Source organism: Citrobacter sp. Cf136 (assembly GCF_030333815.1).
Taxonomy (GTDB): domain Bacteria; phylum Pseudomonadota; class Gammaproteobacteria; order Enterobacterales; family Enterobacteriaceae; genus Citrobacter; species Citrobacter freundii.
Window position 1 is genome coordinate 167,337 of sequence record NZ_JAOWFE010000041.1, and the last position, 57,671, is coordinate 225,007.

The following is a 57,671-nucleotide window of genomic DNA, read 5'->3' on the forward strand; positions in this document are numbered from 1 at the left end:
GCTTGTAATCCGTTGTTCCGTGTCAGTGGAGGCGCATTATAGGGAGTTATTTCAGGCTGACAAGGGGAAATTTAAAATAACTTTCTGAGTGCGTGTTTTTTCACCAAAACAACCATTAACATGCCATAAAATAAGCAAATTGCCGTTTTTGCAGCCGCAATCACACTTCCAGGTGGCATACTAATGAATAAGAAAAAGAGTAAGGAAGAACATTCATGCCGTTAAATGCCCAACAGCTAGCCGCACAGAAAAACTTGTCCTACGTTCTGGCCGAAAAGCTGGCTCAGCGAATATTAAAAGGTGAATACGCGCCGGGCGCTATATTGCCTGGCGAAATAGAGCTGGGCGATCAGTTTGGTGTGAGTCGCACCGCGGTAAGAGAGGCGGTAAAAACGTTAACGGCAAAAGGTATGGTATTACCACGCCCACGTATCGGCACACGCGTCATGCCGCAAGCAAACTGGAACTTCCTCGACCAGGAGCTGCTCACCTGGTGGATGACGGAAGATAATTTCCCGCAGGTCATTAAACATTTTCTGGTGATGCGTATCAGCCTGGAGCCTCAGGCGTGTTTACTGGCGGCGACCATTGGTACGGCTGAACAGAAAGCGCACCTCAACACGCTGATGGAAGAGATGGTCGAGCTGAAAAGAAACTTCAGACGCGAACGCTGGATTGAGGTTGATATCGCCTGGCATGAACACATCTATGAAATGAGTGCGAATCCGTTCCTTATTTCCTTTGCATCTCTGTTCCATTCGGTTTATCAGACCTACTTTACCTCTATTACCTATAACGATGTGGTGAAACTGGATTTGCACCAGGCCATTGTCGATGCAATAGATGATAACGATGGCGATCGCGCCTTTGCTGCTTGTCAGGCATTGCTGATAGCACCGAACGTGCTACCGGATAAATAATATGTCAGAAAAGAAATCACGTAGTATGGCCGGGCTACCGTGGATAGCAGCCATGGCCTTTTTTATGCAGGCACTAGACGCCACTATCCTCAATACCGCCCTACCCGCAATAGCACATAGTCTTAACCGCTCTCCGCTCGCCATGCAGTCGGCCATTATCAGCTATACCCTGACGGTCGCGATGCTGATCCCGGTAAGTGGTTGGTTGGCAGACCGATTTGGTACCCGACGCGTCTTTATGATTGCTGTTAGCCTGTTTACGTTGGGATCGCTGGCCTGTGCGCTGTCCAGCTCCCTAAGCGAGCTGGTGATTTTCCGTGTCATTCAGGGGATCGGTGGCGCCATGATGATGCCCGTTGCCCGTCTGGCGTTATTGCGTGCCTACCCTCGCAGTGAACTGCTTCCCGTGCTTAACTTCGTCACCATGCCTGGACTTGTGGGGCCGATTTTAGGTCCGGTATTGGGCGGTGTACTGGTTACATGGGCCAGTTGGCACTGGATCTTCCTGATTAATATTCCAATTGGCATTGCCGGTATCTTCTACGCTCGCAAATATATGCCGAACTTCACCACCCCACGCCGCGGTTTTGATATGACCGGTTTCTTTCTGTTTGGTTTGAGCCTGGTGTTGTTTTCTAGCGGCGTTGAATTGTTCGGTGAGAAGCTTGTCGCTACCTGGGTCGCACTCGGTATTATTCTTGCCAGTGTGTTGTTACTACTCGCCTATATTCGCCATGCTCGTCGTCACCCAACGCCACTTATATCTCTTCCGATATTTAAGACTCGAACCTTTTCTGTTGGGATCGCCGGCAACCTCGCCACTCGCCTGGGCACAGGCTGCGTGCCCTTCTTAATGCCGCTGATGTTGCAGGTAGGCTTTGGATATCCGGCTCTGATAGCCGGTTGTATGATGGCGCCAACGGCGTTGGGTTCAATTCTGGCAAAATCCATGGTGACGCAGGTTCTGCGCAAACTCGGCTACAGGACCACATTGGTGGGTGTTACGGTTTTTATCGGCCTGATGATTGCGCAGTTCGCTTTGCAATCTCCTGCCATGCCGGTCTGGATGCTGATCCTGCCGCTGTTCATTTTAGGTATGGCGATGTCCACCCAGTTTACCTCAATGAATACTATCACTCTGGCGGATCTGACTGATGAAAACGCCAGCAGCGGCAACAGCGTATTGGCCGTTACTCAGCAGTTATCAATCAGTTTAGGGGTTGCCATCAGCGCCGCCGTTCTGCGTATCTATGAAGGTATGGAAGGAACCAATACGGTAGAGCAGTTCCATTACACCTTTATGACGATGGGCGCTATCACGGTAATATCCGCGCTGATGTTCATGCTGCTAAAAGCCAAAGATGGACGTAACCTGATCAAAGATCGGCACAAACCTAAACCGACCCCCGCTCCATCAAAACAGGAGTAAGCTGCAAACGCTGTTGTTGTAATGCGGGCTGGGCCATCCGATGGATTAATACATCGATGGCCAGTTCGCCCAATTCATCTTTTGGTTGATGTATGGTCGTCAGCGGAGGCGTCATATAGCGCGCCAGCTCGATATCATCATAACCCACCACCGCCATATCCTGCGGAATGCGCAATCCCGACTGGTACAGAGCCTGATACGCGCCAACCGCCATTGCATCATTGCCGGTAAAAACGGCCTGCGGTCGCTGTTTATGCGACAGCAACGTTTGCATAGCTTCAAAGCCGCCACCAAACTCAAAGTCACCGGTAATCTCGTAGCCTTCCGGGACAGGCAAGCCCGCCCGCTTCATTGCCGCCCGATATCCTTCCAGACGCAAACGCGCCGGGGTTTTATCCAGCGGCCCGGTGATGCAGGCAATGCGCGTAAAACCTTTTTCGATAAGATGTTGCGTGGCTAAATCCCCGCCCAGCAGGGAGTTATCCTGAATCAGATCGCTTTCACCATCAAAGGGCGACCAGTCCATCATCACGGTCGGTATAGAAGGATAACGCTGCATTATCTCTCTGGAAGGCTGATGTGTTTCCGTACAGAGCAGCAGCAAGCCATCCACACGTTTTTGCATTAGCGTTTCCAGATTACGGTTCATGCGCTGTTCATCGCCTTCGGTATTGCACAGCACCAGGCTGTAGCCGCGCTCAAAACAGCTACGTTCAACGCCGCGCACCAGCTCAGAATAGAAGGGATTGGTACTGGCAGTGATTAACATGCCAATTGTGCGGGTCTGGTTTAACTTGAGGCTACGCGCCAGCGCGGAGGGAGCGTAGTTAAGCGCTTTAATCGCAGCTTCTACTTTGTCAGTGACAGACTCACTGACAAAGCGATCTTTATTAATGACGTGAGAAACCGTCGACGTGGAAACACCCGCCAGGCGGGCGACGTCCTTCATTGTAGCCAAGCGTTACCTCTGTTGACTTAAAAACGCTTCTATTTCTTCGCGCCACGGAACGGAAGGCTGTGCGCCTTTACGGGTAACCGCAATCGCCGCAGCGGCATGCGCAAAACGGATCGCTTCAGGCAGTGGAGTCTCTTCCAGTAACGCTGTAATTAACGCGCCATTAAAGGTGTCTCCGGCGGCAATAGTATCAACGGCTTCCACTTTAAAACCGGGTACTCGCTGACCTTCGCCATTCACGCTGGCCCACACACCGCGACTCCCTAAGGTAATCAGTACAGTATGGATTCCTTTAGCATGCAATGCCTGCGCCGCTTTGGCCGCGTCTTCATCATTTTCAACCCGGATCCCCGTCAGCTTTTCAGCCTCGGTTTCATTCGGGGTAATAATATCTACCAGCGCCAACAGCTCGTCAGAAAGTTCACGTGCCGGAGCCGGGTTTAGGGCGACCATGGTCTTATTTTGATGTGCAATCTTTGCCGCAGCCAGAACGCTTTCGATCGGCGACTCTAACTGCATCAGTAAAGCAGACGCCTGCGCGATACGCTCATGCTGTGCTTCCACCAGCGCTGGCGAAAGAGCTGCGTTAGCTCCAGCATGAATGCCGATAACGTTCTCACCTTCACCATTCACAAAAATCAACGCAACACCGGTCGATTCCCCCGAAATTACGCTAATCGGCGCAATATCAATGTTGTCTTTGGCTAACTGTTTACGCACACTTTCGCCAATATCATCATCGCCCGTACAGGCAATGAATGCGATATTCGCGCCACTACGACCCGCAGCAACAGCCTGATTCGCGCCTTTACCGCCAAATGCGACCTGATAATGACTACCGGTTACGGTTTCACCAGGTGTCGGGAAAGAGTTAAGGTTAAGGATGTGATCGGCATTGATACTGCCAAGAACAACGAGGTTGCCTGCGGTTTTCATATTTGGTGTTCCAAGTCAAAGTGCGCCACCGGGTTAGGGTGGCGCGTGCCCTGCTTTTCTTTTTACGCTTTCATCCCCAAAACCAGATACGGGGATGGCGTATTTATGTCTCCATCAGGCCGCGAGCGACCTGAATCGGTATTACTGCTTGATGACCAGCTTCAGGTCAACCGGATATTTAGCCTGAACCTTCTCGCCTTTCAGGACTTTATCCGCAGTCTCAACGCCTTTCGCGCCGATCTGATCCGGCAACTGAGCAATGGTCGCAGCCAGTTTGCCATCATTTACTGCTTTTTCGCCATCTGGAGTGCCGTCAAATCCAACCACCATCACATCAGATTTACCCGCGGTTTGCAGTGCGCGCAGCGCACCCAGCGCCATTTCATCGTTCTGAGCAAATACGGCCTGCACATCAGGATGCGCGGTCAGCAGGTTCTGCATGACGTTCAAACCTTTAGTGCGGTCGAAGTCTGCCGGCTGGCTGGCCAGTACGTTAAATTTGTGTGCCGCAACGGCCTGCTGGAAACCTTCGCCACGCTCACGCGCCGCTGAAGTTCCGGCAATCCCCTGCAGTTCGATAACTTTCGCGCCTTCACCTGCTTTCTTCGCGATGTAATCACCCGCAATTTTGCCGCCTAACACGTTATCAGACGCAATGTGGCTTACCACTTCGCCTTTGGAGGCAACACGGTCAAGGGTAATAACCGGAATTTTTGCCTGGTTAGCCATCTTCACAGCATTACCAACGGCATCAGAGTCGGTTGGGTTGATCAGCAGAATTTTAGTTCCACGAACCGTTAAGTCCTGAACGTTAGCCAGCTCTTTCGCCGGGTTGTTCTGCGAGTCCAGAATCACCAGGTTGTAACCCAGCTTATCCGCCTCTTTTTGCGCCCCATCCTTCAGAGAAACAAAGAACGGGTTATTGAGGGTGGAGACCACCAGCGCAATGGTATCTTTAGCCATCGCATTCGCGCTCACGGTGGCGCTCAGCGCAACAGCAGAAACCAGGGTAGCCAGTTTTTTCATATTCATATTTAAGATGTCCTGTAATCGTTGTTACTGCTTTTTGTTGTCTACCAGTACCGCCAGCAAAATCACCACCGCTTTGACGATCATCTGGTAATAGGAGGATACACCTAACAAATTCAACCCATTATTGAGGAAACCAAGAATCAATGCGCCGATCAGCGTCCCAACAATTCGTCCTTTACCACCCGCCAGGCTAGTACCGCCTAATACTACCGCTGCGATAGCATCCAGCTCATAGCCAGTGCCTGCCGTTGGTTGCGCAGAGGAGAGGCGTGCTACTTCAATGATGCCCGCCAGCGATGCCAGCAGACCGCACAGTGAGTAAACGATAATTTTGATTTTACTGACGCTGATACCGGACAGACGCGTTGCCGCTTCGTTACCGCCCAGCGCGTAGATATAACGCCCCAGACGCGTGTGGTGCAGCATGTACCACGCCGCGAGGAAGACAATCCCCATGATCCACACCGGCGTAGGGACGCCTAACGGACGACCAATCCCGAACCAGCCAAACAGATCGGCATTGTCAGTAAACCCGGTGTTTACCGGACTGCCGTTGGTGTAGACCATGGTCACACCGCGCAGCAGCAGCATCATAACCAGAGTCGCGATAAACGCCTGCACGCGACCTTTCGCGACAATCACCCCGGTTACCGCGCCAATGGCAGCGCCGAGCGCCAGGGCCGCAGCAACAGCCACCAGCGCATTGACTTCAATCCCTACAATCGAAGCCGCAACCGCACCGGTCAGCGCCAGCAAGGAACCGACGGACAGATCGATACCCGACGTCAGGATAACCAGCGTCATGCCAACCGCCATGATGGCGTTCACCGACGTTTGCTGAAGAATGTTGAACAGGTTATTAACGGTAAAAAAGTTAGGGCTCATGGTGGAAACAATCGCGATCAGCACTAACAGAGCGATGAGCGACTTTTGCTCCAGAAGCCATGCTTTAGTGAAATAACGGCGACCAGAAACAGCCTGGGTAGTCATCTTTTTTACTCCTGATTCACGCGATTAAGCTTGCCCACAGCGGCAGCCATTAATACTTCCTGAGTGGCCTGCTCGCGAGTGAACTCACCGCCGAGATGCCCTTCATGCATAACGATAATTCGATCGCTCATGCCCAATACTTCTGGCATCTCAGAAGAGACCAGAATGATACTCAGCCCATCGGCCTTAAACTGGTTGATAAGCTGATAGATTTCTTTCTTGGCCCCAACGTCAACGCCGCGCGTTGGTTCATCAAGGATCAGCACTTTTGGCCGGGTCATCAGACCGCGCGCAATCGCCACTTTCTGCTGGTTACCACCGGAAAGAAGGCCGATAGCCTGTTCCATCGATGGGGTTTTAACATTGAACAGACGAATAAAATCACCCACCGCCTGCTGCTCATCTTTATGTTTAAGGCTTCCGCCTGCACGGCTGAAATAGCGCAGCGCGGTCAGTGACATATTCTCTTTCACCGACATGCCGAGCACTAAACCATCGCGTTTACGGTCTTCAGAAATATAGACGATGCCGTTAGCCAGTCCATCCTGCGGCGAACGGGTAACCACTTCATGGCCATCAAGCGTGACGTAGCCGCTGGTACGCGGCAATGCGCCGTACAACACTTTCATCAGCTCGGTACGCCCAGCCCCCATCAGCCCCGATACGCCAAGGATCTCGCCTTTACGCAGCGTGAATGACACATCGTTTACGCCAGGACCGCACAGATTATCGACCTTCAGGCGAATATCACCCGGCGCTTTTTCCAGACACGGGTACTGATCTTCCAACTTACGTCCCACCATCATTTCAATCAGCGAGTCTTCGGTAAGCGATGCGACTTCACGCTCGGCAATAAACTGCCCGTCGCGGAAGACGGTTACGTCATCGCAAATCTCGAAGATCTCTTTCATGCGGTGAGAAATATAGACAATGCCGCGCCCCTGGGATTTCAGTTCGCGGATGACGCGGAACAGGGATTCGGTTTCGGTGTCGGTGAGGGCATCCGTCGGTTCATCCATAATGATGACCTTCGATTCAAAGCTCAGCACTTTGGCAATTTCGACCATCTGCTGATCGCCAATCGACAGCTCACCGACCAGCCTGTCGCTTTTAAAGCGCAGATTGAGTTTGGCGAGCAGCAGATCGGCTTCGGCGTACATCTTCTTCCAGTCAATTTTGCCAAAGCGATTCACAAACTCACGACCGAGAAAAATGTTTTCAGCGATAGTGAGTTGCGGGATCAGGTTCAGCTCCTGGTGGATGATACCGATTCCGGCTTCCTGGGAGGATTTCGGGCCGTTAAAGGTGGTCTCTTTCCCCAGCCACAATAAGGAACCGGCATCACGGGTGTAGATTCCGGTCAGCACCTTCATCATGGTGGATTTACCCGCGCCGTTTTCGCCCACCAGCGCCATTACGCGGCCTGGGTAGACATTCAGCGCGGCGCCGGATAGCGCTTTTACGCCCGGGAACGCTTTATCGATCCCTTTGAGTTGCAGTAATGCGTTCATGATGGCCTCAGAACGTGACGCCAGCACAGAGAATGATATTCGCATACGGAGAACACTCTCCGCTGCGAATTACCGCCTGACTGTCTGCGGTTTGTTTTTTGAATTGTTCATGCGTGGTGTAACGAATTTCTATGGTGTTTCCCTGGTGTTGTTGCAGTTGCTCAATGTGGCTGAGCAACGTTTCGTGGAGTTGCGGATTATGTTGTTTAATTTCCGACGCGAGAATGGCCGCCTCGACCTGCATTTCACGTGTGACCACATCCAGTACCTGCATAAAAGAAGGTACGCCCTGGGTTAATGCCATATCGATACGCGTTGTGCTGTTCGGGATGGGTAAACCTGCATCACACACCACCAGCGTATCGGTATGCCCCAGACGGGAGATCACCGATGAAATTTCAGAGTTGAGTACCGTGCCTTTCTTCATTTTCTTTCCCCACTAGCGAAACGTTTCGCTGGAGATAAGTGTAGTGCGAAGAGTGGACAGAAAACCACCGCGACGTTACGAAAATGTGATCACCATCGAAACGTTTCGCAAGGATTATCATTAGATGAAATGAAAACTGGGAGGGGCAAAACAAAACGCCCCCTTTCACGATGAAAGAGGGCGTCGATGAGATTAAATCTCGACCTGAGTACCGAGCTCAATAACCCGGTTCGGTGGGATTTCAAACTGGTCCGGCGCACGCAGCGCATTGCGCTGTAACAGCAGATACAGCTTACCGCGCAGACGCAAGTACCATGGTCGTTTGCCGACAATCAGCGACTCGTGCGACATGAAGAAGGAGGTTTCCATCATCCGGCAGCTTAAGCCTTCCAGACCGCAGCGATGGAACACCTCCTCCACGTTCGGCGTTTCGCGCCAACCGTAGCTGGCAACCACGCGCCAGAAGGTGGGCGATAACTGCTCAATCTGCACCCTACGCACGTTGTGAACATAGGGCGCATCTTCCGTGCGCAGCGTCAGCAGAATAACGCGCTCATGCAGCACCTTGTTATGTTTGAGGTTATGCAGAAGCGCAAACGGGATGACGTTCAGTGCGCGGGACATATATACAGCCGTTCCCGGCACGCGTACCGGTGGCGATTTCTCCAGAGAAGCAATCATCGCCTCCAGAGAGTTACCGTGCTCATGCATACGACGCAGCAGACGGAAGCGTTCACTTTTCCAGGTGGTCATGATGGTGAACATCACCAGACCCAGCGTCAGAGGCAGCCAACCGCCGGAAATCAGTTTATCGAGGTTCGCGGAGAACAGCGGAACATCGACGCACAAGAATGCCACCAGGATCAGGAAGACGAAGTATTTATTCCAGTGCCAGTTTTTGCGCGCCACGGTGGTCGACAAAATAGAGGTCAGCACCATCGTCCCCGTTACCGCAATCCCGTACGCCGCGGCCAGATTACTGGAGTGTTCAAAACTCACAATCACAATAACCACCGCAAAATAGAGCATCCAGTTAACGAAAGGAATGTAGATCTGGCCCGACTCCATTTCCGAGGTATGGATAATGCGCATTGGCGATAAATATCCCAAACGCACGGCCTGACGCGTCAGCGAGAACACACCGGAGATAACCGCCTGCGAAGCGATTACCGTCGCCAGCGCAGCGAGGATCAGTAGCGGGATCAACGCCCAGTCTGGTGCCAACAGGAAGAACGGGTTTTTGATCGCTTCAGGATGCTTTAACAGTAGCGCCCCCTGACCAAAATAGTTCAGTACCAGTGAAGGCAACACCACAGAGAACCATGCCAGGCGAATCGGCAACTTACCGAAGTGGCCCATATCCGCATACAGCGCTTCAACACCGGTAATCGACAACACCACCGCACCCAGTGCAATAAAAGACAACGTTTTGAATTCGAGGAAGAAATGCACCGCCCAATACGGATTTAGCGCCTGCAGTACTTCCGGATTGCCAATAATACTGCGTACGCCTAAAACCGCCAGCGTCAGGAACCACAGCAGCATAATCGGCGCAAACAGCTTACCGACCATGCCGGTACCGTGTTTTTGAATCAAAAACAGCAGGGTCAGTACGATTATCGAGAGCGGAACAATCCAGGTATCCAGTTGCGGGGCAATAATCTCCAGACCTTCAATCGCAGACATCACCGAAATGGCTGGCGTAATCACCACTTCACCATAGAAGAAGCTGCCGCCTATCAATCCCATAATGACCAGCATGGAGGTTGTTCGCGCCGAGGTATTGCGCCCGGCCAATGACATCAGCGTCAGGATCCCGCCTTCTCCGGCGTTATCTGCGCGCATGACAAACGTCAGGTATTTAATGGAGACAACAAAGATCAGCAGCCAGAAAATCAGCGAGAGAAAACCAAATACGGCATCACGTTCAACGCCAAAACCAAACTGGCCGGACAAACATTCACGAAGCGTATAAAGTGGGCTGGTACCAATATCACCGTAGACAACCCCAATGGCTGCAAGGGTAATCGCAGACAATGATTGTTTATTATCAGTGCTCATAGACTCGTCTTTCGTTTATACACATCATCTTTCAAGCCACTCCGTGTGGGCTGCATTCGTTATTCCCCCCATCCCAGGAGAAAACTCCATTGCCGCCTTGGTGCAGCTTGATTGATTTGGTGTATATATAAGAAATGTGTGCGTCGTCCCTTGGCCCACAAAAAGGCGCACAGTATGCACGATTAATCACAAAATCGTACCCCTAAATGAGACCAGATTAATCTGGCTCAAAGAAAAATAAGCGCACCTTCAGTCTATTACTGCAATGGTGTGAAGCATCTATACTCGCAGTTTATGCAGTACATTTGGCGAAAGGACGCCACTTCATTATGGCTCACCCACATTTATTAGCGGAAAGAATTTCCCGTCTGAGCAATGCGCTGGAAAAGGGACTTTTTGAACGTAGCCACGCCATTCGTCTGTGTCTGCTGGCAGCACTCAGCGGCGAGAGCGTTTTCTTATTAGGGCCCCCGGGGATCGCAAAGAGCTTAATTGCCCGCCGACTGAAGTTTGCCTTCCAAAATGCACGCGCTTTTGAATACCTGATGACGCGCTTCTCTACGCCGGAAGAAGTTTTCGGCCCGCTGTCCATTCAGGCCCTTAAAGACGAAGGTCGCTATGAACGCTTAACGGCGGGCTATCTTCCTGAAGCTGAAATCGTTTTTCTCGATGAAATCTGGAAAGCAGGCCCGGCAATTCTTAACACCCTGCTGACCGCCATTAACGAACGTCACTTTCGCAACGGCGCGTATGAAGAAAAAATTCCGATGCGTCTGCTGGTAGCCGCTTCCAACGAACTGCCTGAAGCCGACAGCAGCCTGGAAGCGCTGTACGACCGTATGCTGATTCGTCTGTGGCTGGATAAAGTTCAGGACAAGGCCAATTTCCGCTCCATGCTGCTAAGTCAGCAGGATGAAAGCGACAACCCGGTCCCGGCATCATTGCAGGTGACGGATGAAGAGTATCACCAATGGCAAAAAGACATCGGCGCCATCAAGCTTCCCGATCGCGTATTTGAGCTTATTTTCACCCTACGCCAGCAGTTGGACACGCTACCGAATGCCCCCTACGTGTCCGATCGTCGCTGGAAAAAAGCGATCCGCTTACTCCAGGCCAGCGCTTTCTTTAGCGGACGTGATGCGGTAGTACCTATCGACCTGATCCTGCTGAAAGATTGTCTGTGGTACGACGCGCAAAGCCTGAATCTGATGCAACAGCAGCTTGAAATATTGATGACCGGACACGCCTGGCAGCAGCAAGCCATGCTGACGCGCCTGGGCAGTATTGTGCAGCGCCGCATTCAACTCCAGCAGCAACAAAGCGACAAAACGGCGTTCACGGTAATCCGTCAGGGTGGCATGTTCAGTCGTCGTCCTCATTATGATTTACCACCAGAAGCTACGTCCTCAGTCGTGACATTACTGCTACAAAAGCCATTAAAGCTGCATGATATGGAAGTTATCCATATTGCTTTTGAACGCAGTGCGCTGGAACTGTGGCTAACAAAAGGCGGTGAAATCCGCGGAAAATTAAACGGGATCGGCTTTGCCCAAACACTGAATATGGAAGTCGATAGTGCACAGCATCTGGTTGTGCGCGATGTCAGTTTACAGGGTTCTCGCCTGGCGCTGCCGGGGGCTTCGCAAGAGAGTATGCCCGCAGAGATAAAGCAGGAGCTTGAAGCGCTCGATAACGAGTGGCATCAGCAGCACAGCGCATTCAGCGAACAGCAAAAATGCCTGTTTATTCATAGCGACTGGTTAGGCCGCATTGAGGCCAGCCTGCAGGATGTCGGGGTGCAAATCCGCCAGGCGCAACAATGCTGACCCTTGATACACTCAACATAATGCTGGCAGTCAGCGAAGAGGCGATGATCGAAGAGATGATCGTCGCCCTGTTGGCTTCCCCAAAGATGGTGGTATTTTTTAAAAAATTTCCTCGCCTTAAAAAAGCGATCACTGACGATATTCCCCGCTGGCGCGAATCTTTGCGTAGCCGCCTCAAAGATACCCATGTGCCGCCGGAGTTGGCAGAAGAAGTCATTTGTTATCAACAAAGCCAGCTCCTCTCTCATGCGCAGTTTATCGTTCAACTACCGCAAATATTATCGCTATTGCACCGACTCCATTCGCCCTGGGCTGGGCAAGCGCAGCAACTGGTCAATGACAACAGCACCTTTACGCCCGCCCTACATACGCTTTTTCTCCAGCGCTGGCGCCTGAGCCTGGTGGTGCAAACCACAACGCTGAATCAGCAACTGCTGGAAGAAGAGCGCGAGCATTTGCTCAGTGAAGTACAGGAACGGATGACCCTTAGCGGACAACTGGAACCCGTTCTGGCGGAAAATGACAACGCTGCAGGCCGGTTGTGGGATATGAGCGCGGGCCAAATCAAGCGCGGTGATTATCAGTTGATGGTGAAATACGGCGAATTTCTGACGCAACAACCCGAACTCCAGCGTCTGGCCGAGCAGTTAGGTCGTTCCAGAGAGGCGAAATCCGTGCCGCGTAAAGATGCGCCAATGGAAACCTTCCGTACCCTGGTGCGCGAACCGGCAACCGTCCCGGAGCAGGTGGATGGTATCCAGCAAAGTGACGATATCCTGCGCCTGCTACCGCCAGAACTGGCCACGTTGGGCATAACCGAACTGGAATACGAGTTCTACCGACGGCTGGTGGAAAAGCAACTGCTGACCTACCGCCTGCACGGCGAAGCATGGCGTGAGAAGGTAACAGAACGTCCGGTGGTGCATCAGGATTTTGACGAGCAGCCGCGCGGACCTTTTATCGTCTGCGTTGATACATCAGGATCGATGGGCGGGTTTAATGAGCAGTGTGCGAAAGCCTTTTGCCTGGCGCTAATGCGCGTCGCCCTTGCCGATAACCGGCGCTGTTTCATTATGCTGTTTTCAACAGAAGTGGTGCGCTATGAGCTTTCCGGTCCGGAGGGCATCGAACAGGCGATCCGCTTTTTAAGTCAGCGCTTTCGTGGCGGTACTGATATTGCCAGCTGTTTTCGCGCCATTATTGAACGCATGCAGGGTCGGGAATGGTTTGATGCCGATGCGGTGGTTATCTCAGATTTTATCGCTCAGCGATTACCCGATGAAGTCGTCAGCAAAGTGGGGGAATTACAGCGGGTGCACCAGCACCGTTTTCATGCGGTAGCGATGTCAGCACATGGCAAACCCGGCATCATGCGCATTTTCGATCATATCTGGCGCTTTGATACCGGGATGCGAAGCCGCCTGCTCAGACGCTGGCGGCGTTGATTGTTACAGCAGAGAAGCGACACTTTCACGTACCTGGGCCGGCCATACGCCACACTGAACCTGGCCAATGTGCGGTAATTGCAGCAACAGCATGGTCAGACGCGACTGCCCAATCCCCCCACCAATTGTCTGCGGCATTTCACCACGCAGCAGCGCCTGGTGCCATTCCAGACTCAGGCGATCTTCATCACCGGTCAAAGACAGCTGGTGTTTCAGAGCGTCAGCATCCACACGGATCCCCATAGAAGACAGCTCAAACGCATCTTCCAGAACCGGGTTCCAGACCAGAATATCACCGTTCAGACCGGCATGACCCAGCTCAGACGCTGAACTCCAGTCATCATAATCCGGCGCACGTACATCATGACGGTGACCGTCACTGAGTTTACCGCCGATCCCCACCAGGAATACCGCACCCAGCTCTTTAGCGATCGCACGTTCACGACCTTTTGCGTCAAGATCCGGATAACGAGATAACAGCTCCTGGCTATGAACAAAGTGGATCTGCTCTGGCAGGAACGGTGCCAGACCAAACTCTTTGCTAACCGCAGCTTCGGTGGCCTTAATTCCCGCCCAGATAGCCTCTACCGTGCTTTTCAGAGTGGAGAATTGACGCTCACCGTCGCCCATCACACGCTCCCAGTCCCACTGGTCCACGTACACAGAGTGCAGCGGGGAGAGGCGATCTTCATCGGGACGCAGGGCTTTCATATGCGTGTACAGCCCCTCGCCTGCGCTAAAGTCGTGTTGTCCTAACGTTTGACGCTTCCACTTCGCCAGTGAATGAACCACTTCGAATTGAGCGTCTGGCAATGCTTTAACCTTCACCTGCACCGCTTTTTCACAGCCCGACAAGTTATCCTGCGTGCCATCTCCAACGCGGCTGAGGATCGGAGCCTGAACTTCGATCAGACCTAAACGCTCTTCCAGCTGGCGAGAAAAATGAGATTTTACGAAGCTAATTTGACGTTGTTTGGCAATGTAAGCGGTTTTCATTATGTGTACTCCTGTGTCCTGTTGCCTATGATTAAGCAACAGAATGGAGGTAATATTCAATAATCAACAAACAAAAAGCCGACTTCGATTTTGATTCGTTAAAATTAACGTCTAAAATAGAGGGAATCATTAATCTACATAAGAAAAACCTATGGAAAATTATCAGATCGACAATCTGGACCGCGGCATTCTTGATGCCCTGATGGAAAATGCCCGTACAGCCTACGCAGAATTAGCCAAACAGTTCGGCGTCAGCCCAGGAACAATTCACGTTCGCGTAGAAAAGATGAAGCAGGCCGGGATTATTACTGGCGCGCGGATTGATGTTAGTCCCAAACAATTGGGTTACGACGTCGGCTGCTTTATCGGCATCATTCTGAAAAGTGCGAAAGACTATCCGTCAGCACTTGCAAGACTGGAAAGCCTCGATGAAGTGACCGAAGCGTATTACACCACCGGGCACTACAGCATCTTTATTAAGGTAATGTGCAAATCGATCGACGCGTTGCAGCAGGTACTTATCAACAAGATCCAAACAATTGACGAAATTCAGTCCACTGAAACCCTGATCGTCTTGCAGAACCCGATTATGCGTACCATCAAGCCGTGATCGGGTTTTTTAATCCCCTATTTTTCCACAGGTAGATCCCAGCTCGCACACAGCGTACAATACGCCCTCTTTATAAAGGTGGGCGATCATGGCAGACATCACTCTTATCAGCGGTAGTACGCTTGGCAGTGCGGAATATGTAGCAGAGCATCTGGCTGAAAAGCTGGACGACGCCGGTTTTTCCAGCGAAATACTGCATGGGCCAATGCTTGAAGAGGTTCCGACTGACGGGATCTGGCTGATTATCAGCTCCACACACGGAGCAGGAGACATTCCTGACAACCTGCAGCCTTTATATGATGCTTTACGCGAGCAGAAACCGAACCTGTCACAAGTGCACTTTGGTGCAATCGGGATCGGCAGTCGTGAATATGACACCTTTTGCGGCGCAATCGACAAGCTGGAAGCCGAATTGAAGGCCTGTGGGGCAAAACAGATCGGCGAAACGCTCAGGATCAACGTACTGGAACATGAAATTCCGGAAGATCCGGCTGAAATTTGGCTGGGATCGTGGCATCCGTTGCTCAGAGATTTGTAAAGATCGTACTTTTTTATGTGGATAACTCTGGTTAAAAGCTTGGATCAACCGGTAGTTATCCCAAGAACAACTGTTGTTCAGTTTTTGAGTTGTGTATAACCCTTCATTCTGATCCCAGCTTATACGGACCAGGATCACCGATCATTCACAGCTAATGATCCTCAGCAACCTGTTGATCTTACTTAAAGGATCACCCTTATCCACAGAAAGGTGCGATCCTAATAAGAGATCACAATAAAACAGATCTCTAAATAAAAAGATCTTCTTTTTAATACCCAGGATCCCAGGTCTTTCTCCATCGACTAAAGTTGAGTAGAATCCACGGCCCGGGCTTCAATCCATTTTCACACCGCGTTATGCGAGGCAATCACCATGTTTTATCAGGATCCTTTTGACGTCATCATCATTGGCGGGGGTCATGCAGGCACCGAGGCCGCAATGGCCGCGGCGCGAATGGGTCAACAGACTCTGCTTTTGACACACAATATCGACACTCTGGGACAGATGAGCTGCAACCCGGCGATCGGCGGTATTGGGAAGGGACACCTGGTAAAAGAAGTGGATGCGCTTGGTGGGTTGATGGCAAAAGCGATCGACCATGCGGGTATCCAGTTTAGGATACTAAACGCCAGCAAAGGGCCTGCCGTTCGTGCTACTCGCGCTCAGGCCGATCGTGTGCTCTATCGCCAGGCGGTACGTACCGCACTGGAGAATCAACCCAACCTGATGATCTTCCAACAGGCGGTTGAAGATCTGATTGTTGAAAACGATCGTGTCGTAGGCGCGGTAACCCAAATGGGACTGAAGTTCCGTGCCAAAGCGGTCGTGTTAACCGTGGGGACTTTCCTCGACGGCAAAATTCATATTGGTCTGGACAACTACAGCGGTGGCCGCGCTGGCGATCCGCCGTCTATTCCGCTGTCACGTCGTCTGCGTGAACTGCCGCTGCGCGTCAGTCGCCTGAAAACCGGTACACCGCCGCGAATCGATGCGCGCACGATTGATTTCAGCGTGCTCGGCCAGCAAAACAGCGATAACCCGATGCCGGTCTTCTCATTCCTGGGCGATGCTTCTCAACATCCGCGCCAGATGCCGTGTTACATCACGCATACCAATGAAAAAACCCATGATGTGATCCGTAATAACCTCGATCGTAGCCCGATGTACGCAGGCGTGATCGAAGGTATCGGCCCACGCTATTGCCCGTCGATCGAAGACAAAGTGATGCGCTTTGCCGATCGTAACCAACATCAGATCTTCCTCGAACCGGAAGGACTGACGTCTAACGAAATTTACCCGAATGGCATCTCCACCAGCCTGCCGTTCGATGTGCAGATGCAAATTGTCCGTTCCATGCAGGGGATGGAAAATGCCAGAATCGTCCGTCCTGGCTACGCGATTGAGTATGATTTCTTCGATCCGCGCGACCTGAAACCTACTCTGGAAAGCAAATTCATCCAGGGTCTGTTCTTTGCTGGTCAGATCAACGGTACGACCGGTTATGAAGAAGCTGCCGCGCAAGGGATGCTGGCTGGTCTGAACGCCGCACGCTTGTCTGCTGACAAAGACGGCTGGGCGCCGCGCCGCGATCAGGCTTATCTTGGTGTGCTGGTGGACGATCTGTGTACGCTGGGCACCAAAGAACCGTACCGCATGTTCACCTCACGCGCGGAATACCGTTTGATGCTGCGCGAAGATAACGCCGACCTGCGTCTGACCGAAATTGGCCGTGAGCTGGGACTGGTGGACGATGAGCGTTGGGCTCGCTTCAACGAGAAGCTGGAGCGTATTGAACAAGAACGCCAGCGTCTCAAATCAACCTGGGTGAATCCGTTAGCGGAGTCCGCTGCAGAAGTGAATGCTCACCTGGCGACACCTCTGTCACGTGAAGCGAGCGGTGAAGATCTGCTGCGTCGCCCGGATATGACCTATGCTCAGTTGACCTCTTTATCTGCGTTTGCACCTGCGCTTGATGATGCTCAGGCCGCGGAACAGGTTGAAATTCAGGTGAAATACGAAGGATATATCGCCCGTCAGCAGGAAGAGATCGAGAGACAACAGCGTAATGAGAACACCCTGTTGCCTGCAACGCTGGATTATCGTCAGGTCTCCGGCTTGTCGAATGAGGTCATTGCCAAACTGAACGATCACAAACCGGTATCGATCGGCCAGGCATCGCGTATTTCCGGCGTAACACCTGCCGCCATCTCCATTCTGCTGGTATGGCTGAAAAAACAAGGTATGCTGCGTCGCAGCGCTTGATATCACTTTTTGGCGGGAGTGCTTCGTTTGCCCGCCCTACAAATTTGTCGGCCCGATAAGCGACAGCGCGTCGGGCAATAGATTATTTACAGGTAACGACCGTGCTCAACAAACTCTCTCGTCTGCTGGCTGATGCCGGTATTTCTCTTACCGATCACCAGAAAAATCAGCTGATTGCGTATGTCGATATGCTGCATAAATGGAACAAAGCGTACAACCTGACGTCGGTGCGTGATCCCAACGAAATGCTGGTGCGCCATATTCTGGACAGCATTGTCGTCGCGCCGTACCTGAAGGGCGAGCGTTTTATCGATGTCGGCACTGGTCCGGGCCTACCGGGAATCCCTCTCTCCATCGTACGTCCTGAAGCGCATTTCACACTGCTGGATAGCCTGGGAAAACGCGTTCGTTTCTTGCGGCAGGTGCAGCATGAGCTTGCGCTTACTAACATCACTCCAGTGCAAAGTCGCGTTGAAGAATTCCCTTCAGAGCCGCCGTTTGATGGGGTGATTAGCCGTGCTTTCGCGTCACTCAATGATATGGTGAGCTGGTGCCATCATTTGCCTGGTCAGGAAGGGCGTTTTTATGCGCTAAAAGGGCAGTTGCCTGAAGATGAAATTGCCTCGTTGCCTGCAGAATTCAGCGTCGAGTCGGTCGAAAAATTACGCGTTCCGCAACTGGATGGTGAACGTCATCTGGTGGTTATTAAGCCAAACAAAATTTAATTTTTATCAAAAAAAATAGAAAAAAAACGGTTCTTCGGGTGTTAAAAGTCATAAGGAATAGTGTGGTTAAATGTCGTTACATTTCACTAATGCCTTACGGTTTTGCATCATAACTATAACGTACCGTTTTTTGTTAAAAGTGAAACAAGTCAGCTGTGAAAATATCAGCCTGCTAAAAATAGAATCAAAGAATCACCGCCCGTGTTAATTTTTTATTATAAATGTCAATGGGTGGTTTTTTTGTTGTTATTCGCTATTTTTAAAACAGTAACGAATTTTAGGCTTAAATATCAAAAAGTTGAAATGGCATCATTTGCCAAGTAAATAAATAGTGCCGGGGCGAATATGCTTAATATGTGATCTGGTGCACGCTTTGCAGCCAGTGTTTACGCGGCTTTTGCAGTTTTGCATGATCGTTCACAGTTTGCATAAAAGTGATAAATGTGGCGTAGCGAAAAATATTTAAACATTTATTCACTTTTTAGCTACTTATTGTTTGAAATCGAGAAGGCGCACCGTATAATTTGACCGCTTTTTGATGCTTGACTCTAAGCCATAAAGAACGTTTTATACGACACGCGGCATACCTCGAAGGGAGCAGGAGTAAAAACGTGATGTCTATGTCGCTCTTGAGTCGAAACGTTGCTCGTAAGCTTTTGCTCACACAGTTTCTGGCGGTAATAGCAAGTGGACTGCTATTTAGCCTCAAAGACCCTTTCTGGGGCATCTCCGCATTGTGCGGTGGATTGGCAGTGTTACTGCCTAATGTGTTGTTTATGATATTTGCCTGGCGTCACCAGGCACATACACCAGCTAAAGGCCGAGTAGCCTGGACGTTCGCTTTCGGCGAAGCCTTCAAGGTATTAGCTATGCTGGTGTTGTTGGTGGTGGCGTTGGCTGTTTTGAAAGCGGTATTCATGCCGCTGATCGTTACGTGGGTTTTGGTGCTGGTGGTTCAGATACTGGCGCCGGCTGTAATTAACAACAAAGGGTAAAGGCATCATGGCTTCAGAAAATATGACGCCGCAGGATTACATAGGACACCATCTGAATAACCTTCAGTTGGACCTACGTACATTCTCGCTGGTGGATCCGCACAACCCCCCAGCCACCTTCTGGACGCTCAATATTGACTCCATTTTCTTCTCGGTGGTTCTGGGTCTGTTGTTCCTGCTTATGTTCCGTAGCGTAGCCAAAAAGGCGACCAGCGGCGTACCAGGTAAATTTCAGACTGCGATTGAGCTGGTAATCGGCTTTGTGCATGGTAGCGTGAAAGACATGTACCATGGCAAAAGCAAGCTGATTGCTCCGCTGGCCCTGACGATTTTCGTCTGGGTATTCCTGATGAACTTGATGGATTTGCTGCCTATCGACCTGCTGCCGTACATCGGTGAGCATATCTTTGGCCTACCGGCTCTGCGTGTGGTTCCGTCTGCTGACGTGAACATCACCCTGTCGATGGCGCTGGGCGTATTTATCCTCATTCTGTTCTACAGCATCAAAATGAAAGGCATCGGTGGCTTCGCGAAAGAGTTGACGCTGCAGCCGTTCAATCACTGGGCGTTCATCCCTGTCAACTTAATCCTTGAAGGGGTAAGCCTGCTGTCCAAACCAATCTCACTTGGTCTGCGACTGTTCGGTAACATGTACGCTGGTGAGCTGATTTTCATTCTGATTGCTGGTCTGTTGCCGTGGTGGTCACAGTGGATCCTGAATGTGCCGTGGGCCATTTTCCACATACTGATTATCACGCTGCAAGCCTTCATATTTATGGTTCTGACGATTGTCTATCTGTCGATGGCATCTGAAGAGCATTAATTTACCAACACTACTACGTTTTAACTGAAACAAACTGGAGACTGTCATGGAAAACCTGAATATGGATCTGCTGTACATTGCTGCCGCTGTGATGATGGGTCTGGCGGCAATCGGTGCTGCGATCGGTATCGGCATCCTCGGGGGTAAATTCCTGGAAGGCGCAGCGCGTCAACCGGATCTGATTCCTCTGCTGCGTACTCAGTTCTTTATCGTTATGGGTCTGGTGGATGCAATCCCAATGATCGCTGTAGGTCTGGGTCTGTACGTGATGTTTGCTGTCGCGTAGTAAGCGTTGCTTGAATTAAGAGCAATATCAGAACGTTAACTAGATAGAGGCATTGTGCTGTGAATCTTAACGCAACAATCCTCGGCCAGGCCATCGCGTTTGTCCTGTTCGTTCTGTTCTGCATGAAGTACGTATGGCCGCCTTTAATGGCTGCCATCGAAAAACGTCAAAAAGAAATTGCTGACGGCCTTGCTTCTGCAGAACGAGCACATAAGGATCTTGACCTTGCAAAGGCCAGCGCGACCGACCAGCTGAAAAAAGCGAAGGCGGAAGCTCAGGTAATCATCGAGCAGGCGAACAAACGCCGTGCTCAGATCCTGGACGAAGCTAAAACTGAAGCAGAGCAGGAACGTACTAAAATCGTGGCACAGGCGCAGGCGGAAATTGAAGCCGAGCGTAAACGTGCTCGCGAAGAGCTGCGTAAGCAAGTTGCTATCCTGGCTGTTGCTGGCGCCGAGAAGATCATCGAACGTTCCGTGGATGAAGCTGCTAATAGCGACATCGTGGACAAACTTGTCGCTGAACTGTAAGGAGGGAGGGGCTGATGTCTGAATTTGTTACGGTAGCTCGCCCCTACGCCAAAGCAGCTTTTGACTTTGCCGTTGAGCACCAAAGCGTTGACCGTTGGCAGGATATGCTGATGTTTGCCGCTGAGGTGACAAAAAACGAACAAATGGCAGAGCTTCTCTCTGGCGCGCTGGCGCCGGAAACGCTCGCTGAGTCGTTTATCGCCGTATGCGGTGAGCAACTGGACGAAAGCGGCCAAAACCTGATTCGGGTAATGGCTGAAAATAACCGTCTGAATGCGCTCCCGGATGTTCTTGAGCAGTTTATTCACCTGCGTGCAGCCAGTGAGGCTATCTCTGAGGTAGAAGTTACTTCTGCCAATGCACTGAGTGATGAACAGCTTAAGAAGATTAGCGCAGCGATGGAAAAACGTCTGTCACGCAAAGTTAAGCTGAATTGCAAAATCGATAAGTCTGTAATGGCAGGCGTAATCATCCGAGCGGGTGATATGGTCATTGATGGCAGCGTACGCGGCCGTCTTGAACGCCTTGCAGACGTCTTGCAGTCTTAAGGGGACTGGAGCATGCAACTGAATTCCACCGAAATCAGCGAACTGATCAAGCAGCGCATTGCTCAGTTCAATGTTGTGAGCGAAGCTCACAACGAAGGTACTATTGTTTCTGTAAGTGACGGTGTTATCCGCATTCACGGCCTGGCCGATTGTATGCAGGGTGAGATGATTTCCCTGCCGGGTAACCGTTACGCTATCGCACTGAACCTGGAGCGCGACTCCGTAGGTGCAGTTGTGATGGGTCCATACGCTGACCTCGCCGAAGGCATGAAGGTTAAGTGTACGGGTCGTATTCTGGAAGTTCCGGTTGGCCGTGGCCTGCTGGGTCGTGTGGTGAACACTCTGGGTTCCCCGATTGACGGTAAAGGTCCGGTTGATAACGATGGCTTCTCGCCAATCGAAGTTATCGCACCGGGCGTAATCGAACGTCAGTCCGTCGACCAGCCAGTACAGACCGGTTATAAATCTGTTGATGCCATGATCCCAATCGGTCGTGGCCAGCGTGAGCTGATCATCGGTGACCGTCAGACAGGTAAAACCGCGATGGCAATTGATGCCATCATCAACCAGCGTGATTCCGGCATCAAATGTGTGTACGTGGCTATCGGCCAGAAAGCGTCCACCATTTCTAACGTGGTTCGTAAACTGGAAGAACACGGCGCACTGTCCAACACCATCGTTGTTGTGGCGACCGCGTCTGAATCTGCTGCACTGCAATACCTGGCACCATATGCCGGTTGCGCAATGGGCGAATACTTCCGTGACCGCGGTGAAGATGCACTGATCGTTTACGATGACCTGTCTAAACAGGCTGTTGCTTACCGTCAGGTTTCCCTGCTGCTGCGTCGTCCACCAGGACGTGAAGCATTCCCGGGCGACGTATTTTACCTCCACTCCCGTCTGCTGGAACGCGCATCCCGCGTAAACGCGGAATACGTTGAGAAGTTCACCAATGGTGAAGTTAAAGGTAAAACCGGCTCCCTGACCGCTCTGCCGATTATCGAAACCCAGGCGGGTGACGTTTCTGCGTTCGTTCCGACCAACGTAATTTCTATTACCGATGGTCAGATCTTCCTGGAAACCAACCTGTTTAACTCCGGTATTCGTCCGGCAGTTAACCCGGGTATCTCCGTATCTCGTGTTGGTGGTGCAGCGCAGACCAAGATCATCAAGAAACTGTCCGGTGGTATTCGTACCGCGCTGGCGCAGTATCGTGAACTGGCAGCGTTTTCTCAGTTCGCTTCCGACCTGGATGAAGCTACTCGTAAGCAGCTGAGCCACGGTCAGAAAGTAACTGAACTGCTGAAGCAGAAACAGTATGCGCCAATGTCTGTTGCACAGCAGGGTGTGGTGCTGTTCGCGGCTGAACGCGGTTACCTCGAAGATGTGGAACTGGCGAAAATCGGTAGCTTCGAAGCCGCTCTGCTGGCTTACGTTGACCGTGACCACGCTCCGCTGATGCAAGAGATCAACCAGTCCGGTGGCTATAACGATGAAATCGAAGGCAAGCTGAAAGCTATCCTCGATTCCTTCAAGGCAACCCAGTCCTGGTAACGTCTGGCGGTCTGCTTTAGGGTGGACCGCAAGGCATTGAGGAGAAGCTCATGGCCGGCGCAAAAGAGATACGTAGTAAGATCGCAAGCGTCCAGAACACGCAGAAGATCACTAAAGCGATGGAGATGGTCGCCGCTTCCAAAATGCGTAAATCGCAGGATCGCATGGCGGCCAGCCGTCCTTATGCAGAGACCATGCGCAAAGTGATTGGTCACCTTGCGAATGGTAATCTGGAATATAAGCACCCTTACCTGGAAGAACGCGACGTTAAACGCGTGGGCTACCTGGTGGTGTCGACCGACCGTGGTCTGTGCGGTGGTTTGAACATTAACCTGTTCAAAAAGCTGCTGGCGGATATGAAAACATGGTCCGATAAAGGCGTTCAGTGCGATATCGCAATGATCGGCTCTAAGGGCGTGTCTTTCTTTAACTCCGTTGGCGGTAATGTGATTGCTCAGGTAACCGGTATGGGGGATAACCCTTCCCTGTCCGAACTGATCGGTCCGGTTAAAGTGATGCTGCAGGCCTACGATGAAGGTCGCCTGGACAGACTGTACGTTGTCAGCAACAAATTTATTAACACCATGTCTCAGACGCCAACCATCACCCAACTGCTGCCTCTGCCGGCATCAGATGATGATGAATTGAAGCGTAAATCCTGGGATTACCTGTATGAGCCAGACCCGAAAGCGCTGCTGGATACCCTGCTGCGTCGTTATGTCGAGTCTCAGGTTTATCAGGGCGTGGTAGAAAACCTGGCCAGCGAGCAGGCCGCACGTATGGTGGCGATGAAAGCCGCGACCGACAATGGCGGCAGCCTGATTAAAGAGCTGCAGTTGGTATACAACAAAGCTCGTCAGGCCAGCATTACTCAGGAACTCACCGAAATCGTCGGTGGTGCATCCGCGGTATAACCAGGTTAATTCGTAGAGGATTCAAGATGGCTACTGGAAAAATTGTCCAGGTAATCGGCGCCGTGGTTGACGTCGAATTCCCTCAGGATGCCGTACCGCGCGTGTACGATGCTCTTGAGGTTATGAATGGTAAAGAGAGCCTGGTGCTGGAAGTTCAGCAGCAGCTCGGCGGCGGTATCGTACGTACCATCGCCATGGGTTCTTCTGACGGTCTGCGTCGTGGTCTGGAAGTTAAAGACCTCGAGCACCCGATCGAAGTCCCGGTAGGTAAAGCAACGCTGGGTCGTATCATGAACGTTCTGGGTCACCCGATCGACATGAAAGGCGATATCGGTGAAGAAGAGCGTTGGGCTATCCACCGTGCAGCACCTTCCTACGAAGAGCTGTCAAGCTCTCAGGAACTGCTGGAAACCGGTATCAAAGTTATCGACCTGATGTGTCCGTTTGCTAAGGGCGGTAAAGTTGGTCTGTTCGGTGGTGCGGGTGTAGGTAAAACCGTAAACATGATGGAGCTGATCCGTAACATCGCGATCGAACACTCCGGTTACTCCGTGTTTGCGGGCGTAGGTGAACGTACTCGTGAGGGTAACGACTTCTACCACGAAATGACCGACTCCAACGTTCTGGACAAAGTATCCCTGGTATATGGCCAGATGAACGAGCCGCCGGGAAACCGTCTGCGTGTTGCGCTGACCGGTCTGACCATGGCTGAGAAGTTCCGTGACGAAGGTCGTGACGTTCTGCTGTTCGTTGATAACATCTATCGTTACACCCTGGCCGGTACAGAAGTATCTGCACTGCTGGGTCGTATGCCATCAGCGGTAGGCTACCAGCCGACCCTGGCGGAAGAGATGGGTGTTCTGCAGGAACGTATCACCTCCACCAAAACCGGTTCTATCACCTCCGTTCAGGCGGTATACGTACCTGCGGATGACTTGACTGACCCATCCCCAGCAACCACCTTTGCTCACTTGGATGCAACCGTGGTACTGAGCCGTCAGATCGCATCTCTGGGTATCTACCCGGCAGTTGACCCGCTGGACTCTACCAGCCGTCAGCTGGATCCGCTGGTTGTTGGTCAGGAACACTACGACACCGCGCGTGGCGTACAGTCCTTGCTGCAGCGTTATCAGGAACTGAAAGACATCATCGCCATCCTGGGTATGGATGAACTGTCTGAAGAAGATAAACTGGTGGTAGCACGCGCACGTAAGATTCAGCGCTTCCTGTCCCAGCCGTTCTTCGTTGCGGAAGTATTCACCGGTTCTCCGGGCAAATACGTTTCCCTGAAAGACACCATCCGTGGCTTTAAAGGCATCATGGAAGGCGAATACGACCACCTGCCAGAGCAGGCGTTCTACATGGTTGGTTCTATCGACGAAGCCGTGGAAAAAGCCAAAAAACTTTAACGCCTTAATCGGAGGGTGATATGGCAATGACTTACCACCTGGACGTCGTCAGCGCAGAGCAACAAATGTTCTCTGGTCTGGTCGAGAAAATCCAGGTAACGGGTAGTGAAGGTGAACTGGGTATTTTCCCGGGTCACGCACCGCTGCTCACCGCCATTAAGCCTGGTATGATCCGCATCGTTAAACAGTTCGGTCATGAAGAGTTTATCTACCTGTCCGGCGGCATTCTCGAAGTGCAGCCTGGCAGCGTGACCGTTCTGGCTGATACCGCGATTCGCGGACAGGATCTCGATGAAGCGAGAGCCCTGGAAGCGAAGCGTAAGGCTGAAGAGCACATCAAGAGCTCTCATGGTGACGTGGATTACGCTCAGGCATCTGCGGAACTGGCCAAAGCGATCGCGAAACTGCGCGTTATCGAGTTGACCAAAAAAGCGATGTAACACCGGCTTGAAAAGCATAAAGGCCAGTCTGGTTTCCAGGCTGGCTTTTTTTTGCTTTTGCTGCAAGAACATTTAAATTGAAAGCTGTTTTGTGATTTAGATCATAAAAATATTGATTGGCTAAAAAATGCGGCGTAGACTCTTTTTATGTGATGTGTGTCACATAATAAAATCAGATAAAAAGAGATGCCAACATGAAATTACTCAATAAAATCATCGCCATGTTCAGCAATATGAGCTTTTAGACTTTACCTGCCTGTCCTGTGGCGCGATGCTGGATATGGTTTATCAGTCAGCGCCACTTGTTGTTATAAATTCCCTCCCCCTACTCTTCTCCCTCAACTTTTTATTTCACGTACGCATTTTCGGTTTCTCACTGAATCACATAAATAAAATCGGGCTTTGCATGTGTAACTCTTTATTCATGCGGTAAAAAAATAGCAAAAACATTAACCTAAGGCTTTAATAAGAGCAGTCCCCAGGTTTTTGGCAGACAAAAGATACTGATTTAGACGAAAATAGTGAGTTATCAGATGGGGAATTACCCCTGTTGAACGTTTTATCTTCGGTCCATTTCACGCTGAAAAAAATGTAGTATTTTCAATGTGAAACGGTATAAATTCGTTCTCAAATTACAGTCAGGATGTGTATGTTGAATAATGCTATGAGCGTCGTGATCCTTGCCGCAGGCAAAGGCACGCGTATGTATTCCGATCTCCCTAAAGTGCTGCATACCCTCGCAGGAAAACCGATGGTTCAGCATGTCATTGATGCTGCTAATGAATTAGGTGCGACTCACGTACATCTGGTCTACGGGCACGGTGGTGATTTGCTCAAGCAGACGCTGAAAGATGGCAATCTGAACTGGGTTCTGCAGGCGGAACAGTTGGGTACCGGCCATGCAATGCAGCAGGCGGCGCCATTCTTTGGTGATGATGAAGACATTTTAATGCTCTATGGCGATGTGCCGCTGATCTCTACCGATACCTTACGTCGCCTGCGTGAAGCCAAACCGCAGGGCGGCATTGGCTTGCTAACGGTAAAACTTGATGACCCAACCGGTTATGGCCGAATTACCCGCGATAACGGCAATGTCACGGGTATCGTTGAGCATAAAGATGCCACCGACGAGCAGCGTCAAATCCAGGAAATAAACACTGGTATCCTGATTGCCAACGGTGCTGACATGAAGCGTTGGCTGTCTAAACTGACCAACAACAACGTGCAGGGTGAATACTACATCACCGATATCATCGCGATGGCGTATAAGGAAGGACGTGAAATTGCTGCAGTACATCCGGCACGCATTAGCGAAACTGAAGGGGTGAATAACCGTCTTCAGCTATCCCGTCTGGAACGTGTTTATCAGTCCGAGCAGGCAGAAAAACTGCTGCTGGCGGGCGTGATGTTGCGCGATCCGGCACGTTTTGATCTTCGCGGTACGCTTATTCACGGGCGCGATGTTGAAATTGATACTAACGTTATCATTGAAGGTAACGTAACCGTTGGGGCTCGCGTCAAGATTGGCGCCGGTTGCATCATCAAAAACAGCGTGATTGGTGAGGGTTGCGAGCTTAGCCCATACAGTGTGGTGGAAGATGCGCATCTGGAAGCCGCTTGCACCATTGGTCCATTCGCACGTCTGCGCCCGGGGGCTGAGCTGCAGGAAGGCGCGCACGTGGGTAACTTTGTCGAAATGAAAAAAGCGCGTCTGGGTAAAGGCTCCAAAGCCGGTCATTTGACCTACCTGGGTGATGCGGAGATTGGCGATAACGTGAATATCGGCGCGGGTACGATTACCTGCAACTACGATGGCGCCAATAAGTTTAAAACCATTATTGGTGATGATGTGTTTGTGGGGTCTGATACTCAGCTGGTGGCGCCTGTCACCGTGGGTAAAGGTGCGACGATTGCCGCCGGAACCACCGTAACGCGTAATGTCGCCGATAACGAACTGGTATTAAGCCGTGTACCTCAGGTCCATAAACAGGGCTGGCAGCGTCCGGTGAAGAAGAAGTAAGTGATTTTTGCCGGATGGCGGCCTACGTGCGGTGACGTTCTGTAGGCCTTATAAGCGTAAGCGCCATCAGGCACACAAGAGATGAGGGGATAACATAATCCTCCGCTCAACAAGCAGTACCATAAAAATAACCCCACTCTCTACAAGGCTCGGGGCGCCCGAAATGGGCAAATACAGGTCAGCGACAACGACAGGCATAATGCCTAAATTCGGAATCAAAAAATATGTGTGGAATTGTTGGCGCTATCGCGCAGCGTGATGTAGCTGAAATCCTTCTCGAAGGTTTACGTCGTCTGGAATATCGTGGTTATGACTCTGCTGGTCTGGCCGTCGTCGATGCTGAAGGTAACATGACCCGTCTGCGTCGTCTGGGTAAAGTGCAGATGCTGACTGCTGCTGCGGAAGAACATCCGTTGCATGGTGGTACAGGTATCGCTCATACCCGTTGGGCGACACACGGTGAACCTTCAGAAGCGAACGCGCATCCTCATGTTTCTGAACACATTGTTGTGGTGCATAACGGCATCATTGAAAACCATGAACCACTGCGTGAGCTGTTGAAAACGCGTGGCTATACCTTTGTTTCTGAAACCGACACCGAAGTGATTGCTCACCTGGTGCACTGGGAGCTGGAACAGGGTGGTACGCTGCGTGAAGCCGTGCTGCGTACTATTCCCCAACTACGTGGTGCCTACGGCACGGTGATCATGGATACCCGTAATCCGGAAACCCTGCTGGCGGCCCGTTCTGGTAGCCCGCTGGTGATTGGTCTGGGTATGGGCGAAAACTTCATCGCTTCCGATCAGCTGGCGCTGCTGCCGGTAACCCGTCGCTTCATCTTCCTGGAAGAGGGTGACATCGCGGAAGTGACTCGTCGTTCTGTCTCTATTTTCGACAAGTCTGGCGCAGAAGTGAAACGTCAGGATATCGAATCGAATCTGCAGTATGACGCGGGCGAAAAAGGTATTTATCGCCACTACATGCAGAAAGAGATCTACGAACAGCCGAACGCGATTAAAAATACGCTGACCGGGCGCATTAGCCACGGTGAAGTGGATTTAAGCGAGCTGGGATCGCGTGCCAACGAGCTGCTGTCTCAGGTTGAGCATATCCAGATTATCGCCTGCGGTACGTCTTACAACTCCGGTATGGTGTCCCGCTACTGGTTTGAATCGCTGGCGGGTATTCCTTGTGATGTCGAAATCGCTTCCGAATTCCGCTATCGCAAATCCGCCGTGCGCCGTAACAGCCTGATGATTACCCTTTCTCAGTCTGGTGAAACGGCGGATACCCTGGCGGGCCTGCGCTTATCTAAAGAGCTGGGCTATCTGGGATCGCTGGCTATCTGTAACGTTCCGGGCTCCTCTCTGGTGCGTGAATCTGACCTGGCGATGATGACCAATGCCGGTACCGAAATCGGTGTGGCCTCCACGAAGGCATTTACCACTCAGCTGACCGTTCTGCTGATGCTGGTGGCGAAACTGTCCCGTCTGAAAGGCCTTGATGCGTCTATTGAGCAGGAGATCGTTCACGGTCTGCAGGCGCTGCCGAGTCGTATTGAGCAGATGTTGTCTCAGGACAAACGCATTGCCGCTCTGGCAGAAGGTTTCTCTGACAAACATCATGCGCTGTTCCTTGGCCGTGGCGATCAGTATCCAATTGCGCTGGAAGGCGCGCTGAAGCTGAAAGAGATCTCTTATATTCACGCTGAAGCTTATGCCGCAGGTGAACTGAAACACGGTCCGCTGGCGCTGATTGATGCCGATATGCCAGTTATCGTGGTTGCGCCGAACAACGAATTGTTGGAAAAACTGAAATCCAACATTGAAGAAGTTCGCGCCCGTGGCGGTCAGCTGTACGTCTTTGCTGACCAGGATGCTGGCTTTACCAGCAGCGAAAACATGCACATCATCGAGATGCCGCATGTGGAAGAGGTGATTGCACCGATCTTCTACACCGTTCCGCTGCAGCTGCTGGCGTATCATGTGGCACTGATTAAAGGCACCGACGTCGATCAGCCGCGTAACCTGGCGAAGTCAGTTACCGTAGAATAATACTTAGTACAAAGCTATTAAGGGTTGCTGTAGCAATACAGCAACCTTTTTTATTTGCATTTACAAATATTCTAAATAGTATTTTAATTATAGATTAATCACCTGTTTGTAATTATATTTAAATCATATAAATAATAATGATGTTAGCTTGTAGATTGAGCTGATTGTGTTTTTTTTGCACTTTTTTATGGGTGAATTCTGAAAATTTAAATTCTGATATATAAAATGTGAGGTAATTGTTATATTAATAATTAATGTATATGCTTGTATTATTAGTTAATGAAATCTGTAAACCTGATTATTTCTGTTTTACAGATTTTGTAATTTGCTGTTTATATATTTTAAGGAGTATTATCTATCCCGATGTAAAGGATATTTGTTTTATTTTTTATCTGTGAAAATAAAACGTTAAGATAATTTAATATATAAAGGGATAAAATGAAACTAAATTTAATTACGGGTGCGTTGGTGCTTTCTTCTACGATTATGGCAAGCCAGGTATTTGCTTCTGATGGTACCGTCCACTTTCGTGGTGAAGTGATTGACAGTACGTGTGAAGTGACCGCAGATACCAAAGATCAGAGTGTCGACTTAGGTAAAGTAAACCGTACTGCATTCACCGGTGCAGGTTCTACCGCCGCGCCGACGGCTTTCCATATTGACCTGGAGAAATGCCCGGATACATATACCAAAGCGGGCGTTCGCTTCGATGGCACAGAAGCCGCCGACGGTAATGGCGACCTGGCTATTGGCGATCCGCTGAATACGACGACTCCGGGTGATTATACAGGAACTGAACCTGCACCGATTACCGCAACAGGTGTTGCGATCCGTATCTATAACAAAGCTGATAACTCTCAGGTTAAGCTGTATACAAAATCAGCTGAAACCCCGATTGTTGCGACTAAAGCGTCTATGCAGTTTGTTGCTCGTTATATTGCCACTTCTGCGACAGTGACTGCCGGTACCGCTAACGCCGATTCCCAGTTCACCGTTGAATATGTGAAGTAATACAAAGAGTCATTCGTTTCAATTGAATATTCATTGTTAATTAAATGGCGCTCGTTATTGTGCTATTCCTTTTTCTTTGTTATAGCGAGCGTCTTTTTATTTCTGGATACATGTATGCCTGGTCATTATTTTAAAATAGTTCTGTTTATGGTCTTTTCATTTTATTCATCGGTGTCTTTTTCAGGTATCGTTGTTGGAGGCACATGAGTTATTTTTCCAGGTAATGCACCCGATGCAACGATATCTATTTATAATAAAGAATCTAAACTCCCTTATTTAATTCAGTCGTGGGTCGATCCATTTGACAAAAATGATAAGAGCAAACCGCCCTTTACGACGATTCCTCCTGTGTCGCGACTCGAGGCTGGGCAAGAAAAAATATTACGTATTATTAAAACAGAGGGTAATCTTCCTACCGATCGTGAATCTGTTTTTTGGTTTAATGTTAAAAATATTCCCCCGTCAACGAATAAAAAAGAGGGGAGCTCTCTTGAAATTGCTATTAAAACACGAATTAAGCTTTTCTGGCGTCCCGCGTCGATAACCATTACGCCGGAAAAGGCAGTAGCCAAAGTATCCTGGCAGCGTCAGGGAAATAAACTGATGGTGAATAATCCAACGCCTATTCATATCAATGTGATGAGCGTAATTGTTGACGGAAAAGATATCACCTTAAATATGATTAAGCCGTTTGAAACGATAGCCCTGGACATTCCTGAAGGGGCTGCTGGGCGTTCGTTGGTATGGAAATTCATTAACGATTACGGTGCGATCAGCGATCCTATCAAACAGGCGCTTTAGTTACCCGATAAGGATGTCACGATGATTGATTCGCGTTACTGTATCGTATTGGTTTCTGGTGTATTCCTGAGCGCTGCTTTTCAGAGCAGGGCACAGGATACTTTATTTAACCCGAACCTTCTGGAAATCGATCATCCTGTCAATATTGATATCCGCCAGTTTAACCGTTCCAATACTCTTCCTCCTGGTAATTATAAAGTTGATGTGGTGATTAACGGTCGTTTTTTTGAACGGCAGGATATTAAATTTATTCAGGATTCACCAGAGGGTGAACTTCATCCTTGCTTTATTACCGTAAAAGATGTTTTGTCTTCCTATGGCATAAAAGTTGATGCGGTTAAGGCACTTAATAATATTGATGATAGTGCTTGCATAAATCCTGTTCCATTAATTGAGGGATCTTCCTGGTTTTTCGATGCTAATAAATTGGCGTTAAATATATCCATACCACAAATTTATCTGGATAGTTCGGCGTATGATTATATTAGTCCGTCCCGTTGGGATCAGGGGATTAATGCGCTGATGATCAACTATGATTTCTCTGGTTCGCACACGCTAAAATCCAATTATGATTCCTCTGATGAGGACAGTTATTACCTGAATTTACGTAATGGCCTGAACATAGGTGCCTGGCGGTTGCGTAACTACAGTACGCTAAACTCGACGGAAACTAGTACTGAATATCACTCTATCAGTAGCTACGTTCAGCGAGATATTGCTGCGCTTCGTAGCCAGATTATGCTGGGTGATACCTGGACGGCGAGTGATGTTTTTGACAGCACGCAAATCCGTGGGGCACGGTTGTATACCGACGACGATATGTTGCCATCCAGCCAGAATGGCTTTGCGCCAATAGTTCGTGGTATCGCTAAAAGCAACGCGACGGTGATTATCCGGCAGAATAATTACGTTATTTATCAGTCTGCTGTACCGCAAGGGGCTTTTGAGATCACCGATCTTAACACCACCAGCGGCGGCGGCGATCTGGATGTGATCATCAAAGAGGAGGATGGCAGCGAGCAGCGCTTTACCCAGCCGTATGCCTCGCTTGCCATTCTGAAACGTGAAGGGCAAACCGATGTGGACATTAGCGTCGGTGAAATACGCGATGAGAGCGGCTTTACGCCCAATGTGCTACAGGCTCAGGTTCTCCATGGTTTGCCGTGGGGGCTGACGCTGTATGGCGGTACACAGGTCACGGATGATTATGCATCTGCGGCGATGGGGATGGGTAAGGATATGGGCTCGCTCGGCGCGCTGTCATTGGATGTGACTCACGCGCATGCCAACTTTGACGATGGTGACGATGAAACCGGGCAATCTTATCGCTTTCTCTATTCTAAGCGGTTCGATGAAACCGATACGAATTTCCGTCTGGTTGGATACCGTTATTCCACTGAGGGGTACTACACGCTCAATGAATGGGCATCCCGGCAGAATAATGATGAAGATTTCTGGATGACTGGTAACCGACGTAGCCGTATTGAAGGGACGTGGTCGCAATCTTTTGCCCGGGGCTACGGTAATATTTATCTGACGTTGAGTCGACAGCAGTACTGGAAAACGGATGACGTCGAGAAATTGGTTCAGTTTGGTTATGCCAACACCTGGCGGCGTATTTCGTGGAACGTTTCCTGGAACTACACCGATTCTGTCAATCGTTATGGAAGCAGTCAGTCTTATGATGATGAGAACGATCATGAGCATATTTTTATGCTGTCGGTTTCGGTTCCGCTCTCTGGTTGGCTGGAAAACAGCTACGTCAACTATTCGCTGACGCAAAATAACCATAATGACAGCACGATGCAGGTTGGATTGGGCGGTACCGCACTGGAAGGACATAACCTTGCCTATAACGTCCAGGAGTCATGGGTTAGCAATCCAGAAGACAGCTATAGCAGTAATGCCAGCCTGAATTACGACGGTACTTATGGATCTGTCAACGGCAGCTATGCCTATAGTCAGGATTCACAGCGCCTTAACTACGGAGTTAGGGGCGGTATTTTGGTTCACAGCGGCGGCATTACTTTTTCGCAAGAGCTAGGAGAAACGGTGGCGCTGGTTGAAGCGCCGGGGGCAGATGGCCTCTCTGTGGAGAACGCCACCGGCGTATCCACCGACTGGCGAGGCTATACGGTAAAAACGCAAATGAATCCGTATGATGAAAACAGGGTGGCGATCAACAGTAATTATTTCTCGCGCGCTAATGTCGAACTGGAAAATACCGTGGTTAACCTGGTACCGACGCGCGGCGCAGTGGTGAAGGCGACGTTTGTCACCCATGTCGGCTATCGTGTGCTGTTTACGGTAGCGATGCCAGATGGTAAACCCGCGCCATTTGGCGCTATGGCCTCGGCGGATTTGGAGTCCGGCACGGTAACTGGGATTGTGGGTGATAATGGTGAGCTTTATTTATCCGGAATGCCGGCAGAAGGTCATTTTACGATTACGGGTAATCTGGGCACCTGTTCTGCACATTACCATTTTCCTGAACCGAAAAATAATGAACTGATTCAGGTTAAAGTTGGCTGCAAATAAAAAGGATATTAATTTGAGACTGGTTATCTGTTTTATATTTATAACGTCCGCTATTTTTTGCAAAAATCTATTAGCCGCCGATTTTTATTGTGAGGCTGATGGTGGGACGCATCATAGTATATTAACATTCCCAAATAAAACAATTAGTGCAACTCAAAATAAAAGTGGGCAAACATTTGAGCAGCATGTTGATAATGATGATAAATATCATGGGTTTTGCTACTGCACCAACAATTTTAACTATGTTTATTATACTGCCGTGGAAAATCCCTCGTTAGATAAATCAGGGGTTCGGAGTAATATACAATATTATAATCTTAATGAGTATTTGGATGTAGGGATCTCCATAGCTATTCTTGGTAGAGGTTATATTAATGTTCCTTTTTCCAATCAACCTAACAATCCTGATGGTAAAAATACATGTACCAATAATAAAAAAATAGCGAATTTTGATAGTGGATCAGATGCGATTGTTTATTTTTATGTCAAGGAACCATTTATTGGCAAAATGACAATTCCAACTATGTTAATGGCTTCTTTGTATGGTAAAACGAACGCCACTGGTGCAGATAGTCCTACTCCGTTAGCCGATGTCTATATCCAGGGGGATATTACCGCTCCACAGGAGTGTGAAGTTAATGGAGGGCAAGTGATTGAAGTCAATTTTGAAAAAATACCCGCCTCCGAATTTTCATCGACGCCGGGTGCGGCGATTACCAGCCGTAAAATTCCGATAAAGGCATCGGTTAAATGTACGGGAATGGCGGCTGGGCAAGATGTTGAAGTTTCGCTACATGCGACGCAGACGGCGACATCGCCCACAATGTTACAGACATCAAACGACGATGTTGGAATCAAGATTTATGATGAATACGATAAAGAAGTTGATGTGAACGGCGGGCGCATGGAAACAGATATGGGAAAACGTTCGCGTTTGGGTGAAGAAGATGGCGAGTTCAATTTCTCTGCCGCACCCGGTAGCGCCACCGGTGCCAGGCCAAAGCCCGGTACCTTTAGCGCCAATGCTACGATCATCATGGAAATTAAAAACTAATCCTCCTCAGGCAACGGCTGTTTATGACAGCCGTTGTCATATTTACCATCCGAATCCCAACGCATCAAAAATTTTATGACAAAAAAATGAAAGCTAATTGATTTATTTTTGTTATTTTTCAATGCGTTATATTTTATGTTGTTGCTGTCATAAAACTGTCATATTTCGTACATTTAACTGTCACCTGTTTGTCCTATTTTGCTCACAGTAGCAACTCAAACAACGATTTACGAAAACCGTGCAGGAGACATTATGAAAGTTATGCGTACCACTGTCGCAACTGTTGTCGCCGCGACCTTATCCATGAGCGCGTTCTCTGCGTTTGCAGCAGCGAGCCTGACAGGTGCAGGTGCAACCTTCCCTGCGCCAGTGTATGCCAAATGGGCAGATACCTATCAGAAAGAGACCGGTAGCAAAGTAAACTACCAGGGTATCGGCTCCTCCGGTGGTGTAAAACAAATTACGGCCAATACCGTTGATTTCGGCGCTTCTGATGCACCGCTGTCTGACGAAAAACTGGCGCAAGAAGGTCTGTTCCAGTTCCCGACCGTGATCGGTGGCGTAGTGCTGGCTGTGAATATCCCGGGCCTGAAATCCGGCGAGCTGGTGCTGGACGGTAAAACGCTGGGTGACATCTACCTCGGTAAAATTAAGAAGTGGGATGATGAAGCCATCACCAAACTGAACCCGGGTCTGAAGCTGCCTTCACAGAATATCGCCGTTGTGCGTCGCGCTGACGGTTCCGGTACTTCCTTCGTTTTCACCAGCTACCTGGCAAAAGTAAACGAAGAGTGGAAATCTAAAATTGGTTCCGGCTCTACTGTGAACTGGCCGACCGGTCTGGGCGGTAAAGGTAACGACGGTATCGCTGCGTTCGTACAGCGTCTGCCGGGTTCTATCGGTTACGTTGAGTACGCTTACGCTAAGCAGAACAACCTGGCGTACACCAAGCTGGTCTCTGCTGATGGCAAACCGGTAAGCCCGACAGAAGAGAGCTTTGCTAACGCCGCAAAAGGCGCTGACTGGAGCAAAACTTTCGCTCAGGATCTGACTAACCAGAAAGGTGACGACGCGTGGCCAATCACTTCCACCACCTTCATCCTGGTCCATAAAGAGTCGAAGAAACCAGAGCAGAGCGCAGAAGTGCTGAAGTTCTTCGACTGGGCGTACAAAAATGGCGGCAAACAGGCTAACGACCTGGATTACGCCAGCCTGCCGGACAGCGTGGTTGAGCAGGTTCGTGCTGCATGGAAGACCAACGTGAAAGACAGCAGCGGTAAAGCGCTGTACTAATAGAATATCTTTAACGAGTTGGCGGATGGCGCTACGCTTATCCGCCCTACGGTTTCGACTGTAGGCCCGCTTTGTAGGCCGGATAAGCGTAGCGCCATCCGGCATGGGCAACTTCGTAAACGCGTTTAACTTAAAGAGTGATTTATGGCTGCAACCAAGCCTGCTTTTAACCCACCGGGTAAAAAGGGTGACATGATCTTCAGCGCGCTGGTAAGACTGGCTGCGCTGATTGTGCTATTGATGTTGGGTGGCATTATTGTCTCTCTGGTTATCTCCTCCTGGCCAAGCATTCAGAAATTTGGTTTCTCCTTTCTGTGGACCAAAGACTGGGATGCGCCAAACGATATCTACGGTGCCTTAGTACCGATTTACGGTACGCTGGTTACCTCACTTATTGCACTGCTGATTGCCGTTCCGGTGAGTTTCGGCATTGCGCTGTTCCTGACTGAACTTGCACCTGGCTGGCTGCGTCGCCCGCTGGGCATCGCTATTGAACTGCTGGCGGCAATTCCGAGTATCGTGTACGGCATGTGGGGGCTGTTTATCTTTGCCCCGCTGTTTGCGACTTATTTCCAGGAGCCGGTCGGAAACATCCTTTCCAACATTCCGTTTGTTGGTGCACTGTTCTCCGGCCCGGCTTTTGGTATCGGTATTCTGGCGGCTGGCGTGATCCTCGCCATCATGATCATCCCGTACATTGCGGCGGTTATGCGTGATGTGTTCGAACAAACGCCGGTACTGATGAAAGAGTCGGCCTACGGCATCGGTTGTACCACCTGGGAAGTTATCTGGCGCATCGTCCTGCCGTTCACCAAAAATGGCGTGATCGGCGGCGTGATGCTGGGGCTGGGCCGCGCACTGGGTGAAACCATGGCGGTGACCTTTATCATCGGTAACACCTACCAGCTCGACAGTGCCTCGCTGTACATGCCGGGCAACAGTATTACCTCTGCGCTGGCGAATGAATTTGCCGAAGCGGAATCTGGGCTGCACGTTGCCGCGTTGATGGAGCTGGGTCTGATTCTGTTTGTGATCACCTTCATCGTGCTGGCTGCGTCTAAGTTCATGATCATGCGCCTTGCGAAGAACGAGGGGGCACGCTAATGGCTACGCTTGAAATGCAAAACACCGCTCAGCTTGCGGAATCCCGCCGTAAAATGCAGGCACGTCGCCGTCTGAAGAATCGCATCGCGCTGACGCTCTCTATGGCGACCATGGCGTTCGGTCTGTTCTGGCTCATTTGGATCCTGATGTCCACGATCACCCGCGGTATTGATGGTATGTCGCTGGCGCTGTTCACCGAAATGACGCCGCCGCCGAATACGGCGGGTGGTGGTCTGGCGAACGCCCTGGCCGGTAGCGGTCTGTTGATTCTGTGGGCGACCGTGTTTGGTACCCCGCTCGGCATTATGGCGGGTATCTACCTGGCGGAGTATGGGCGTAAGTCCTGGCTGGCTGAGGTCATCCGCTTTATCAATGACATCCTGCTTTCTGCGCCATCCATCGTGGTCGGTCTGTTCGTTTACACCATCGTGGTAGCAAAAATGGAGCATTTCTCCGGCTGGGCGGGCGTGATCGCGCTGGCGCTGCTGCAGGTGCCCATTGTTATTCGTACCACAGAGAACATGCTCAAGCTGGTGCCAGATAGTCTGCGTGAAGCCGCCTATGCACTGGGTACGCCGAAATGGAAGATGATTTCTGCGATCACCCTGAAGGCATCTGTCTCGGGGATCATTACAGGTGTTCTGTTAGCAATTGCTCGTATCGCAGGTGAAACGGCTCCGCTGCTGTTTACGTCGCTCTCCAACCAGTTCTGGAGCACTGACATGATGCAGCCTATCGCCAACCTGCCGGTCACTATCTTTAAGTTTGCGATGAGCCCGTTTGCTGAGTGGCAGCAACTGGCCTGGGCCGGGGTACTGATTATTACCCTGTGCGTACTGCTGCTGAACATTCTGGCGCGAGTCATTTTCGCGAAGAAGAAACACGGTTAATTTTTACGGCGTGGCTGATGCGGCGCCGGATGAGGAAAAGATTGAAATGAGTATGGTTGATACTGCCCCAGGTAAGATTCAGGTTCGTGATTTGAACTTCTACTATGGCAAATTCCATGCCCTGAAGAACATCAACCTGGATATTGCTAAAAACCAGGTAACGGCGTTTATCGGGCCTTCTGGCTGTGGTAAATCGACGCTGCTGCGTACGTTCAACAAAATGTTTGAACTGTACCCGGAGCAACGTGCGGAAGGTGAAATTCTGCTGGATGGCGACAATATTCTCACCAATACCCAGGATATCGCTCTGCTGCGTGCCAAAGTGGGCATGGTATTCCAGAAGCCCACGCCGTTCCCGATGTCCATCTACGACAACATCGCTTTTGGCGTACGTCTGTTTGAGAAACTCTCGCGTGCGGATATGGACGAACGCGTGCAGTGGGCATTGACCAAGGCCGCATTGTGGAATGAAACCAAAGATAAATTACACCAGAGCGGGTACTCTCTCTCGGGTGGTCAGCAGCAGCGACTGTGTATTGCGCGTGGCATCGCCATTCGCCCGGAAGTGCTTCTGCTTGATGAGCCATGTTCAGCGCTCGACCCTATTTCTACCGGGCGTATCGAAGAGCTGATCACTGAGCTGAAAGAGGATTACACCGTCGTTATCGTTACCCACAACATGCAGCAGGCTGCGCGTTGTTCCGATCACACGGCATTTATGTACCTGGGCGAGTTGATTGAGTTCAGTAACACGGACGATCTGTTCACCAAGCCCGCGAAGAAACAAACTGAAGATTACATCACCGGTCGTTACGGCTGATTCAGGAGCTTGTTGTGGATAACCTTAACCTTAATAAACATATTTCCGGCCAGTTCAATGCAGAGCTGGAAAGCATCCGTACCCAGGTGATGACCATGGGCGGCATGGTCGAGCAGCAGCTTTCTGATGCAATCACGGCGATGCACAATCAGGATAGCGAGCTGGCGAAGCGCGTCATTGAAGGCGATAAGAACGTCAATATGATGGAGGTGGCGATCGACGAAGCATGCGTGCGCATCATCGCCAAGCGTCAACCGACAGCGAGCGACCTGCGTCTGGTGATGGCGATTATCAAAACCATCGCTGAGCTGGAACGTATTGGCGACGTGGCAGATAAAATTTGCCGCACCGCGCTGGAGAAGTTCTCGCAACAACACCAGCCGCTGCTGGTAAGTCTGGAGTCGCTGGGTCGTCACACCGTGCAGATGCTGCACGACGTGTTGGATGCGTTTGCGCGTATGGATCTCGACGAAGCGGTACGTATTTATCGCGAAGATAAGAAAGTCGACCAGGAGTATGAAGGCATCGTGCGTCAGCTGATGACTTATATGATGGAAGACCCACGTACCATTCCAAGCGTGCTGACCGCGCTGTTCTGCGCACGTTCCATCGAACGTATCGGTGACCGCTGCCAGAATATCTGCGAATACATCTTCTATTTCGTGAAGGGACAAGACTTCCGTCACGTGGGCGGCGATGAGCTGGATAAGCTGCTGGCGGGCAAAGATCCTAAAGAGTGATAAAAACGTAGAAAGTAGGCCGGATAAGCGTTAGCGCCATCCGGCAATTGCCCGGTGGCGCAAGCTTACCGGGCCTACAAAAAATTACCGGGTAATATCCCAACCCCGCGCCTTCCACAATTCCGGCAACTGTGCCAGATCGGTAAAAGTCGTGACTTTGGGATGATCGATCGGTTTGTTATGCGGATCGGCGCAGAAGTAGAACACTTCCATCCCCGCCGCAATCCCCGCCTGCGCGCCTGCGCTGGAATCATCAACCAGAATGCAGTTCTCAACATTAACGTCCATTGCTTTTGCCGCATGGAACATTAGGGCCGGATCGGGCTTCCAGCGTTGGATATCGTAGCCGCTGAACAGTAAATCAGGAAAATGGTGCAACATGCCCAGCTTACCCAGCGAATGCTGCATTTTGCTGACCGGACCGTTAGACACCACGCACATTGGCACAGCCATGCTGTCCAGCAGCGTGTTCGCACCAGCAATGACTTCCAGCTCGGTATCGAACAGACGTGCGACCTCAGCGCGGTAAACCGGTTCTAAATCGGCTTTTGCCAGTTCGACACCGTGCTCTTCGTTGATAATGTCGATGATCTCGTACAGCTTTACCCCCTTGAAGCGTTTGAAAATTTCTTCAAGATCGAGCGTAATGCCAAACGCCTGGAACATGCTGACATACGCGCGAGAACAAATCACTTCACTGTCGACAAGGGTACCGTCACAGTCAAAAAATACGGCTTCTATCTGGGACATGTCATTTCCGTTTTAACAAGTTTAACGTTTTCGTAATGCATTATTGGGCGACGCAATCGTTGCCGTATAAGCAAAATCAATGAAAAAAGTTGCTCATAACCCAACCCTATTGTCGCATTTTGGTATAGGATAGCGACGAATTTTCCCTCCTTGTTCGGAAATTGATAATGAGTCAACAACACACAACCCAGGCTTCTGGCCAGGGGATGCTGGAACGCGTGTTCAAACTGCGCGAACATGGCACGACGGCACGGACCGAAGTGATCGCCGGTTTAACCACCTTCCTGACGATGGTGTATATCGTTTTTGTTAACCCGCAAATTCTTGGCGTGGCTGGCATGGATACCAGCGCCGTCTTTGTTACCACCTGCCTTATTGCTGCCTTTGGTAGCATCCTGATGGGGCTATTTGCTAACCTGCCGGTCGCACTTGCGCCTGCTATGGGCCTGAACGCATTTTTCGCTTTCGTGGTCGTCGGCGCGATGGGCCTGTCATGGCAGATCGGTATGGGTGCTATCTTCTGGGGCGCGGTAGGTCTGCTGCTGCTGACCATTTTCCGCGTACGTTACTGGATGATTGCCAATATCCCGGTGAGCCTGCGCGTGGGGATCACCAGCGGTATCGGTCTGTTCATCGGCATGATGGGGCTGAAAAACGCAGGTGTTATCGTCGCCAACAAAGACACGCTGGTGTCTATCGGTAACCTGACGTCCCACAGCGTACTTCTCGGTATTCTGGGCTTCTTTATCATCGCGATTCTGGCGTCACGTAATATTCATGCGGCGGTGCTGATTTCCATCATTGTAACCACGCTGCTGGGCTGGATGCTGGGTGATGTCCATTACAACGGTATCGTTTCTGCACCGCCGAGCGTGATGTCCGTTATCGGACATGTCGATCTGGCCGGTTCGTTTAACATTGGCCTGGCGGGTGTGATTTTCTCGTTCATGCTGGTCAACCTGTTTGACTCCTCCGGTACGCTGATTGGCGTGACGGATAAAGCCGGTCTGGCGGACGCGAAGGGCAAGTTCCCACGCATGAAGCAGGCGCTGTATGTGGATAGCGTGTCGTCGGTTACCGGGGCGTTTATCGGGACTTCTTCCGTTACTGCCTATATTGAATCCTCTTCCGGGGTGTCGGTTGGTGGCCGTACCGGCCTGACTGCAGTCGTCGTTGGCCTGCTGTTCCTGCTGGTTATCTTCCTGTCGCCGCTGGCGGGAATGGTACCGGGCTATGCAGCTGCAGGTGCGCTGATTTACGTTGGTGTCCTGATGACATCAAGCCTGTCGCGCGTGAAGTGGGAAGACCTGACTGAAGCGGTTCCGGCGTTTATTACCGCTGTGATGATGCCGTTTAGCTTCTCAATTACCGAAGGTATTGCGCTGGGCTTTATCTCTTACTGCGTGATGAAAATCGGTACTGGACGTTTCCGCGATCTCAGCCCGTGCGTCATCGTTGTCGCGCTGCTGTTTGTGCTGAAGATTGTGTTTATCGACGCGCACTAAAATATCGGTCTGGACAACTGCCCGCCAGGCATCGTTGCTGGCGGGCTTTTTCTTTTAGGCTTTCACGCGTTGAATGTAGTCGCCAAATGCGGTCAACTGGCCGGTCAGATGGTCCAGCGTGCTTTGGTCAATCACTTCGCCCGTCTGCGGATCCACCTTGTTTTGAATGACCCCGCCCATAAATTCCGGCTTGTTCATTACCATGGCGTCGAGGAACACCAGGATTTGACGCAGATGGTACTGGCAGCGCGCGCCGCCAATGGCACCCATGGAGCTGGTCTGGATCAGCACCGGTTTGCCGGATAATGGCTGATCGGGCAGGCGAGACAGCCAGTCGATGGCGTTCTTCAGTCCGCCCGGAACAGAATAGTTATATTCAGGTGTGACGATGACGACACCGTCAGCCTTTCTGATTTGCTCAGCCAGTGCTTCTACGCTGGCCGGAAAACCTTCTTCCTGCTGGAGATCGGCATCGTACAGTGGGATATCACCAATCGACGGTAACGCGCTCACTTCCATTCCTGCGGGAGCAATCTTGGGCAGTGTACGGGCAACCATTCCATTAAACGAACCTTTGCGCAGACTTCCCAGTAACGTAACAACATTCAATGTTTCAGACATGGTGACTCCTGTTTCATCATAAAGGTTAAATCAAAGCGTATGGCTTTTCGCTGCGCATAATTGAGAGAACCGGATCAGACGACCCGTTGGCTCATTGGCGCGAGTCTGGATATCAGGCAAACTTTTCCAGTCCTGCTGACCATCAAACTCCCAAACCTTGAGTTTTTCAATGGCTGGCGAAACCGCAACCGACCACACCAGCACATCTTCCGCGTCGCAAATGGCTTCAATCTGCGCAACATGGGCACATTTCAGGCGTCCTGCGCCGGGTAAAAGCTGGAGTTCGCGCGGATCGTCATTGCATACATCGCCGGTGAGTTTGAGTACGCTCTGGCGCAATGTAATGAGCTGCGCGCGCGCTTCATTGGGGTCGTTTTGATTATTGATCCACAGGTTTTCGTTACTGGAGAAGCGCCACATTTCCGCTGAATTTGGATTGTTAAACCCGCGGGTTGCCCGCTGAAGTTCCATATCCAGGCCGCACGTTCCTTCAGTCGTTAGCACAACGCCGACGATATTCCCGGCATAAGAGATCGAAAATCCCGGTAGATTCTTATCGCGAAAAACGGGCTTACCTTTCGCCTCAGTAACAATCTCAGGCAACGTGCTGGTGCCGTAAAGCATGAACATCAGTTCGGCGAGAAGACTTCGGGAGGCCAGGAAGCGTGTTCGGCGATGAGCGGGCAGATCTCTTGCTTCGATATGGCATGGAGAAGGGAGGCGAGCTGATACCAGGTGTCCCTCCGTAAGAATCCCTCTGGCAAAATGTGTCGCCATTTTTCGCTCCGTGATTAATGGTCCGTGATTATCACCAGAGTAACATTTACACGGCTTCCGGGCAGGCTTTGCTGCCCAAAAAGTAAGCGGAAATGGGATACATTACGCGATATTTACATTTCTGTTGCCAGAATGGTCGATTTTGAAACACCAAAATGACGGATCGTCAGGATATATCGCGATAAAGCGCCTTGATCGTGTCTTTTAGCCAGACGATCTTAGGATTGTGGCTGTTGCGTTTATGCCAAAGAAGAGTAAACGGTACGCGCATTTTTTCCAGTTGCGCCGTATCAAATGGCATCGGCCGCGCAACGAGTGGAAGCTGGTGGAGTTGGTTATAACGCTGGCAATAAACCGGTGCGGTGGCAATCAGCGCGTGATCCGGCTGCGCAGCCATAAACAGCGATTGTTCAAAACCAGGCAGACATAACGCGATATTGCGTGCGCGCCCCATTTCTTGCAGGACTTCATCCAGCGCCCAGGTATCGCTTTGCTCCCAGCTAATGCTGATGTGCGGATAGCGCAGAAAGGTGTCCAGATTCCACTCTTCCTGCAGTGCGGGATGATCTTCACGTAGCCAGACGCAGGGCAGATCGGAAAACAGCACTTCATGGTCGATCGACAATGGCAACAAACTCAGCAGTTCTCGAGAACGCGGATGACTTTCGCGTCCGGTAAAGCCAATATCCACTTCACCGCGAATAATGGCATCCAGCGAATCATAGTCCCAGTTGCGTATTTTGATCGTCGCCTGAGGATAGCGCTGGTAAATCTGCCGGGAGAGCGCGTTGAACATGATCATCACCAGCGGCGTTTCGGCCACCAGATCAAACTTCAGCCCGCGCGGCGATTCATGGTGCGGCTTATCGAGCAGCTGATTGCCCATCTGCATCCATTCAGCCAGGCTCTGCTCCATGCTGACCATCAGCGGCGTCGGCGATAGCCCCAGCGGGGTGTTCACAAACAAGGGATCGTCAAACCAGGCCCGCAGCTTCGACAGCGACTTACTGACCGCCGACGGAGTGACGTTCATCCGTTTAGCGGTTTTAGTGACGCTGCGTTCCTGCATCAACAGCTGCAGGCAGAGCAATAAATTAAGATCGAGACTGCTGAGGGATTTCTTCATGAGTTGGCGCGGACCGGTTAGGTGCAACAGTGATAATCAGCATGATACTCACTATGCTACAGCCAATCAGAATCCCGATCAGCATATTCAGCGCATCAAGGCCAAGAACAGCCGCCAGCCAAATCCACAGCGAGGAACCGCAAACCTGTGCAATACCTAATGCCGAGCTGGCGACGCCCGCGCGCAGCGAGAACGGTCCCAGCGCCTGGCTCATCGCAACACCGAAACCGACCGAGAATCCGGCGCAGATTAAGGTTAACCCGAACAACGTTACCGCGTGTGAAGTAGCAAGGGTTAACACCACGCCAGCACACAGAAACAGCACCTGCGAGGTTAGCATCATAACGCGAGGCTTAAACACGCTCAGGGCGAATGGCGTAGAGAAAGAGACCGCCATACTGATGCCAGCGGTCATGGCCATGGTAGTGGCGTACTCGCCGCGGTCGAAGCCCATCACTTCCATCAGCAGCACCGGAGACGTATTCACGAAGGTCAGGATCACCGACACGCTAAGGGTAGTAATGGCCAGACGGCTTAAGAAAAAGCGGTTTACCAGTGATTCGGTAGTGTGGTTCTTTTCCATCGTCGCCATAAACGTTGCTGGGCGCGATTCTCGCAGGACAAATACCGACAGCAGGCAAACAGCCACACCCATTCCCATCATCGTGTAGAACAGGCTCTGCCACGGGTATTTGAGCATGATCAGATGCCCCATCACCGGAGCCAGCACCGGCACGATACAGGTAATACCGTTCAACAACGACAGTACCTTCGCCCGGCGACGATCGTCGAGCGTATCGCGCAGAATAGCGAAAGCCACCACATAGCAGCAGCCGGCGCCCACACCCTGAATAAAGCGGCCTACCAGGAACGGCGTACCGCTCTCGGCAAATGAACACAGCGCAGAGGCGAAAATAAAGATGAGTGCACCGACAATAGCGACTGGTTTACGTCCTGACTGGTCGGCAACTTTTCCGGCGAAAAGCATCGCCGTCGCCATTCCCGCCAGATAAACCGAAAACGCGATATGCAGTTGCGCCTCGCTGGCCTGTAGATCGGCCGCAATACGGGGCAGCCCCACCAGATACATATCAATACCGGCAGGATAAAGAAGAACCAGGGCGAAACTGCAGATTAGAAAGCGTGTCATAGCGACCTCATGAGAAATGTGGCGCTAAGCATACGGTCAGAGAGTCAACTGCACGAGTTGCCATTTGGACAACAGTGATTTCCGCATGGGAAATTGTTGTTGCCGGATGGCGGTGTAAACGCCTTATCCGGCCTATAGGGCCTGTAGGCCCGGCAAGCATCGCGCCACCGGGCAACACAACGTTACTTACCAATACAGAAACTGGAGAAAATTCGTCCCAGCAGATCGTCGGAGGTAAATTCCCCGGTGATCTCACTGAGGTTCTGCTGCGCCAGACGTAGCTCCTCTGCCAGCAATTCTCCGGCCCATGCGCCGAGAAGTTGGGCTTTACCCTGCTCAAGATGCTCCGCCGCTTCTGCCAGTGCCTGCAGATGACGACGACGCGCCAGGAAGCCACCTTCCATATTGGTTTCAAAGCCCATGCTCTGTTTGAGATGGTTACGCAGTACGTCAACACCTTCACCGGTACGTGCGGAGAGACGAACCAGTGAGTGGCCATTTACTTCGCTAAGGCCCAGCGTCTCACCGGTAATATCCGCTTTGTTACGCACCACGGTAATCGGCAGTTTGGCTGGCAGACGGGCAATAAAGTCTGGCCAGATGTCAGCTGGGTCCACGGCGTCGGTGGTGGTGCCATCCACCATAAACAGCACACGGTCGGCTTGTTCGATTTCCTGCCAGGCACGTTCGATACCAATGCGTTCAACTTCATCGCTGGCATCGCGCAAACCGGCAGTATCGATGATGTGCAGCGGCATACCGTCGATATGAATATGCTCACGCAGTACGTCGCGAGTCGTCCCCGCAATGTCGGTCACAATAGCCGCCTCACGGCCTGCCAGCGCGTTCAGCAGGCTCGATTTCCCGGCGTTAGGGCGACCGGCAATGACTACCTTCATCCCTTCGCGCAGCAGGCTACCCTGACGCGCTTCGGCACGTACGGCATCAAGATCGCTGATAACGTTATTGAGCTGCGCTTCAATCTTGCCGTCAGACAGGAAGTCGATTTCTTCATCCGGGAAGTCGATCGCCGCTTCGACATAGATGCGCAGGTGAGTGAGTGCTTCCACAAGATGATTTACCCGTGCGGAAAATGCGCCCTGCAACGAGTTCAGCGCTGAGCGAGCGGCTTGCTCCGAGCTGGCATCGATCAGGTCGGCAATCGCCTCTGCCTGGGCTAAATCGAGCTTATCATTGAGAAACGCGCGCTCGGAGAATTCACCGGGTCTGGCAATGCGCAGCCCGGGAATCGTCAAAATACGTTTGAGCAGCAGGTCAAGAATCACCGGACCTCCGTGGCCCTGAAGCTCTAAAACGTCTTCGCCGGTAAAGGAGTTCGGGCCGGGGAACCACAGGGCAATCCCCTGATCCAGCGTGCTGCCATCCGCGTCTTTAAACGGCAGATAATCGGCGTAACGCGGTTTGGGTAGTTTCCCCAGTACGGTTTCTGCGACCTCACGCGCCTTCAGGCCGGAGATACGCAGGATACCCACGCCACCACGTCCCGGTGGGGTGGCCTGAGCGACGATGGTGTCGTTATGGCTCATGGTTTGTCTCTTCTTAATGCAATAAAAAAGGCGGTCTAATGACCGCCCTTTACTTTATGTTCCGTTTGCCGGATGGCGGCTTCGCCTAATCCGGCCTACACCGAATCAGGAGTTTTTCTTCTCGCGGCTATGCAGGCCACGCTTCTCCAGACCACGGTAAATCAGCTGCTGCTGAATAATGGTTACCAGGTTGCTGACGATATAGTACAGCACCAGACCTGACGGGAACCACAGGAAGAACACGGTGAAGATGACCGGCATAAAGGTCATGATCTTCTGCTGCATCGGGTCGGTTACAGTGGTCGGAGACATCTTCTGAATGAAGAACATCGTCACGCCCATCAGAATCGGCAGAATGTAGTACGGGTCCTGTGCAGACAGGTCATGGATCCACAGAGCGAACGGCGCATGACGCAGTTCAATGGAGCCCATCAGCATGTAGTACAACGCCAGGAAGATTGGCATCTGGATGATCAGCGGGAAGCAGCCGCCCAGCGGGTTAACCTTCTCAGCTTTGTACAGGGCCATCATTTCCTGGCTCTGACGCTGTTTGTCATCGCCCAGACGCTCACGCATTGCCTGAATCTTCGGCTGCAGCATACGCATCTTCGCCATGGAGGTGTACTGCGCTTTGGTCAGCGGGTACATGATGCCACGAACGATAAAGGTGATAACGATGATGGAGAAGCCCCAGTTACCCAGGAAGCTATGGATCCACTTCAGCAGTTTAAACAGCGGCTGAGAAATGAACCACAACCAGCCGTAATCCACGGTCAGATCCAGGTGCGGTGCAACGGCCGCCATTTTATCCTGAATTTCCGGGCCGACCCACAGGGTACTGGTCATCGCACCAGTCTGGCCAGGCTGTACCAGTACCGGCTGTGACTTATAGCCGATAGCGGCAATGCCGTTACCCAGGTTAGCGGTATAGAAGTTGTTGGTGCCGTCGTTACGCGGAACCCATGCCGTTGCGAAATACTGTTGCAGCATTGCGACCCAGCCGTCTTTAGCATTGACGTTCAGGTTTTCGTTTTCAGCAATGGTGTCGAATTTGTATTTCTCATACTTCTCATCCGGCGTGGAGTACGCCGCGCCGCGGAAGGTGTGCAGCGCAAAGTTGCTGCTTCCGGTATCGCGATGAGATGGCAGATTGATGGATTGCTTCAGCTGACCAAAGGTGGAGACTTCCAGCGGTTTTTCGCCGGCGTTCTGCACGCTGTAGTTAACGTTGACAGCATATTCACCACGCTTGAGTACAAACGTTTTAGTGAATGTGTTACCCGCTGCGTCAGTATAGGTCATCGGGATCTGCAGTTCGTTCTGACCGTCAGCCAGTACAAACGCGTCTTTTTCGACGTTGTACAGCGGACGCGGGCCGTTAGCCGGGTTATCCGGGCCGTCACGACCTGTCAGGCCACTCTGTGCCTGGTAGATGAACTGTGGCGTGGTTTCCAGTAACTGGAACGGTTCGGTAGAACCGAGTTCTTTCGGGTAAGCTGGCAGTGAAGCCTGTTCCACATCACCACCACGGGTGTTGATGGTCAGATCAAGCACGTCAGTTTTAACCGTAATCAGTTTCCCCTGGCCACTGGCCGGTACGCCCTGGTCTGCGGCGCTACCCGCTGCGGTGGTCGTTGTCTGCGTGGTCTGTTGGGCCTGAGGTTGCGGGTTTTTATCCTGCTCCCAGGCTTGCCAGATCATGAAAGACACGAACAGCAAAGCGATGACTAAAAGATTGCGTTGCGAATCCATCGTTAGTGTTCTCTGGTATCAAATGGTCCGGGCGGGACGGGATCGTCACCACCAGGGTGTAAAGGGTGGCATTTTAATACGCGTTTCACCGTCAACCAACTGCCTTTTATCACTCCAAACCTGCGCAATGCCTCAATTCCGTAGCTCGAACAGGTTGGAGTGAAACGGCAATGCGGCCCAAGCAGCGGACTGATCAGGCGTTGATAGACCCGAATGAGGGCTATCAGGACCCGCGAGCCAGGCGACAATGGCGACGCCATAATTTTTCCAACGCTTCCGAGAGAGCACGGTTATCGAGGTCAGCAACCCCTTTTTTCGCCACCACCACGAAATCCATTGCTGGAAGCTCGTGCTGACGTAAACGGAAGCTTTCACGCGTCAGACGTTTAATCCGATTGCGTTCATGCGCACGTTTAACATTTTTCTTGGCGACGGTAAGACCGATACGGGGATGCCCCAGCGAATTCAGGCGGCCGAGGATGGTGATTTGCGGCGTGCCAGCCCGTTGTGGCTGCTGGAAGACGAATGTGAAATGAGTGGGAGTTAACAAACGTAACTCCCTGGGAAATGCGAGCTTAACCACTCAGGGGCTAGCTTTTATTACTTAGAAACGGTCAGACGAGAACGGCCTTTAGCACGACGACGTGCCAGAACCTGACGACCATTTTTATTAGCCATACGAGCACGGAAGCCGTGAGAACGGTTGCGCTTCAGTACAGACGGTTGAAAAGTGCGTTTCATGGCGATTTCTACCTAAACTTGAATAAATTCACTGACTTTTGCGTATACCCGAACGAATTTCGAACGACCTACGCCACAGTGTGGGTGATTAAAGAGGCCGGATTGTAATAATTGTACACTCCGGAGTCAATTCTCTTTCCTTATTTCCCGCTTTTTTCCGCATGGTTTCGCGTAAAAAACAGGCAGCGTTGACGCCGTAAGGCGACCGTTACTCGCTGGGGGTAAGAATTATACGGGCTGGTGGATAAAGCGCAAGGATCGCTCGGGATCTTTATTAGATCGTTTAAGCAGTAAAGCATCTTTACTCATTAATTTTTTCAATATGCGCGCTAAAACCTGCAGCACTTCTCCAGGATCGTTTACACTTAGCCGATTCTGGATCATCCTGTGGATAAATCGGGAAGAATCTGTGAGAAACAGAAGATCTCTTTCTCAGTTTACGCTATGATCCGCGGTCCTGATCGTTTCAATGGATCCTGATCGGGTAAAAATTGCAGATAGCAATTCGCACGTCACCCTTTGCATAGGGTCTTGTCGGTGTGCGTCAACAATCATGAATGTTTCAGCCTTTGTCATTTATCGACTTTTGTTCGAGTGGAGTCCGCCGTGTCACTTTCGCTTTGGCAGCAGTGTCTTGCCCGATTGCAGGATGAGTTACCAGCCACAGAGTTCAGTATGTGGATACGCCCGTTGCAGGCGGAACTGAGCGATAACACGCTGGCTTTGTACGCGCCAAACCGTTTCGTGCTCGATTGGGTAAGGGATAAATACCTTAATAATATTAATGGATTACTCAATAATTTCTGTGGAGCGGATGCCCCACAGCTGCGCTTTGAAGTCGGTACTAAACCCGTCACGCAAACGCTGAAAACGCCGGTCAACAACGTTGTTGCGCCCGCCCACGTGACTCAGCAAGTGCAACCACAACGTGCTGCTCCGGCGGCGCGTCCAGGCTGGGATAACGTCCCGGCTCCGGCAGAACCTACCTATCGTTCTAACGTCAACGTCAAACACACGTTTGATAACTTCGTTGAAGGTAAATCTAACCAACTGGCGCGCGCGGCGGCACGTCAGGTGGCGGACAATCCTGGCGGCGCCTACAATCCGTTATTCCTTTATGGCGGTACGGGCCTGGGTAAAACTCACCTGCTGCACGCTGTCGGTAACGGCATTATGGCGCGTAAGCCAAACGCCAAAGTGGTGTATATGCACTCCGAGCGTTTTGTGCAGGACATGGTCAAAGCCCTGCAAAACAACGCGATCGAAGAGTTTAAACGTTACTACCGTTCCGTTGACGCGCTGCTGATTGACGATATCCAATTCTTCGCGAATAAAGAGCGATCGCAGGAAGAGTTTTTCCACACCTTTAATGCCCTGCTGGAAGGCAATCAGCAGATCATCCTGACCTCGGATCGCTATCCGAAGGAGATCAACGGCGTTGAAGATCGTCTGAAATCCCGTTTTGGCTGGGGACTGACTGTCGCGATCGAACCGCCTGAACTGGAAACGCGTGTTGCGATCCTGATGAAAAAAGCCGACGAAAACGACATTCGTCTGCCGGGTGAAGTAGCGTTCTTTATTGCCAAGCGTCTACGCTCTAACGTACGTGAGCTGGAAGGCGCACTGAACCGCGTGATCGCCAACGCCAATTTTACCGGCCGGGCGATTACTATCGATTTCGTGCGTGAAGCGCTGCGCGATCTGCTGGCTTTGCAGGAAAAGCTGGTCACCATCGACAATATCCAGAAGACGGTGGCGGAGTATTACAAAATCAAAATTGCGGATCTGCTTTCTAAGCGTCGATCTCGCTCGGTAGCTCGTCCGCGCCAGATGGCGATGGCGCTGGCAAAAGAGCTCACTAACCACAGTCTGCCGGAAATTGGCGACGCGTTTGGTGGGCGTGACCATACTACCGTGCTTCATGCCTGCCGCAAGATTGAGCAGTTGCGTGAAGAAAGCCATGATATTAAAGAAGATTTCTCCAATTTAATCAGAACATTATCTTCGTGACGCTATGAAATTTACCGTTGAACGTGAACATTTATTAAAACCGCTTCAGCAGGTCAGCGGCCCGCTGGGTGGACGTCCTACACTGCCGATCCTCGGAAACCTGCTGCTGCAGGTTGCTGACGGCACCCTTTCGCTTACCGGTACCGATCTCGAAATGGAGATGGTGGCGCGCGTGGCGCTGATCCAGCCTCATGAACCTGGTGCGACCACCGTTCCGGCGCGTAAATTCTTCGATATTTGCCGTGGATTACCAGAAGGGGCGGAAATTGCCGTTCAACTGGAAGGCGACCGTATGCTGGTGCGTTCTGGCCGCAGCCGTTTCTCGCTGTCTACGCTGCCTGCCGCCGACTTCCCGAATCTGGACGACTGGCAGAGCGAAGTCGAATTCACCCTGCCACAGGCGACAATGAAGCGCCTGATTGAAGCCACGCAGTTTTCGATGGCGCATCAGGACGTGCGTTACTACTTAAACGGCATGCTGTTTGAAACCGAAGGGGAAGAGTTGCGTACCGTGGCGACCGACGGTCACCGCCTGGCGGTCTGTTCAATGCCTGTCGGTCAGCCGTTGCCTAGCCATTCGGTGATCGTACCGCGTAAAGGTGTGATTGAACTGATGCGTATGCTCGACGGCGGCGATAACCCGCTGCGCGTGCAGATTGGCAGCAACAATATTCGTGCGCACGTTGGTGACTTCATCTTTACTTCCAAGCTGGTTGACGGTCGTTTCCCGGATTATCGCCGCGTATTGCCGAAGAATCCGGACAAACATTTGGAAGCCGGTTGCGATATCCTCAAACAGGCGTTTGCGCGTGCGGCGATTCTCTCCAACGAGAAATTCCGTGGCGTGCGTCTGTATGTCAGCGAAAACCAGCTCAAAATCACTGCCAACAACCCGGAGCAGGAAGAAGCAGAAGAAATTCTGGATGTTTCCTATCCTGGTACTGAACTGGAAATCGGCTTTAACGTTAGCTACGTGCTTGACGTTCTTAACGCGCTGAAGTGCGAGAACGTACGTATTCTGCTGACCGATTCCGTATCGAGCGTACAGATTGAAGATGCAGCGTCACAATCTGCAGCCTATGTCGTCATGCCTATGCGCTTGTAAAGAATATCGGGCTATCTTACTTGTTATTCTGGCTCCGGGCAGTGCTCGCAATCCTCACGTACTTCAGTACGCTCCGGTTGCTGTGCGCTGGCCGTAACCAGACTAACTGCGACGATAACGCCCTGGTTATGAGTTGATATGTCGCTATCCCGACTCCTGATTAAAGATTTCCGCAATATTGAAAATGCGGATCTCGCTTTATCTCCCGGCTTTAACTTTCTGGTTGGCGCTAACGGCAGCGGCAAAACCAGCGTGCTGGAAGCCATCTATACGCTCGGCCATGGTCGGGCGTTTCGCAGTTTGCAGATTGGCCGCGTGATTCGCCACGAGCAGGAGTCGTTTGTTTTACACGGGCGTTTGCAGGGTGAAGAACGTGAGACGTCGATTGGCCTGACGAAAGACAAACTGGGTGACAGCAAAGTGCGCATTGACGGCACTGACGGGCACAAGGTCGCGGAACTGGCGCACCTGATGCCGATGCAGTTGATCACGCCTGAGGGGTTTACTTTACTCAATGGCGGCCCCAAATACAGAAGAGCATTCCTTGACTGGGGATGCTTTCACAATGAAGCCGGATTTTTCACCGCCTGGAGCAACCTGAAGCGACTGCTCAAGCAGCGCAATGCAGCGCTGCGCCAGGTGAGTCGTTATGAGCAACTGCGCCCGTGGGATAAAGAACTGATCCCACTGGCGGAACAAATCAGCACCTGGCGCGCGGAGTACAGCGCTGGTATCGCGCAGGATATGGCGGATACCTGCCAGCAGTTTCTTCCCGAGTTTTCTCTCTCCTTCTCTTTCCAGCGCGGCTGGGAGAAAGAGACAGATTACGCCGAAGTGCTGGAACGTAGTTTTGAACGCGATCGCATGTTGACCTACACCGCGCACGGTCCGCATAAGGCGGATTTCCGCATTCGCGCCGACGGTGCGCCGGTGGAAGATACGTTGTCGCGTGGGCAGCTAAAGCTGCTGATGTGCGCCTTACGTCTGGCGCAAGGGGAGTTCCTTACCCGTGAAAGCGGGCGGCGCTGCCTGTACCTGATAGATGATTTTGCCTCTGAACTGGATGACGCGCGTCGCGGACTGCTGGCCAGCCGCTTAAAAGCCACGCAATCTCAGGTCTTTGTCAGCGCAATCAGCGCTGAACACGTTATAGACATGTCCGATGAAAATTCGAAGATGTTTACCGTGGAAAAGGGTAAAATAACGGATTAACCCAAGATAAAATGAGCGAGAAACGTTGATGTCGAATTCTTATGACTCCTCCAGTATCAAAGTCCTGAAAGGACTGGATGCGGTGCGTAAGCGCCCGGGTATGTATATCGGCGACACGGATGACGGCACCGGTCTGCACCACATGGTATTCGAGGTGGTAGATAACGCTATCGACGAAGCGCTCGCGGGTCACTGTAAAGATATCGTGGTAACGATTCACGCTGACAACTCCGTGTCCGTTACCGATGATGGCCGTGGTATCCCAACCGGTATTCACCCGGAAGAGGGCGTTTCGGCAGCGGAAGTTATCATGACCGTTTTGCACGCAGGCGGTAAATTCGATGATAACTCCTATAAAGTTTCCGGCGGTCTGCACGGTGTGGGGGTTTCCGTCGTTAACGCCCTGTCACAGAAGCTGGAACTGGTGATTCGTCGTGAAGGCAAAGTGCATCAGCAAACTTACGTGCACGGTGTGCCGCAGGCGCCGCTGGCAGTAACTGGCGAAACAGAAATGACGGGGACTCAGGTCCGTTTCTGGCCAAGCCACGAAACCTTTACCAACGTCGTTGAGTTCGAATACGACATTCTGGCGAAGCGTCTGCGTGAGCTGTCATTCCTGAACTCCGGCGTCTCTATTCGTCTGCGCGACAAGCGCGACGGCAAAGAAGACCATTTCCACTACGAAGGTGGCATCAAGGCGTTTGTTGAATACCTCAACAAAAACAAAACGCCGATCCACCCGAATATCTTCTACTTCTCCACCGAAAAAGACGGTATCGGCGTTGAAGTTGCGCTGCAGTGGAACGATGGTTTCCAGGAAAACATCTACTGCTTCACCAACAACATTCCGCAGCGTGACGGCGGTACTCACCTTGCAGGCTTCCGTGCGGCGATGACCCGTACCCTGAACGCCTACATGGACAAAGAAGGCTACAGCAAAAAAGCCAAAGTCAGTGCCACCGGTGACGATGCCCGTGAAGGCCTGATTGCCGTTGTTTCCGTGAAGGTACCGGATCCGAAGTTCTCCTCACAGACCAAAGACAAGCTGGTCTCCTCTGAGGTGAAATCGGCGGTAGAACAGCAGATGAACGAACTGCTGAGCGAATACCTGCTGGAAAACCCGTCTGACGCGAAAATCGTTGTCGGCAAAATTATTGATGCTGCGCGTGCCCGTGAAGCTGCACGTCGCGCGCGTGAAATGACCCGTCGTAAAGGCGCGCTGGACTTAGCGGGTCTGCCGGGCAAACTGGCGGACTGTCAGGAACGCGACCCGGCTCACTCTGAACTGTACCTGGTGGAAGGGGACTCAGCGGGCGGCTCTGCGAAGCAGGGACGTAACCGTAAGAACCAGGCGATTCTGCCGCTGAAGGGTAAAATTCTTAACGTTGAGAAGGCGCGTTTCGACAAGATGCTCTCTTCTCAGGAAGTGGCGACGCTGATCACCGCGCTGGGCTGCGGCATCGGTCGCGACGAGTACAACCCGGACAAACTGCGTTATCACAGCATCATCATCATGACCGATGCGGACGTCGACGGCTCGCACATCCGTACGCTGCTGTTGACCTTCTTCTATCGTCAGATGCCGGAAATCGTTGAGCGCGGCCACGTTTACATTGCACAGCCGCCGCTGTACAAAGTGAAGAAAGGCAAGCAGGAACAGTACATCAAAGACGATGAAGCGATGGATCAGTACCAGATCTCTATCGCCCTTGATGGCGCCACGCTGCACACCAACGCCAGCGCACCAGCCCTGGCGGGTGAAGCGTTAGAAAAACTGGTTTCTGAATACAACGCGACGCAGAAAATGATTGGCCGTATGGAACGTCGTTTCCCGAAAGCGCTGCTGAAAGAACTGGTTTATCAGCCGACGCTGGCTGAAGCCGATCTGGCTGATGAAGCGAAAGTCACTGCCTGGGTGTCCCAGCTGGTTAACGTACTGAATGAAAACGAAGTTCACGGCAGCACCTGGAACAGCTTTGTGCGTAAAGACGCTGAACTGAACCTGTTCGAGCCGGTGATCCGCGTGCGTACCCACGGCGTTGATACCGATTATCCGCTGGAGCATGAATTTGTGACCGGTGGCGAATATCGTCGTATTTGTACGCTCGGCGAGAAGCTGCGTGGACTGATCGAGGACGATGCGTTTATCGAACGTGGCGAACGTCGCCAGCCGGTTGCCAGCTTCGAGCAGGCGCTGGAATGGCTGCAGAAAGAGTCTCGTCGCGGCCTCGCTATCCAGCGTTATAAAGGTCTGGGCGAGATGAACCCGGAACAGCTGTGGGAAACCACCATGGATCCGGAAAGCCGTCGTATGCTGCGCGTTACCGTGAAGGATGCGATTGCTGCCGACCAGCTATTCACCACGCTGATGGGTGATGCCGTTGAACCGCGTCGCGCGTTTATCGAAGAGAACGCCCTGAAAGCGGCGAACATCGATATCTAACATGTATCTCAGGCCTGCTCCTGTAGGCCTGATAAGCGAAGCGTCATCAGGCAGTTCGTTTACGTTTGCCGGCTCAGGCCTTATCCGGCCTACCATCGATTGTCAAAAGGGGAATCTCGATTCCCCTTTCTATCCCCCTTTTCGTAGCTGTTTTTTGAGCGGAATCGCGTTAGCATGAGGACGGACTCATTTAATCCGGGGAACTCATGGCTATCAAACTTATTGCTATCGACATGGATGGCACACTTCTGCTGCCCGATCACACCATTTCACCTGCGGTCAAAACGGCGATTGCCGCAGCGCGCGCGCGTGGCGTGAATGTGGTGCTGACCACGGGACGCCCGTATGCCGGCGTTCACAGCTATCTGAAAGAACTACATATGGAACAGCCCGGTGACTACTGCATTACCTACAACGGTGCGCTGGTGCAGAAAGCTGGAGATGG

The 57,671-nt window shown here is 51.4% G+C and carries 52 protein-coding genes and 1 pseudogene (1 of these 53 only partly in view); 34 read left to right on the forward strand and 19 right to left on the reverse strand.

Features of this window, described 5'->3' with window-relative positions; all coding sequences use genetic code 11:
* Positions 1 to 215 precede the first annotated feature (215 nt).
* Both OGV98_RS22545 and mdtD read left to right on the forward strand, forming a co-directional pair.
* On the forward strand, positions 216 to 920 hold the full coding sequence (locus OGV98_RS22545; protein WP_003023753.1) for a FadR/GntR family transcriptional regulator: 705 nt from the start codon (positions 216 to 218) through the stop codon (positions 918 to 920).
* Between the two features lies 1 nt (position 921).
* Positions 922 to 2,349: a multidrug transporter subunit MdtD gene (mdtD, locus tag OGV98_RS22550; RefSeq protein WP_003840564.1), complete on the forward strand. Its 1,428-nt coding sequence runs from the start codon at positions 922 to 924 to the stop codon at positions 2,347 to 2,349.
* Here mdtD and rbsR read toward each other — a convergent pair.
* The 7 genes from rbsR to kup form a co-directional block, all read right to left on the reverse strand.
* Positions 2,315 to 3,307 (reverse strand): ribose operon transcriptional repressor RbsR, encoded by a 993-nt coding sequence (gene rbsR / locus OGV98_RS22555; protein WP_003023757.1) that lies wholly within the window; start codon positions 3,305 to 3,307, stop codon positions 2,315 to 2,317. The two genes, mdtD and rbsR, sit on opposite strands and share 35 nt — an antisense overlap.
* Positions 3,308 to 3,310: 3 nt before the next feature.
* The gene (gene rbsK, locus OGV98_RS22560) at positions 3,311 to 4,240 is read right to left on the reverse strand and encodes a ribokinase (RefSeq protein ID WP_003023758.1); all 930 of its coding nucleotides are present in this window, start codon (positions 4,238 to 4,240) and stop codon (positions 3,311 to 3,313) included.
* A gap of 141 nt (positions 4,241 to 4,381) precedes the next feature.
* Entirely contained in the window at positions 4,382 to 5,272 is an 891-nt protein-coding gene (rbsB, locus tag OGV98_RS22565; RefSeq protein ID WP_003023760.1) for a ribose ABC transporter substrate-binding protein RbsB, read from the reverse strand.
* Between the two features lie 24 nt (positions 5,273 to 5,296).
* Complete coding sequence (gene rbsC / locus OGV98_RS22570) at positions 5,297 to 6,262, reverse strand: ribose ABC transporter permease (protein WP_003023762.1); 966 nt, start codon at positions 6,260 to 6,262, stop codon at positions 5,297 to 5,299.
* Positions 6,263 to 6,267: 5 nt separating this feature from the next.
* Positions 6,268 to 7,773: a ribose ABC transporter ATP-binding protein RbsA gene (gene rbsA / locus OGV98_RS22575; protein WP_279279126.1), complete on the reverse strand. Its 1,506-nt coding sequence runs from the start codon at positions 7,771 to 7,773 to the stop codon at positions 6,268 to 6,270.
* A gap of 7 nt (positions 7,774 to 7,780) precedes the next feature.
* Positions 7,781 to 8,200, reverse strand: a complete 420-nt coding sequence (gene rbsD, locus OGV98_RS22580) for a D-ribose pyranase (protein ID WP_003023766.1) — start codon at positions 8,198 to 8,200, stop codon at positions 7,781 to 7,783.
* Positions 8,201 to 8,392: 192 nt separating this feature from the next.
* Positions 8,393 to 10,261: a low affinity potassium transporter Kup gene (gene kup, locus OGV98_RS22585; RefSeq protein WP_003023768.1), complete on the reverse strand. Its 1,869-nt coding sequence runs from the start codon at positions 10,259 to 10,261 to the stop codon at positions 8,393 to 8,395.
* A gap of 329 nt (positions 10,262 to 10,590) precedes the next feature.
* Between kup and ravA the strand changes: the two genes are divergently transcribed.
* Complete coding sequence (gene ravA, locus OGV98_RS22590; RefSeq protein WP_106902857.1) at positions 10,591 to 12,087, forward strand: ATPase RavA; 1,497 nt, start codon at positions 10,591 to 10,593, stop codon at positions 12,085 to 12,087.
* A complete protein-coding gene (gene viaA, locus OGV98_RS22595) occupies positions 12,081 to 13,532 on the forward strand; it encodes an ATPase RavA stimulator ViaA (protein ID WP_003023773.1) in 1,452 nt (483 codons plus the stop codon). The genes ravA and viaA overlap by 7 nt, the downstream gene beginning before the upstream one ends.
* Before the next feature lie 3 nt (positions 13,533 to 13,535).
* On the opposite strand, the gene asnA is transcribed toward viaA, so the two are convergent.
* Complete coding sequence (asnA, locus tag OGV98_RS22600; RefSeq protein ID WP_003827009.1) at positions 13,536 to 14,528, reverse strand: aspartate--ammonia ligase; 993 nt, start codon at positions 14,526 to 14,528, stop codon at positions 13,536 to 13,538.
* A 151-nt stretch (positions 14,529 to 14,679) separates the two neighbouring features.
* On the opposite strand from asnA, the gene asnC reads away from it, so the two are divergent.
* From asnC to phoU, 24 genes and pseudogenes are all read left to right on the forward strand, one after another.
* Positions 14,680 to 15,138 carry a transcriptional regulator AsnC gene (gene asnC, locus OGV98_RS22605; protein ID WP_003023780.1) on the forward strand — a complete coding sequence of 153 codons (459 nt, stop codon included), beginning with the start codon at positions 14,680 to 14,682 and terminating at the stop codon, positions 15,136 to 15,138.
* Between the two features lie 88 nt (positions 15,139 to 15,226).
* Positions 15,227 to 15,676: an FMN-binding protein MioC gene (gene mioC, locus OGV98_RS22610; RefSeq protein ID WP_003023782.1), complete on the forward strand. Its 450-nt coding sequence runs from the start codon at positions 15,227 to 15,229 to the stop codon at positions 15,674 to 15,676.
* Positions 15,677 to 16,048: 372 nt separating this feature from the next.
* Positions 16,049 to 17,938 carry a tRNA uridine-5-carboxymethylaminomethyl(34) synthesis enzyme MnmG gene (mnmG, locus tag OGV98_RS22615; protein ID WP_003023784.1) on the forward strand — a complete coding sequence of 630 codons (1,890 nt, stop codon included), beginning with the start codon at positions 16,049 to 16,051 and terminating at the stop codon, positions 17,936 to 17,938.
* 101 nt (positions 17,939 to 18,039) lie between these two features.
* Positions 18,040 to 18,663 carry a 16S rRNA (guanine(527)-N(7))-methyltransferase RsmG gene (gene rsmG / locus OGV98_RS22620; RefSeq protein WP_003023788.1) on the forward strand — a complete coding sequence of 208 codons (624 nt, stop codon included), beginning with the start codon at positions 18,040 to 18,042 and terminating at the stop codon, positions 18,661 to 18,663.
* A 614-nt stretch (positions 18,664 to 19,277) separates the two neighbouring features.
* Positions 19,278 to 19,658: a F0F1 ATP synthase subunit I gene (gene atpI / locus OGV98_RS22625; protein ID WP_003023790.1), complete on the forward strand. Its 381-nt coding sequence runs from the start codon at positions 19,278 to 19,280 to the stop codon at positions 19,656 to 19,658.
* 7 nt (positions 19,659 to 19,665) lie between these two features.
* A complete protein-coding gene (atpB, locus tag OGV98_RS22630; protein ID WP_003023792.1) occupies positions 19,666 to 20,481 on the forward strand; it encodes a F0F1 ATP synthase subunit A in 816 nt (271 codons plus the stop codon).
* Positions 20,482 to 20,527: 46 nt separating this feature from the next.
* Positions 20,528 to 20,767 (forward strand): F0F1 ATP synthase subunit C, encoded by a 240-nt coding sequence (gene atpE / locus OGV98_RS22635; protein WP_003023794.1) that lies wholly within the window; start codon positions 20,528 to 20,530, stop codon positions 20,765 to 20,767.
* 59 nt (positions 20,768 to 20,826) lie between these two features.
* On the forward strand, positions 20,827 to 21,297 hold the full coding sequence (atpF, locus tag OGV98_RS22640; RefSeq protein ID WP_003023796.1) for a F0F1 ATP synthase subunit B: 471 nt from the start codon (positions 20,827 to 20,829) through the stop codon (positions 21,295 to 21,297).
* Between the two features lie 14 nt (positions 21,298 to 21,311).
* A complete protein-coding gene (gene atpH, locus OGV98_RS22645; RefSeq protein WP_003023799.1) occupies positions 21,312 to 21,845 on the forward strand; it encodes a F0F1 ATP synthase subunit delta in 534 nt (177 codons plus the stop codon).
* A gap of 12 nt (positions 21,846 to 21,857) precedes the next feature.
* Positions 21,858 to 23,399 carry a F0F1 ATP synthase subunit alpha gene (gene atpA / locus OGV98_RS22650; protein WP_003023802.1) on the forward strand — a complete coding sequence of 514 codons (1,542 nt, stop codon included), beginning with the start codon at positions 21,858 to 21,860 and terminating at the stop codon, positions 23,397 to 23,399.
* 50 nt (positions 23,400 to 23,449) lie between these two features.
* Positions 23,450 to 24,313 carry a F0F1 ATP synthase subunit gamma gene (gene atpG, locus OGV98_RS22655; RefSeq protein WP_003023804.1) on the forward strand — a complete coding sequence of 288 codons (864 nt, stop codon included), beginning with the start codon at positions 23,450 to 23,452 and terminating at the stop codon, positions 24,311 to 24,313.
* A 26-nt stretch (positions 24,314 to 24,339) separates the two neighbouring features.
* The gene (atpD, locus tag OGV98_RS22660) at positions 24,340 to 25,722 is read left to right on the forward strand and encodes a F0F1 ATP synthase subunit beta (RefSeq protein ID WP_003023806.1); all 1,383 of its coding nucleotides are present in this window, start codon (positions 24,340 to 24,342) and stop codon (positions 25,720 to 25,722) included.
* 20 nt (positions 25,723 to 25,742) lie between these two features.
* A complete protein-coding gene (locus tag OGV98_RS22665) occupies positions 25,743 to 26,162 on the forward strand; it encodes a F0F1 ATP synthase subunit epsilon (RefSeq protein ID WP_003023809.1) in 420 nt (139 codons plus the stop codon).
* 649 nt (positions 26,163 to 26,811) lie between these two features.
* Complete coding sequence (gene glmU, locus OGV98_RS22670) at positions 26,812 to 28,182, forward strand: bifunctional UDP-N-acetylglucosamine diphosphorylase/glucosamine-1-phosphate N-acetyltransferase GlmU (protein WP_202580895.1); 1,371 nt, start codon at positions 26,812 to 26,814, stop codon at positions 28,180 to 28,182.
* A 224-nt stretch (positions 28,183 to 28,406) separates the two neighbouring features.
* Positions 28,407 to 30,236 (forward strand): glutamine--fructose-6-phosphate transaminase (isomerizing), encoded by a 1,830-nt coding sequence (glmS, locus tag OGV98_RS22675; protein WP_003023813.1) that lies wholly within the window; start codon positions 28,407 to 28,409, stop codon positions 30,234 to 30,236.
* Between the two features lie 438 nt (positions 30,237 to 30,674).
* On the forward strand, positions 30,675 to 31,247 hold the full coding sequence (locus OGV98_RS22680) for a chaperone-usher fimbrial major subunit (RefSeq protein ID WP_044714273.1): 573 nt from the start codon (positions 30,675 to 30,677) through the stop codon (positions 31,245 to 31,247).
* Between the two features lie 147 nt (positions 31,248 to 31,394).
* Positions 31,395 to 32,048: pseudogene (locus tag OGV98_RS22685) on the forward strand (fimbrial chaperone).
* Between the two features lie 21 nt (positions 32,049 to 32,069).
* Complete coding sequence (locus OGV98_RS22690) at positions 32,070 to 34,586, forward strand: fimbria/pilus outer membrane usher protein (protein ID WP_130715322.1); 2,517 nt, start codon at positions 32,070 to 32,072, stop codon at positions 34,584 to 34,586.
* A complete protein-coding gene (locus OGV98_RS22695) occupies positions 34,573 to 35,640 on the forward strand; it encodes a fimbrial protein (protein ID WP_171862775.1) in 1,068 nt (355 codons plus the stop codon). The genes OGV98_RS22690 and OGV98_RS22695 overlap by 14 nt, the downstream gene beginning before the upstream one ends.
* A 252-nt stretch (positions 35,641 to 35,892) precedes the next feature.
* Positions 35,893 to 36,933, forward strand: a complete 1,041-nt coding sequence (gene pstS, locus OGV98_RS22700; protein WP_003023814.1) for a phosphate ABC transporter substrate-binding protein PstS — start codon at positions 35,893 to 35,895, stop codon at positions 36,931 to 36,933.
* Between the two features lie 144 nt (positions 36,934 to 37,077).
* Positions 37,078 to 38,037: a phosphate ABC transporter permease PstC gene (gene pstC / locus OGV98_RS22705; protein WP_003023817.1), complete on the forward strand. Its 960-nt coding sequence runs from the start codon at positions 37,078 to 37,080 to the stop codon at positions 38,035 to 38,037.
* On the forward strand, positions 38,037 to 38,927 hold the full coding sequence (pstA, locus tag OGV98_RS22710) for a phosphate ABC transporter permease PstA (protein WP_003023819.1): 891 nt from the start codon (positions 38,037 to 38,039) through the stop codon (positions 38,925 to 38,927). The genes pstC and pstA overlap by 1 nt, the downstream gene beginning before the upstream one ends.
* Positions 38,928 to 38,973: 46 nt before the next feature.
* The gene (pstB, locus tag OGV98_RS22715) at positions 38,974 to 39,747 is read left to right on the forward strand and encodes a phosphate ABC transporter ATP-binding protein PstB (RefSeq protein ID WP_003023821.1); all 774 of its coding nucleotides are present in this window, start codon (positions 38,974 to 38,976) and stop codon (positions 39,745 to 39,747) included.
* Between the two features lie 14 nt (positions 39,748 to 39,761).
* Positions 39,762 to 40,487: a phosphate signaling complex protein PhoU gene (phoU, locus tag OGV98_RS22720; protein ID WP_003023824.1), complete on the forward strand. Its 726-nt coding sequence runs from the start codon at positions 39,762 to 39,764 to the stop codon at positions 40,485 to 40,487.
* An 84-nt stretch (positions 40,488 to 40,571) separates the two neighbouring features.
* Here the strand turns inward: phoU and yieH are convergent, their stop codons facing one another.
* Positions 40,572 to 41,237, reverse strand: a complete 666-nt coding sequence (yieH, locus tag OGV98_RS22725) for a 6-phosphogluconate phosphatase (RefSeq protein WP_032950596.1) — start codon at positions 41,235 to 41,237, stop codon at positions 40,572 to 40,574.
* 167 nt (positions 41,238 to 41,404) lie between these two features.
* On the opposite strand from yieH, the gene adeP reads away from it, so the two are divergent.
* Positions 41,405 to 42,742 (forward strand): adenine permease AdeP, encoded by a 1,338-nt coding sequence (gene adeP, locus OGV98_RS22730; protein ID WP_003840586.1) that lies wholly within the window; start codon positions 41,405 to 41,407, stop codon positions 42,740 to 42,742.
* A gap of 54 nt (positions 42,743 to 42,796) precedes the next feature.
* Here adeP and OGV98_RS22735 read toward each other — a convergent pair whose 3' ends face one another.
* The 10 genes from OGV98_RS22735 to OGV98_RS23675 form a co-directional block, all read right to left on the reverse strand.
* On the reverse strand, positions 42,797 to 43,363 hold the full coding sequence (locus tag OGV98_RS22735) for an NADPH-dependent FMN reductase (RefSeq protein WP_003023832.1): 567 nt from the start codon (positions 43,361 to 43,363) through the stop codon (positions 42,797 to 42,799).
* 30 nt (positions 43,364 to 43,393) lie between these two features.
* Entirely contained in the window at positions 43,394 to 44,140 is a 747-nt protein-coding gene (locus OGV98_RS22740; protein WP_048217017.1) for a 4'-phosphopantetheinyl transferase family protein, read from the reverse strand.
* Between the two features lie 166 nt (positions 44,141 to 44,306).
* Positions 44,307 to 45,266 (reverse strand): HTH-type transcriptional regulator YidZ, encoded by a 960-nt coding sequence (yidZ, locus tag OGV98_RS22745; protein ID WP_003023837.1) that lies wholly within the window; start codon positions 45,264 to 45,266, stop codon positions 44,307 to 44,309.
* Positions 45,235 to 46,416 carry an MFS transporter gene (locus tag OGV98_RS22750; RefSeq protein ID WP_003844430.1) on the reverse strand — a complete coding sequence of 394 codons (1,182 nt, stop codon included), beginning with the start codon at positions 46,414 to 46,416 and terminating at the stop codon, positions 45,235 to 45,237. The genes yidZ and OGV98_RS22750 overlap by 32 nt, the downstream gene beginning before the upstream one ends.
* Positions 46,417 to 46,598: 182 nt before the next feature.
* Positions 46,599 to 47,963, reverse strand: coding sequence for a tRNA uridine-5-carboxymethylaminomethyl(34) synthesis GTPase MnmE (gene mnmE, locus OGV98_RS22755; RefSeq protein ID WP_003840593.1), 1,365 nt, complete (start codon positions 47,961 to 47,963; stop codon positions 46,599 to 46,601).
* A 105-nt stretch (positions 47,964 to 48,068) separates the two neighbouring features.
* Positions 48,069 to 49,715, reverse strand: a complete 1,647-nt coding sequence (gene yidC / locus OGV98_RS22760; protein WP_003023844.1) for a membrane protein insertase YidC — start codon at positions 49,713 to 49,715, stop codon at positions 48,069 to 48,071.
* 2 nt (positions 49,716 to 49,717) lie between these two features.
* Positions 49,718 to 49,975: a membrane protein insertion efficiency factor YidD gene (yidD, locus tag OGV98_RS22765; RefSeq protein ID WP_003023846.1), complete on the reverse strand. Its 258-nt coding sequence runs from the start codon at positions 49,973 to 49,975 to the stop codon at positions 49,718 to 49,720.
* Complete coding sequence (gene rnpA, locus OGV98_RS22770) at positions 49,939 to 50,298, reverse strand: ribonuclease P protein component (protein WP_003844432.1); 360 nt, start codon at positions 50,296 to 50,298, stop codon at positions 49,939 to 49,941. The genes yidD and rnpA overlap by 37 nt, the downstream gene beginning before the upstream one ends.
* A gap of 17 nt (positions 50,299 to 50,315) precedes the next feature.
* On the reverse strand, positions 50,316 to 50,456 hold the full coding sequence (gene rpmH, locus OGV98_RS22775) for a 50S ribosomal protein L34 (RefSeq protein ID WP_003023858.1): 141 nt from the start codon (positions 50,454 to 50,456) through the stop codon (positions 50,316 to 50,318).
* A gap of 228 nt (positions 50,457 to 50,684) precedes the next feature.
* A complete protein-coding gene (locus OGV98_RS23675; RefSeq protein ID WP_418219453.1) occupies positions 50,685 to 50,840 on the reverse strand; it encodes a hypothetical protein in 156 nt (51 codons plus the stop codon).
* A gap of 222 nt (positions 50,841 to 51,062) precedes the next feature.
* Here OGV98_RS23675 and dnaA point away from each other — a divergent pair, with 222 nt between their 5' ends.
* The 5 genes from dnaA to yidA all read left to right on the forward strand — a co-directional run.
* A complete protein-coding gene (gene dnaA, locus OGV98_RS22780; protein ID WP_003023861.1) occupies positions 51,063 to 52,466 on the forward strand; it encodes a chromosomal replication initiator protein DnaA in 1,404 nt (467 codons plus the stop codon).
* A 4-nt stretch (positions 52,467 to 52,470) separates the two neighbouring features.
* Positions 52,471 to 53,571 (forward strand): DNA polymerase III subunit beta, encoded by a 1,101-nt coding sequence (dnaN, locus tag OGV98_RS22785; protein WP_003023863.1) that lies wholly within the window; start codon positions 52,471 to 52,473, stop codon positions 53,569 to 53,571.
* A gap of 138 nt (positions 53,572 to 53,709) precedes the next feature.
* A complete protein-coding gene (recF, locus tag OGV98_RS22790; protein ID WP_003844434.1) occupies positions 53,710 to 54,783 on the forward strand; it encodes a DNA replication/repair protein RecF in 1,074 nt (357 codons plus the stop codon).
* Positions 54,784 to 54,811: 28 nt separating this feature from the next.
* The gene (gene gyrB / locus OGV98_RS22795; RefSeq protein WP_003844435.1) at positions 54,812 to 57,226 is read left to right on the forward strand and encodes a DNA topoisomerase (ATP-hydrolyzing) subunit B; all 2,415 of its coding nucleotides are present in this window, start codon (positions 54,812 to 54,814) and stop codon (positions 57,224 to 57,226) included.
* A 206-nt stretch (positions 57,227 to 57,432) separates the two neighbouring features.
* Positions 57,433 to 57,671, forward strand: partial view of a sugar-phosphatase gene (gene yidA / locus OGV98_RS22800; protein ID WP_003023871.1) — the 5' end (the start) only. It continues 574 nt past the right edge of the window; 239 of the gene's 813 nt are visible here — the first part of the coding sequence; it begins with the start codon at positions 57,433 to 57,435; the stop codon falls past the right edge of the window.

Excerpts from the sequence above, each read along its gene's own strand:
- OGV98_RS22545 (WP_003023753.1), top strand. The coding sequence starts at position 216 with ATGCCGTTAAATGCCCAACAGCTAGCCGCACAGAAAAACTTGTCCTAC.
- mdtD (WP_003840564.1), top strand. The coding sequence starts at position 922 with ATGTCAGAAAAGAAATCACGTAGTATGGCCGGGCTACCGTGGATAGCA.
- rbsK (WP_003023758.1), bottom strand. The coding sequence starts at position 4,240 with ATGAAAACCGCAGGCAACCTCGTTGTTCTTGGCAGTATCAATGCCGAT.
- rbsB (WP_003023760.1), bottom strand. The coding sequence starts at position 5,272 with ATGAATATGAAAAAACTGGCTACCCTGGTTTCTGCTGTTGCGCTGAGC.
- rbsC (WP_003023762.1), bottom strand. The coding sequence starts at position 6,262 with ATGACTACCCAGGCTGTTTCTGGTCGCCGTTATTTCACTAAAGCATGG.
- rbsA (WP_279279126.1), bottom strand. The coding sequence starts at position 7,773 with ATGAACGCATTACTGCAACTCAAAGGGATCGATAAAGCGTTCCCGGGC.
- rbsD (WP_003023766.1), bottom strand. The coding sequence starts at position 8,200 with ATGAAGAAAGGCACGGTACTCAACTCTGAAATTTCATCGGTGATCTCC.
- kup (WP_003023768.1), bottom strand. The coding sequence starts at position 10,261 with ATGAGCACTGATAATAAACAATCATTGTCTGCGATTACCCTTGCAGCC.
- ravA (WP_106902857.1), top strand. The coding sequence starts at position 10,591 with ATGGCTCACCCACATTTATTAGCGGAAAGAATTTCCCGTCTGAGCAAT.
- viaA (WP_003023773.1), top strand. The coding sequence starts at position 12,081 with ATGCTGACCCTTGATACACTCAACATAATGCTGGCAGTCAGCGAAGAG.
- asnA (WP_003827009.1), bottom strand. The coding sequence starts at position 14,528 with ATGAAAACCGCTTACATTGCCAAACAACGTCAAATTAGCTTCGTAAAA.
- asnC (WP_003023780.1), top strand. The coding sequence starts at position 14,680 with ATGGAAAATTATCAGATCGACAATCTGGACCGCGGCATTCTTGATGCC.
- mioC (WP_003023782.1), top strand. The coding sequence starts at position 15,227 with ATGGCAGACATCACTCTTATCAGCGGTAGTACGCTTGGCAGTGCGGAA.
- mnmG (WP_003023784.1), top strand. The coding sequence starts at position 16,049 with ATGTTTTATCAGGATCCTTTTGACGTCATCATCATTGGCGGGGGTCAT.
- atpI (WP_003023790.1), top strand. The coding sequence starts at position 19,278 with ATGTCTATGTCGCTCTTGAGTCGAAACGTTGCTCGTAAGCTTTTGCTC.
- atpB (WP_003023792.1), top strand. The coding sequence starts at position 19,666 with ATGGCTTCAGAAAATATGACGCCGCAGGATTACATAGGACACCATCTG.
- atpE (WP_003023794.1), top strand. The coding sequence starts at position 20,528 with ATGGAAAACCTGAATATGGATCTGCTGTACATTGCTGCCGCTGTGATG.
- atpH (WP_003023799.1), top strand. The coding sequence starts at position 21,312 with ATGTCTGAATTTGTTACGGTAGCTCGCCCCTACGCCAAAGCAGCTTTT.
- atpA (WP_003023802.1), top strand. The coding sequence starts at position 21,858 with ATGCAACTGAATTCCACCGAAATCAGCGAACTGATCAAGCAGCGCATT.
- atpG (WP_003023804.1), top strand. The coding sequence starts at position 23,450 with ATGGCCGGCGCAAAAGAGATACGTAGTAAGATCGCAAGCGTCCAGAAC.
- atpD (WP_003023806.1), top strand. The coding sequence starts at position 24,340 with ATGGCTACTGGAAAAATTGTCCAGGTAATCGGCGCCGTGGTTGACGTC.
- OGV98_RS22665 (WP_003023809.1), top strand. The coding sequence starts at position 25,743 with ATGGCAATGACTTACCACCTGGACGTCGTCAGCGCAGAGCAACAAATG.
- glmU (WP_202580895.1), top strand. The coding sequence starts at position 26,812 with ATGTTGAATAATGCTATGAGCGTCGTGATCCTTGCCGCAGGCAAAGGC.
- glmS (WP_003023813.1), top strand. The coding sequence starts at position 28,407 with ATGTGTGGAATTGTTGGCGCTATCGCGCAGCGTGATGTAGCTGAAATC.
- OGV98_RS22680 (WP_044714273.1), top strand. The coding sequence starts at position 30,675 with ATGAAACTAAATTTAATTACGGGTGCGTTGGTGCTTTCTTCTACGATT.
- OGV98_RS22690 (WP_130715322.1), top strand. The coding sequence starts at position 32,070 with ATGATTGATTCGCGTTACTGTATCGTATTGGTTTCTGGTGTATTCCTG.
- pstS (WP_003023814.1), top strand. The coding sequence starts at position 35,893 with ATGAAAGTTATGCGTACCACTGTCGCAACTGTTGTCGCCGCGACCTTA.
- pstC (WP_003023817.1), top strand. The coding sequence starts at position 37,078 with ATGGCTGCAACCAAGCCTGCTTTTAACCCACCGGGTAAAAAGGGTGAC.
- pstA (WP_003023819.1), top strand. The coding sequence starts at position 38,037 with ATGGCTACGCTTGAAATGCAAAACACCGCTCAGCTTGCGGAATCCCGC.
- pstB (WP_003023821.1), top strand. The coding sequence starts at position 38,974 with ATGAGTATGGTTGATACTGCCCCAGGTAAGATTCAGGTTCGTGATTTG.
- yieH (WP_032950596.1), bottom strand. The coding sequence starts at position 41,237 with ATGTCCCAGATAGAAGCCGTATTTTTTGACTGTGACGGTACCCTTGTC.
- adeP (WP_003840586.1), top strand. The coding sequence starts at position 41,405 with ATGAGTCAACAACACACAACCCAGGCTTCTGGCCAGGGGATGCTGGAA.
- OGV98_RS22735 (WP_003023832.1), bottom strand. The coding sequence starts at position 43,363 with ATGTCTGAAACATTGAATGTTGTTACGTTACTGGGAAGTCTGCGCAAA.
- OGV98_RS22740 (WP_048217017.1), bottom strand. The coding sequence starts at position 44,140 with ATGGCGACACATTTTGCCAGAGGGATTCTTACGGAGGGACACCTGGTA.
- yidZ (WP_003023837.1), bottom strand. The coding sequence starts at position 45,266 with ATGAAGAAATCCCTCAGCAGTCTCGATCTTAATTTATTGCTCTGCCTG.
- OGV98_RS22750 (WP_003844430.1), bottom strand. The coding sequence starts at position 46,416 with ATGACACGCTTTCTAATCTGCAGTTTCGCCCTGGTTCTTCTTTATCCT.
- mnmE (WP_003840593.1), bottom strand. The coding sequence starts at position 47,963 with ATGAGCCATAACGACACCATCGTCGCTCAGGCCACCCCACCGGGACGT.
- yidC (WP_003023844.1), bottom strand. The coding sequence starts at position 49,715 with ATGGATTCGCAACGCAATCTTTTAGTCATCGCTTTGCTGTTCGTGTCT.
- yidD (WP_003023846.1), bottom strand. The coding sequence starts at position 49,975 with ATGGCGTCGCCATTGTCGCCTGGCTCGCGGGTCCTGATAGCCCTCATT.
- rpmH (WP_003023858.1), bottom strand. The coding sequence starts at position 50,456 with ATGAAACGCACTTTTCAACCGTCTGTACTGAAGCGCAACCGTTCTCAC.
- OGV98_RS23675 (WP_418219453.1), bottom strand. The coding sequence starts at position 50,840 with ATGATCCAGAATCGGCTAAGTGTAAACGATCCTGGAGAAGTGCTGCAG.
- dnaN (WP_003023863.1), top strand. The coding sequence starts at position 52,471 with ATGAAATTTACCGTTGAACGTGAACATTTATTAAAACCGCTTCAGCAG.
- recF (WP_003844434.1), top strand. The coding sequence starts at position 53,710 with ATGTCGCTATCCCGACTCCTGATTAAAGATTTCCGCAATATTGAAAAT.
- gyrB (WP_003844435.1), top strand. The coding sequence starts at position 54,812 with ATGTCGAATTCTTATGACTCCTCCAGTATCAAAGTCCTGAAAGGACTG.